The organism is Shimia sp. SK013, from assembly GCF_001292625.1.
GTDB lineage: Bacteria > Pseudomonadota > Alphaproteobacteria > Rhodobacterales > Rhodobacteraceae > Shimia.
In genome coordinates this window covers 1-55,315 of record NZ_LAJH01000021.1, presented here as the reverse complement: position 1 = coordinate 55,315, position 55,315 = coordinate 1, and the positions used below count along the sequence as shown (strand labels likewise).

Here is a 55,315-nt window from a genome sequence, read left to right as displayed (position 1 = left end):
AGACGGCCCAGAATGCGATCGCCTTGACCCAACGCCGGATCAGAGGCGCGGGTAATGACAAGGATGTTCGGCGCCTCGCCGTCACCATGCCATTCCAGTGGACGGGCAAAAAGATCGCCATCGTCGTTGGGTCCGGTGATTTGCAGAACCGACACCGGCGGCAGTTTGTCCGGATCACGGTAGGTTTTTTCGCGTTTTTGCAGGTGACCTTCGGCCTCTAGCTCGCGTAGCACGCGCTTGAGATCAATGCGCGCAGCGCCTTTGATGCCAAAGGCTTTGGCGATGTCACGTTTGGAGGTGAGGGTCGGGTTCTCGGAAATCCACTCAAGGACTTCCTCTTTTGAAGGCATACGCATGGGTTTGCCCTAACACGCAAGCGGGATCAGGGGAAAGGGGCCTTGCCAAGCCGTTAGCTGCACATTTACTTCGCCCCAAGTCAGGGCCACGTGCGCAAGCAGTTGCCTGGGTCAATATAATGGCGATCCTGACCCAGAGCTGGCAATGCCCATTTCCAAACGGCGAAAGACGCGAATAGCGCAGCCAACACCCTAACTTTCTGCTGCGCTGTTTGCCTCGTGCCGGTCGAGGATCGCCTCTGCCATATGCAAATCCTGCAGAGAGATGCCCGAGCTGTCGAAAATCGTGATCTCTCCGTCATCCTTTCGCCCTGGTGCGTCTCCGGTGAGAACCGCGCCAATTGCAGTCGGGGATGCCTCGTGGCCAGCGTGCTGGAATTCCCCGATGCGCATTGACTGCTCCGGCAAATCGCAAACAAGGTTGGCGTGTTGAAAGATTTCGGCAGGTAGTTCCTGTTTGCCTAAGCTGTCGGATCCCATAGAGGAAATATGCGTTCCCGGCTGGACCCAAGCGGCCTCAAAAAGAGGCGCGGTGGCCGTCGTCGCCGTCACGATAATATCAGCAGCACGGACAGCGGGTTCCGCCGCAGCGACCTCTGCCGGCAAGCCGGAGCTGCGCAGCTTTTTGACAAAAGTTTCGGTGCGGACAGGATCTCTGCCGACCACCAGAAGATGGGACAGTTTTCGGACGCGGGCGATGGCTTGTGCCTCATAGGCGGCCTGGTGGCCCGTTCCAAGCAGCGTCATGACCTCGGAATTCGGACGCGAAAGAGCATCTGTGGCCACAGCATTCGCTGCGGCGGTGCGATAGCAGTTAACCATTGAACCCTCTACCAGAGCGCCGATACGTCCCGTGGTTTGGTCAATCAGCACGATGGTCGAGGCATGCCGAGGCAGACCACGTGCATCGTTGGTTGGGAAATAGGCACCGACCTTCAACCCAGCCAATTCCGCCCCCGAGGCCGACTTGATTGTAAAGCGGTTCTGCGGATCGCTGCCATGGGCGATCACAACCGGGAAACTCGCGGCCCCTGGAGCGACGGCGGCGATAAAGGCCTCTCGCATCGCCGCGAAAGCGAGTTCAGGCGTGATGATGGCTGCGGATTGAGCCTCAGTAATCAGTATCATGTCAGTTTCCTTACCAGCCGCCGAAGCGGGTCCAAGTCTGCATTGGACGATTGTCCTGCTGTAAAACGTGGTAACGGGCATGCTGCGCTGCTGTCGCGCAGGCATGGTTAGGCAAGATTCGCAGACGAGTACCAATGGGCAGCTCCGGCGCCGGCCCATCCGCGCCCGGGCGCAGGGAAACGATCCCATGTTCCTGGTTGGCGCTGCTCACGATGAGATCCGTGAGAACGCGCCCGTCCGCGTCGCATACAAGGCCATACCCCTGGTCCACATCCTGCGCCGCCGTCCCTCGATCTCGCGACAGCGCCATCCAACCGGCGTCGATCATCATCCAGCCCTTGGCAGGTTGGTGTCCGATTACGGTTGTCAGCACGCTGAGCGCGATATCGTCGACGGTGCAGACGTCGATTCCGGCCATCACCAGATCGAAAAACATGTAAACTCCGGCGCGCAGCTCCGTCACGCCGGTCAGATCCCGCGCGGCATGGGCTGTCGGAGTCGATCCGACGCTCACGACAGAGCACAGCAGACCAGCATTGCGCAGCGCTTCTGCCGCCGAGACAGCGGCGTGTCGCTCCCGTTCTGCGAACTTGGCATGGGCAGCATCGCCGCGCACATTGTAGCTTTCCCCCGCATGGGTCATGACGCCTCGAAGGCACGTGCGTTCTTGCAAAATTCGGCCGATTTGGATCAATGCCGGGTCTTTCTGGCGAACCCCGCCGCGATGGCCGTCGCTGTCGATCTCTATCAGGGCAGGCACGTTTGCCAGCGCGACGGCCCGCGCCTGTGCCTCACTGTCGAGGATCACCACCAGGTCGCAGCCGCGATCACGCAACGCTTGCACACGTTCCAGCTTCTGCGGGGCGATCCCGACGGCATAAAGGATATCCTTGTGACCGGCATTGTAGAACACTTCGGCCTCGGCCAGGGTCGAGACGGTAATGGGGCCGGGCGTCCCCCCGGTTAGGAGGCGCGAGACCTCGGCGGACTTTGCCGTCTTCAAATGGGGTCGCAGCGACACGCCAAGGCGCTCCGCGTGCCCTGCCAGCCGCGCGATATTTCGCATCATCCGGGCCTTGTCCAGCAACAGCGCGGGGGTGGGCAGATCGTTTTGGGTCAACGGACCAGGTTCATTCATCAGGGTCGTCCTCCAGTGGCACCCGAGATCTATCACGGTTGATGTTCGGGGCACATTTACATGATCTGAAGCCCACATTAAGTTACGCCTTAATGCTTGATGCGTCCGATCTCCGCTTTGTAACGGCCCTCTCCGCTGCACCAAGCCTTGCAGCGGCGGCGCGCAATCTGGGCGTCACACCACCTGCGGTTTCTCAACGGCTGGCACTGTTAGAAGACCGGCTAGGGTTGCGGCTCATGGACCGCGGTCGCGGGCACCTAAGGTTGACAGCCGAGGGGGCGTATCTGGTCAACCGTGCAAAGGACATCCTGAACGACGTTGCAAGCCTTGCGGACGAAATGTCGGCCCGGGCAGGACGGATCGAGGGCCCCCTGCACGTCATCGCTCCTTTCGGCTTTGGCCGTTTGCGTGTGGCCCCGGTTCTCGCCCGGTTTGGTGACGAAAACCCGGAGTTGCATCCAACACTCAATCTCAGCGAAGATCCTGTAGGCGCGATGAGCGACGGGCTCTGGGATGTCCTGATCCATGTTGGACGGTTGCCGGACCTGCGCATTACACAGCGCAAACTGGCGCCAAACCGAAGGGTGCTGGTGGCATCGGCGAGTTACATCAATCGCGCCGGGCTGCTGCAGAGCCCGGAGGACCTATCCACTCACAGAATCGGAGTGGTTCGCGAGAACCGGGCCGACGCGTCGCTTTGGCCGCTGACTGGCCCAGACGGCATCGCGACAAACCTGCGGGTACGGCCGGTCTTTGACTGCAACGATGGCGAAGTCCTGCGTGCCTGGGCGCTGGAGGGTTTCGGCATCGTGGAGCGGTCTGAATGGAGCGTTTCCGCCGATCTGCGTGCTGGAAAGCTGGTGCGCGTGCTGCCAGAATGGTCGCTCCCGGACGCTGATATCGTGGCTTTGTTGAACCCGCGCGCAGTGCGTTCCCTTCGAATAGACAAATTCGTCGAAAGGCTGGGGTCGGAGATCAGCGCGCCGGCTGGATAGCGCCCGAACTCATGTGTGTGATTGGTGGGAGTCACAGTACTAGGAGAAAGAAGAAAAATGGCGATCTCCAGCTCAAAGCGGACCTGGGCGTCATTCTTAGCCGATGAAGAAGTGACCCAAGCTACGGTACACACCGCAGCAAAAGAAACGGCCAATTCACCAATCTAGGAGCGGCAAATCTGGTGTTTCAAATTTGGAAGGCTTTAGAAAACCCATCGGGAACTTCGATGCTCACAGCCGACAGGTTGCGTTGAAAGGTCGTGGGCTTGGCGGTGCCAATCAAAACCGAGGCTGCCAGATCATGTTGTTTTGCGAACAGCAGCGCAGCGGTGGCAAGCGGAAGGCCCAGTGTTTCGGCGGCGGCTTGTAGCTCAGACACTTGCGCCAAAATCTCTGGACTTGCCGGCATGTAATCATAGGTCGCGCCGTCCACCGGTCCCGTTGCCAATATGCCCGAATTAAAGACCCCTCCAAGCACAAGGCTGGTGCCTTGTTCACGGCAGCGCTGCGTCAATTCTTTTTCGGCGGACCGGTCCAGCAAAGTCAGGCGCCCCGCCAAAAGGATTACATCCAGCGAACCGTGTTGCATGACCTCCAGGCAAATTTCGTTTTCATTCACTCCAAGGCCAAAGGCGCGGATACGGCCTTTTTCCTTGAGTTTCACAAGGCGCTCGTGGCCACTTCCTAGAAACGCCTCCATGTGCATGTCGTTACCGGCGCCATGAGTGTAGCGGCCCAGGTCATGCACAAAGGCAATGTCTATCATTGTGGTTCCCAGACGTTCCAAACTGCCCTCCAGAGACGCTTCGATACCATCGCCGGAATAGTCATAGCGTACGTCGTTAGGTAGCGGGTCAACAAACCCGTCCGCCTCCGACATCGCTTGCCCAGGTGACAACACGCGCCCTACTTTGGTGGACAGAGTGTAGCTGTCGCGTGGCCTGCCTTTCAGGTAACTGCCCAATCGCTGCTCGGACAGACCACGGCCATAGTGAGGGGCCGTGTCAAAATAGCGAATACCCGCCTTCCAAGCAGTATCAATAACATCCTGTGCTTGGGCGTCAGGCACCGCGTGGTAGAGGTTGCCAATGCTGGCGCAGCCAAAGGAGACTTCGGTCACGATCACGTCGGTGTTGCCAATGCGGTTGGTCTTCATGGGGCACCTTTTGGGTCAGCTGAAATCGTTTGGTATTGAATTGGCGCCGCACCCGAATAACCCGAATGCGGCAATCGATTATTCCGCGGCCAGCGCAGGTTGAAAACGATAAGTGGCAATCGACTCTGGCTTCATTTCGATCGAGAACCCTGGCTTGCTTGGTGCCAGATAGGCCCCGTTTTTTACCACGCAGGGGTCAACAAAGTGCTCGTGCAGGTGGTCAACAAACTCGATGCGCTTGTCGTCCTTTACGCCGGTGATGGCGACATAATCGATCATCGACAGGTGTTGCACATATTCACACAGCCCGACGCCACCTGCATGTGGCCAAACCGGCAAGCCAAATTTGGCCGCCATCAGTTGCACCGCGAGCACCTCGTTCAGACCTCCCAGTCGACAACTGTCGATCTGCACAAAGTCAACTGCCTCATGCGCCATGAACTGTTTGAACAGAATGCGGTTTTGACACATTTCGCCGGTGGCCACTTTGATCGGGGCCACACCATCACGGATTTTGCGGTGGCCGAGTACATCGTCGGGGCTTGTCGGCTCTTCGATGAAAAGCGGCTTGGCGAAGGCCAGTTCTTTGACCCACTCAATTGCCTGATCCACCTCCCACACCTGATTGGCGTCGATCATGATATTCATCTCATCGCCAAGTTCGTCGCGGGCAATGGTCAGGCGACGGATGTCATCTTGCAGATCACGTCCAACCTTGAACTTGGTATGCGTAAACCCGGCCTCCCGCGCCTCGCGACACAGCCGGCGCAGCTTGTCATCTGAGTAGCCGAGCCAACCCGCAGACGTGGTGTAACACGGGTAGCCTTCGGCTTTCAGTGTGGCGATGCGGGCCTGCTTGCCGGGCTCTGCTTGGCGCAGAATATCCAATGCCTCCTCGCGGGTCAGGGCGTCACTCATGTAGCGAAAGTCCACAAGTGAGACGATCTCTTCCGGTGACATCTCGGCGACCAGTTGCCAGACGGGCTTGCCGGCTTCCTTTGCCAGCAGATCCCAGACCGCATTCACAACCGCTCCGGTGGCCAGATGGATGGCGCCTTTGTCAGGCCCAATCCAACGCAACTGACTGTCGCCGGTGACATGACGCCAAAAGCGTCCCATGTCATCGCGAATCCAGTCAAGATCGACACCAACGACGAGATGCTGCAGCGCCATGATGGCGGCAACACAGATCTCGTTGCCACGGCCAATGGTGAACGTCAGACCGTGACCTTCGTGAGACCCATCGGTTTCCAGCACCATATAGGCGGCTGAATAATCCGGATCGGGGTTCATGGCGTCAGAGCCATCGAGCGCGTCCGACGTGGGAAACCGCAGATCGTAGGTACGCAGCGCAGTGATCTGAACCATCAGCCCGCAACCACGGTTTGTACTTGCACGCCCAAACCCTCGATGCCCAACTCCATTTTGTCGCCCGGCTTGAGGTAGGTTTCAGGAGTCTGCCCCATACCCACACCTGGGGGTGTGCCAGTGGAGATCACATCACCCGGCTGCAGGCTCATGAACTGCGACAGGTGGGCAATTACAGTGGCCACATCAAAATGCATCGTCTTGGTGGAGCCATCCTGATAGCGATGGCCGTTGACCTCCAGATACATCGGCAGGTTTTGCGGATCCGACACTTCGTCGCGGGTCACCAACCACGGCCCAATGGGGCCAAATGTGTCACAAGACTTGCCTTTCACCCACTGGCCAGAACGGTGCAGTTGGAAGTCGCGCTCAGAGAGGTCGTTGACCACGCAGTATCCTGCGACATGGTCCAGTGCCTCTTCTTTGCTGACGTATTTAGTGGGTTTGCCAATCACCACGCCCAATTCGACTTCCCAGTCTGATTTTACCGAATTGCGCGGAATTTCAACGTCGTCATCAGGGCCACAAATGGCCGAAGTGGCTTTGAAGAAAATCACCGGCTCTTCAGGGAGAGCCATGCCGGATTCCGCCGCGTGATCTGCGTAATTCAGGCCAATACAGATAAATTTACCCGCGTGCCCAACACAGGCACCCAGACGCGGGCTGCCTTCAACCAGCGGTAGGCTGGCTACATCCAATCCTCGCAGCTTTGCGATACTCTCATCGCTCAGCGCCTCCCCGGCAACATCCCCAATCACACCAGAAAGGTCACGGATGTTGCCGTCTGCGTCCAGCAATCCCGGTTTCTCTGCGCCCAGCGCGCCATACCGCAAAAGTTTCATCTCTTGTTCTCCTTGAAGTCTTATACTGACCAGCCGCCGTCGATGGCGAGGGCCTGTCCTGTGGTAAAAGCACTGTCATCAGACGCCAGATAAAGCGCCAATGCCGCGATTTCGTCAGGGGTTCCGATCCGCCCCATCGGTTGGCGCGCGATAAAGTTTTCCAACGCCTGCTCATAGTCACCGGTGGCACGTAATCTGTCGTGCATCGAAGGGCTGTCCACGGTGCCAGGGCAAATCGCGTTACACCGCACACCTTTGGTGATGTAGTCGGCAGCCACCGCTTTGGTCAGTCCGATCACAGCCGCCTTGGATGCGCCATAAGCAAAGCGATTGGGCACGCCGAGCATGGAGGACGCCACCGAGGAAATATTGATGATCGAGCCGCCTCCGTTTTCCAACATCGCGGGCAAAGTCAGCTTGATAAGCCGATACATCGATTTCACATTGAGTTCGAAACTGAAATCCCAGTCTGTCTCGGGGCACTCCAGAATGCTGCCGTTGGCAACAAAGCCTGCGCAATTGAACAAGACGTCCAATGCCGGCAGGTCTTTGGCGGCCTCCGCTACAGCAGCACCATCGGTGACGTCGAGTTTCAGCGCTGTAACGCCCTCTATTACGTCCAATTCCGCCAAGGCGGCATCGTTGATGTCGCTGGCAATCACCTGCGCGCCTTCAGCGGCAAAAAGCTCTGCTGTGGCGCGGCCAATGCCTTGGCCTGCGGCGGTAATCAATGTGGTTTTTCCGGCCAAACGGCCTTGTGTCTTTGTCATCATCTCAATCCGTGTGAAAAACTTCTTCCATCATCGCCCACTGCTCCGCGGCGTTGCGGGTCGCGAGCGGAGACTGGCAAGGGTCCGTTTGGGTCCACCATTCTTGCGTACGGGGGTCTTTGGCCATTTCGGCCATATCGGTGGCAAAGTCCGCACCGTGGTATTCCCAGTAGCCAAACAGCAGGTTTTCCGGCTCCCGCAAAAAAATGGTATAATTTCGAATGTTGCTGCCTTTGATCTGCGACAGAACATCAGGCCAGACATCGGCGTGCAGCAGTTTGTAGGTGTCGATCATCTCGGGTTTGATCCCGATCACCATGCCCATGCGTTGCATCATGCGCCCCCCTTGATCGTTTTGGGCTGCGCCAAGGCATCCAGCCGTTCCCAGTCCCATGTGATACCAAGCCCCGGATCGTTGCTGACATGCGCCATGCCATTTTCGATCCGCATGGTTTCTTCGGTGATGCCATCCAATTGCGGGATGTATTCCAGCCATTTTGCATTTGGCACGGCACAAACCAGCGGTAGGTGCAGCTCCATCAGGAAATGTGGACAGACCATAACGTTGAAGGCTTCGGCCAGATGCGCCACTTTCAGCCAGGGCGTGATACCGCCAATGCGGGCCACATCGACCTGCACGATTGAGGCCGCCCCAGCCTGCAGATAATCTTTGAACTGACTGAGAGAATACATGCTCTCCCCGACCGCAATGGGCACCGACGTCCGGCCGGCCAACTCGCGATGCGCGGCCACATCGTCCGCCTTCAAAGGTTCCTCAAACCAGCCGACGCCATGTTCTTCTAACATCTTTGCGCGGCGGATGGCCTCGGACAGGGTGAAACCTTGATTGCCATCGGTCAGAATTTCATAACCGGGCCCAACGGCGTCGCGCACAGCAGCAAGACGTTCGGCGTCCTCGGAAATATGTGGGCGACCAATCTTGATCTTGGACCCTTTGAAACCCTGCCCCTGCATGGCAAGCGCGTCTTCGACCAGGGTCTCCGTACTGAGGTGAAGCCAGCCTCCTTCAGTGGAGTAAAGGGGGATATGATCGCGACTGCCACCCGCGGCTTTCCACAGAGGCAGGTTTTGTTTTCGACAGCGCAGATCCCACAGCGCCGTGTCAATTGCCGCCAGCGCCAAAGAGGTGATGGCGCCCACAGCCGTGGCATGCGTGGCATAAAGCAAGTCACGCCAGATACCGTCAATGCGGTCTGCGTCCTGACCGATCAGACGTGGCAGCAGCGTATGTTCCAGCAGCGCCATAACCGACGGGCCACCGGTCCCGATGGTGTAGCTGTAGCCTGTGCCGCACGCGCCGTCGCTGTCAAAGATCGTCAGAATCGGCGTTTCTTGCGAGACAAAGGATTGAATGGCGTCCACCCGCTCCACCTTGGGAGCGAGATCCACCATGCGCAGTTCGATATGGGTGATCACTGCCATGTTTCAGCCCCGTACCGCTTGGCCGGATTTGGCGTCAAACACATGGCATTTATCGAGCGTCAAGCGGAAATGCAGCTGTTCTCCCGGTGCCACAGGACGCGGGTTGAACATTTTGGCCTGCACCTCAACGCCTGCCATGTTGGTGTAGAGGAGGGTCTCGGTACCCAGAGGTTCCGTGAGTGTGACCGAAAGGTCCACCTCGTGCGCCGCCCCCTCCTCTTCGACCGCATGCCCAATTGGCATAAGATTGTCTGCGCGAAAGCCAAATTTGACCGCTTGTCCGTTGGTGAGTTTTCCGGCGCTGACCGGCAGCGGCACCGAGACACTGCCGTTTAGAACAATTGAATCGCCCTGAACCACCCCATCCACCAAATTCATCGGCGGCGAGCCGATGAAGGTGGCCACAAAGGTATCCACCGGTTTGTTGAACAGCTCCAACGGGGTGCCAACCTGCACGATGTGCCCGTCGCGCATCAGCACAATCCGGTCCGCCAGTGTCATCGCTTCGACCTGATCGTGGGTCACATAGATGATGGTGCTTTCGACCTTTTGGTGCAGCTTTTTGATTTCAACCCGCATCTGGGTACGTAGTTTAGCGTCGAGGTTGGACAATGGTTCGTCAAACAAGAACACATCCGGATGGCGCACAATGGCGCGCCCCATGGCCACCCGCTGACGTTGTCCACCGGAGAGCGCGGCGGGTTTGCGGTCCATCAATTCGTCGAGCCCCAGAATGCCAGCCGCCTCATCCACGGCTTTGACAATCTCCTGCTCCGGCCTTTTGGCAATCTTTAGGCTGAAGCCGAGGTTCTCGCGCACAGTCATATGCGGGTATAGCGCGTAGTTCTGGAACACCATCGAGATGTTGCGCTCGCGCGGGGGCAGGTCGTTCACAACCCGCCCACCGATGGCCACCTCGCCGCCGGAGATATCCTCCAGCCCTGCAATCATGCGTAAAGTGGTGGATTTACCGCAGCCCGAGGGGCCAACCAGCACAACAAACTCGCCGTCCTTAATGTCCAGATCGATGCCGTGTACGGCTTGCAGCGCGCCATATTTTTTGACGACTTTGGAAAGGGTTACTTCGGTCATTTCCGTTATCCTTTGACGCCGCCGAAGGTCAGGCCGGCGATCAAGTGTTTCTGCACAATAAAGGTGAGGATCAGGGCGGGGACGATCATCAGGACCGCCAAGGCGCACATACCGCCCCAGTTGATGGTGAATTCTGCGGTGAAGTCCAACAGGCCAACCGGCATGGTTTTAGACCCCACCGAACGCGTCAGCTGTGACGCCAGCGCAAATTCGTTCCAAGAGGTAAGGAAGGCAAAGATCGCCGCCGAAGCCACACCTGAACGGGCAACCGGGAACTCCACTTGCCAGAACGCCTGCCACCGCGTGCAACCGTCGATTTCCGCCGCTTCGTGCAGCTCTTTGGGAATTTGGCGAAAGAAGCCATCTGTGAGCCAGATAGTGAAGGGCACGTTCATCGCCACATAAGCCAGAATCAGGCCGAAATGCGTGTCGATGATGCCCACTTTGGCAAAGACTATGAACAGCGGCAGCGAAAGCGCCACACCGGGTACGGCCCGGAACAACATCAGCCCGACAAAGTAGCCGTTTTTGCCCTTGAACCGGTAGCGGGCAAAGGCATAACCACCTGACATGCCGATCAGAATGGCAATCAGGGTTGAGGTAACAGACACGATCAACGAGTTGCGGAAGTAGCTAAAGACCGGCACGCCGCCTTCGCCAGCGCCTGCAAACATGGCGCGGTAGTGATCCAGCGTGAAACTCGGCACCCAAACCGGCGGTTTGGCCATGATCTCCACTGTGGGGCGGAACGAATTCAACACGATCCACAGGCCGGGGATGCAGATAATCATCATGGTCAAGAAGAGAGCGGTGAAGTGCAGCGTCTTGAGCACGCGGCGGCGATTGCGGTGAGATTGATTGCGGTCCATGAGCCTTACCCCGCCATGCCCAGCTCAGCGCGTGCGGCACTCAGCTTGCGGAAGAAATAGATGGTGAAAAGGATCGACAGCAGGATCGACACATAGCCCATCGCATTGGCCAACCCCATGCGGGCGTCGACATAGCCTGTGCGGCTCATCAACGTCCAAAGAAGTTCGGTCCGTCGCGCGGGGCCACCACCCGTCATAATCTGCACGATGTCATAGGCACGGGCGACATCCAGACTGCGAATGGTCATCGCGATATAGATAAACGGCATCAGGAACGGCAACGTGATATGGCGAAAGCTTTGCCATGGGGTACAGCCATCCACTTTGGCTGCCTCTAGCGGATCACGCGGCATCGCGAACAGGCCAGCCAGGATCAGGATCGCAAACACCGACGTGCTCATCCATATCTCGGCGAACATGATTGAGAACATCGCCAACTTTGCATCCACCAACCACGGCAGCGCCACATTGAACCCCATGGATTGCAAGACGTTGTTCACGAGGCCAATGTTGTCGTTGAAGATGAATTTGAACTGAAAGCCCACAAGAATGGGCGAGAACATCATCGGGAACATCAGAATGGTGCGCAGCGTGCGCTGCCCCCAAGTGACCTTGTTCATCATCAAAGCGATGCCAAGACCAAAAAGCAGTTCCAGGTTCAAAACGATGGTCAGGAACAACACGGTGCGGCCAAAGGCGGCCCAGAACTTCGCGTCGCTCAGGATTTTTTCATAATTGTAGGTGCCCACCCATTTCCAAAGGGTCGACGGGCGGGTCAGCTTATAGGGCGTAAAGCTGGAATAGAGCGAGAAGAGGAGTGGGATCAGCACCACTGCGGCAATCACAATGATCGCAGGCAACAGCAAGACGAACCACTCGGGCAAGCGGCGACGGGTCATTTCGCACCTTTGTCTGAGTTAAGGGTCGGTTCAAAGGCAGAGTAACCCCGCCTTTGAACCTGGGAGAAGGCTTAATAGTAGCCTGACTCGCGCATCAGTTCGTCCACGGCCTCTGCCGCATCATCCAATGCTTCCTTCACAGTTTTGTCGCCAACAATCGCAGCCTGCAATTCTGGGAACACTATGTTTGTGCTTTCGCCCCATTCCGGGATCGGTGGAACGGCAAAGGCGTATTTGGCACCTTCGGCAAAGGCTGCAAGAGCTTCGGCACGGAACGCGTCATCGCCCGCCTTCGCAGCGGCCACATTGGCCTCCCATACTGCGGAACGCGTTGGCAACGAGCCGCCGGCGCTTTCAGCCAACTGGCTGTCTTCGCTGGTCAAGAAATTGACCAGAGACACGGCTGCCTCTTTGTTGGCGCAGTCGTTCGTAACCGAGAAACCGTGGTGCCCGGACCAACCGGTGCGTGTGACGGACCCCATTGGCTGCACGGCCACGCCTACGTTGCCTGCGGCCTTGGACGATTCCGGATCGTTGAAGAAGCCTGCCCAGCCTGGCCAATCCAGGTTCAGCGCCACTGTGCCAGAAGCAAAGCCCTGCCCAAGATCATCCCAGACATAGCTGGTCGTGCCTGCGGGAACAGCTTTGGCTTCGTAAAGATCAACAAACCACTGCAAGGCGCGCTGTCCCGCATCGGAGTTGAAGATCGGCTTCTTGGTTTCGTCCAGATAGTTGCCACCTTCAGCGACCACCATTTCATAGAAACGGCCCACAATTGCTTCGTCTTTGCCAGCGTATTGGGTGCCATAGAAATTTGGCGGGTCAGCAAAGAAGATCGACTGATCTTTCACTTGCTCCCAAGTTTCCGGAACAGCGAGATCATATCCGTATTCCGCCTTGAAGGCCGCAGTTTTGTCAGCGTCTTCATAGTTGGATTTCAGATAATAGAGCACAGAGACGTCAAACTGAGCACGGGGCAGCATCAACAGCTCGCCGCCGACGGTAGAAGCTCCGATGTTGCCCTGAACAAACTCTGCCACGACATCCGCAGGCACCAAATCGTTCAGGTCCGTATAAAGCCCTTCATACTGAGGCGCAAAAGATGAGTGATTGGAGCCCACGCACCAGTCAGTGGTGCCCGCCGCCATGTCCGACTTGATCTCTTTGTCGATCTCAAAGTGGCTCTTTTTGGAGATGATATCCACCTTGGCGCCAGTTGCGGCCTCCCAGTCCGCAATGCGGCCATAAAGCCCTTCGTACTGCTGACCACCGATCAATTTGGCCTCGATGGTCACGCCGTCGAAGCTACCCCATTCACTTGCCAATGCTGATTCGCTGACAGCCACCATGGCCGTGCAGGCCATCAAGCCTTTAAAAAAATTGGATTTTTGCATCGTATCCTCCCGTTGACGCAGGTCCATTTATCGCCATCTGTGCGGCTGATATTCGTATTTAAAACATCTATTCACATGCAAATCAATGTTGACTTCGACTCCCCCAGCGGCAAAATTCGCTTATAAGGGCGTAATGGCCTTCCGAGATCGGGCCAAAAAGAATTTTGAAGACGGGGTATGGTATGGCTGAAAAAGACGACAAGTACCGCGCGCCAGCGCTGGAAAAAGGCTTGGACATCATCGAGCTCCTTGCCAGTCACGGCGAAGGATTGACTCAGGGCGAACTCGCAAAGGCGCTGGAACGCTCGCCAAGCGAGATCTACCGTATGCTATCTACGCTTGTACGGCGCGGATACGTGATCCGCTCCCTGTCTGGCGACCGCTACTCACTAAGCCTCAAAATGTTTTCGATCAGCCAGCGCCACCCACCAATTGGGCGGGTGATCGAAACCGCCTTGCCGCTTATGCGCGCGATCACACGAAAAGCCTGGCAGTCCTGCCATATGGGCATGGAAAGCAATGGCGACGTGGTCATCGTGGCATCGGCGGAGTCGCCTGGAAACTGGGGGCTCGCACTCAAAACCGGCACCGTTGTGGGCCTCTGGAACACCGGAACGGGACGGGTTTTGGCCGCGTTTCGATCTGACGAAGACGTTGAAGATCTGATTTCCCAACACCGACGGGCCGTTGGGGAACCCGAGTTGGATCGGGCGGATTTTGATGGCCATATCCTGCGCATTCGTACAATTGGATACGAGAAAATGCCCTCCGCAACCACGATCGGAGTGACCAATATCGCCTTTCCGATATTTGGCCCCTCCGGCCATGCCGCCGCTGCCCTGTCATGTCCGTTTCTGGAACGGGTTGACGACCTTGAAGTACCGAGCCTCGACGAGACGGTCGAGATGTACGGTGCCTTGGCGCAGCAACTGACGCAAATTTACGGAGGCAAACTTCCGGAAACCGCAACGCGGGCCTAGCAGATCGTACATCTGGAAACTTACCGGGGACACGCACATGAAAATCGACGCACATCAGCATTTCTGGAAGCTCGCGCGCGGCGACTACAGCTGGCTGACGCCAGAGTTGGAACCACTCTATCGAGACTTTGAGCCGAAAGACTTAAAACCGCTTCTTAAGGCTGCGGGCATCGATGGAACCATCGCTGTGCAGGCGGCGGATACCGAGGCCGAGACCGAATACCTCCTGTCCCTCGCCGATACGCACGACTGGATCTTGGGCGTCGTTGGCTGGACCGATCTGGAGGCGCCAGATGCACCTGCAAAAATTGAACAGATGGCGCGGCACCCCAAGCTTGTCGGCTTCCGCCCTATGATCCAGAACATCGAGGATGATGCCTGGATGCTCAAAGACAATCTGCGCCCGGCGCTGGCGGCTATGGTGGCGCATAACCTGACCTTTGACGCACTGGTGATGCCACATCATTTGGGGCATCTGCTCACATTCCTGGGCAGGTATCCGACCTTGCGGGTGGTAATTGATCACGGCGCCAAACCCGAGATACGCGACGGCCATTTTGAAACTTGGGCCGAAAACATGACCCAGATTGCGAAAACAAGCCAGTCATTTTGCAAGCTGTCGGGCCTGACAACCGAGGCAAGTCCAGAGTGGCAAACAAAGGACCTCTTGCCATACATCGCGCAAATTCTGCGGGAATTCACACCGGCCCGTGTCGTTTATGGCTCCGACTGGCCAGTGCTGAATCTGGCATCCAGTTATGACGCTTGGTTGACCATCGTGCAGGACGCCGTGGAAAACCATGAACAAGACATTTTTGAAACCTCCGTGCACAGGGCCTATCCGCGTCTCAATCCGATCATCTAACGAACGGCTTCCGGTAAAAACGCCGTCATCCGCCCGGTTGGAATAGTCGCTAGGTTTTCCGGCAATTGCCCATAAAAAAAGGTGACAAACGTTGCGCATTTGGCTGCCGAGAATGCCGAGTGCCATCTCCCAAATCACTTTGGTGTTGGCATCCTGCGCTGATCAATTGGCCGATTGAGTGATGTGGTTTACGGCAAATAGAATACCTGCTCCATTCCGGCCCACCATTCGCCGTCTTCGCGAGTGTCCAGCGGACGCTGCATCGGGCCGCAGACGTCCCACCATTTCTGCATAACCTTGTGCTCAGCAATGGCAGCCATATCCGCTTCAAAGTCTGTGCCGGTATACTCCCAGTAACTAAACATCAGGTTTTCCGGTTCGCGGAGAAAAATCGAGTAATTGGTGATGTTGGACTGCTTTAACTGCGCCAGAACATCTGGCCAAACCTCAGCGTGAAGACGTTTGTATTCTGTGATGTTTTCAGGAGTGATACCGATCACCATCCCCATACGCTCTACCATTGGCTTGCCTTTTTGTCGTGGCCACAAAGGCCATAGAAGGCCGCCGCGTTTCGGCCCATAATCTTGGTGCGGTCTTCTGGCGAAAAGTCGGCCAAAATCGTGTCAACACTCTCGCGCCAACCTGTGTAGGAACTGGCAAGGTTTACCACCGGCCAATCGCTACCAAAAAGCACCCTGTCCGGACCAAAAGTCTGCAGCACATACCCGGCAAAAGGTGCCAGATCGGCCATTTTCCAGGTTGGACCAATCTCGGTGACCAGTCCGGAGAGCTTGCAGTGCACATTTGGCAGATCGGCCAGTCGGGCCATACCGTCCACCCAAACGTTGTCTGGTGCCTGCGCGCCGCCCATCTTCGGTTTGGCAATGTGATCTATCACGATCGCCAAGGTTGGATGCCGTTTTGCGATTTGTTCGATGGCTTCGAGGTGCCGTGGTTGGATAAGTGCATCAAAACAAAGGCCCAAATCGGCCATGTGAGACAAAGCTGGGGCAACAGTGTCCTGCAAAATCCAATCTGTGTCCGCGATGTTCTGCAGCATCGGACGCAGCCCCTTTAGCGCGGGATGCTGGTGGAGCCTATCAATGACGTCTATTGCGTCAATCGCTTCGAGATCGGTCCATCCGACGACACCAGCCACCCACTCCACATTATTCGCAATCTGCAAAAGAAACTCGGTCTCAGCCACCGTATCCGTAGCTTGCACCAACACCGTGTGATCAACGCCAGCTGCGCAAAGAAGCGGGGCCAAATCCGCTGGTTCAAAATCGTAGAAGATGTCGGCGACGGTTTCGTTTGGCCAGGGGTAATCGCCCCGTGCGAGCTTCCAAAAATGCTGATGTGCATCGATGATCACTGGTCTGTCACAATCATGCCACGGGTCTGGAGATCTTTCCACAAAGCGGCAGGTGCTGGCGCATTGAATTGAGTAATGTTGCGCTTGAGGGACGTCGCTTGGGTGGTGCCAATCAAAGTAGACGCCACAAGCGGATGCTGATCCGGATACTGGATTGCGGCCGCAGGCAGGGCGGTATCGTGCTGTGCGCACACGGCTTCGAGGTTGGCCACCTTTTCCAAAACCTCGGTGGGGGCAGGCGCATAGTTGTAATGCGCACCGGGGCGGGGACCAGTTGCCAAAATCCCTGAGTTAAAGACCCCGCCGATCACAAGGCGCACGTCATGCTGGCGCAAGAGTGGAAACAGGCGATGTTGTGCCGATTGATCTAGCAGGGTGTAGCGTCCTGCCAATAAGATCAGGTCCATCGCAAATTGCCCAACCAGTTCCTCACAGATTTCCACTGTATTGACGCCAAGTCCAACGGCCTTCACGATGCCGTCAGCTTTGAGCTCTTCCAGCGCTTTCACCCCGGATTCCAACAACTGGGACCGATGATGTTTGGTGTCGGTGCCAGCGTCAGGGTCGCCGATGTCATGCACAAACAGGATATCGATACGGTTCAATCCAAGCCGCTGAAAGCTGTCCTCAACCGACCGCATAATACCGTCGTAGGTGAAATCGAAATGTTGCTTGAATGGCCAGGCATTGTGAAAGCCATTGATGACCTTAGGCGGATGGCTGTCCGGTGTAAGCAAGCGCCCAACTTTGGTGGAAAGAATCCAGCCGTCTCGGTCCCGCAAGAAATCCCCAAGCAGACTTTCTGATGCCCCGTTTCCATAGTGCGGCGCGGTGTCAAAAAACCGTATGCCGTTATCCCAGGCGGTGGTGAGTACATCTTGAACGGCAGATTGGCTGACTGGTCGGTAAAGGCCAGAGAGCGCCGCTGTGCCTAGAGCCAGCCGGTGCGTATCATTGAGCATAAGGTTGCCTTAGTTGGGATGACATCCGGGCTCCGTAGGAGCCGAGGTTTTGTATGTTAGGACGAATTCGACGTGTCCTAGGTCTTCGGATGCGGTTTTCTGACCCTGACCAAGCGCCACCAATTTTTCCACAATCTCTGCCCCGACATCGTTCAATGTCGTGCCACCATCCAAAACCCGCCCGGCGTTTACGTCCATGTCCCCAGGCATGCGGTCATATGTTTCGGGATTGGCGCAAACTTTGAGGACCGGAGAAATAGCCGACCCCACCACCGACCCTCGCCCTGTGACAAAGATCACCGCGTGTGCGCCACAAGAAATCAGTTCAATGATTTCAGCATTATCGTTGATGTTTGGATAGCCATACTTGGGCGCCCCATCCGGTACGACGTCCAAAAGATATAGCCCGCCTGCCGGTGCTGTTTGGGCGGGCCGAAGAATACCCGAAATTTTGCTTTGACCCGACTTGGCATAGGCCCCGAGTGATTTCTCCTCGATCGTCGTCAATCCACCTGTGGCATTGCCGTTGGAGAAAGACCCGTATCCCATCGCTGCGTAATATTTGGCCGCTTTGTCCACAGAAGCGATGATCGCAGGGCGCAGCGCCTCATCGGCGGCACGCTCCGCCATCACGTGTTCACAGCCGATCAATTCACCCGTTTCTTCGAAAATGCAGGTCGCGCCCTCTTGCACCAACATGTCGAAGGCCACGCCCGCTGCCGGATTGCCTGTGATGCCAGATGTTGCATCTGAGCCGCCGCAAATGGTGCCAATCACCAACTCCGACACTTCCATTTCGACCTTTGGCGTCGCCATAATTTCGGCATGGGCTTGCTTCACCCAGTTTCGCCCAGCCTTAACAGCCGCGGCCGTCCCCCCCACGTCTTGAATGGTGATGATATCCACAGGGCGACCGGAGGCACGGATCGCCTCCGCCAATTGGATCTTTTTGAAATTTTCGCACCCAAGCGACACGAGCTGAACTGCGCCGACATTGGGGTGCGTGCACAGGGCCTCCATCATGTCTTGGCCGTAGTCTGAAGGAAAACAACCAGAAAAGCCGACGACTTGCACATCACTATCCGGAAAAGGTCGGGCAATCTGCTTGCAGACATGGTGCGCACATTCCACCAGATATGCGACCAGCACGACGTTGCGAATGCCTTTGCGGCCGTCTTGGCGCGGCCAAGCCATCATTGCGGTCATCATCTACTCCATCACCTCGACTTGGGTGTATTGGCTGGTCAGGTTATGGACATGGACATGCGCACCCAATGGGATGTCGGTCTCTGCAAAACCAATCGGGAAACCATATTTCACAATGTCCTGCCCCACAGGGATATGCTTCACAGCAAGTTTGTGGCCGAGACCCAGTGTTTGCGAGACAACTACGCGTTGCCCACTCAGGTTAATGCGCTCACCAGCCTCGATTGTTGCTTTCAAGACAGCGACATTGTCGCCGTCGGCCAACACCAAAATACGAGGATCGTTCTTTGGGTGTTCAGTCATGTTTCATGGTCCCATGTCACGCTGCCAAGAAGCGTTGAACGAGCGGCATTCAAGTGCGTTTGAAAGAGGTCGATGGCTCCGTCTTTGTCGCCAGCGGCCAATGCACGTATCACTGCTAGGTGCTGCTGGGCGGCCACTAGGTTTCGCTCGTGTTCATCCTTTTTGTTCCACCGATAATGGTAGTGAAAAATCACAGAGACCAATTCAAAAAAGTCGTCGATAAATCTGTTGCTGAGGCCGTCGAGCAAAATACGGTGAAATTGCTCATCAAGACGTGGAAAATTCAGATATTCGGCGTCGATATTGCGAATGATTTTCTCATGTGCCTTATCAAGGGCGATCAGCTGGGTGAACGTGGTGGCATCCGGCCCCGCATTCACAAGGGACTGGAAGGCACGCAGCTCAAACATCTCGCGCACATCAAACAATTCGATGGCAAAATCTTGTGTAAAGCCACGTAGTACCCAATGACGGTTGGGTTCTTTTTCGATCAGCCCAAAACGGGAAAACTTAATCAGGCATTCACGGAGCACCGAGGTGCTTGCACCAAACTCCCGCACCATTTCGCTCTCGTGTAAAATGGTCCCCGGCTTGAGATCACCACCAAGGATGAACTCCATAAACAAGGTTTCAACACGCGCGCTGGTCGACAGCGTTTCTTCCTGCGCAAAATAGTCTGACGGAACCGGTTTGCGCAGCACTGTTTTGGTGCGCCCAGACCATTGAATGATACCGCTTTCATTCAATTGAGTCAGCACGGCACGGACTGTGGTGCGGCTGATGCCGAGGCGCTGTGTCAATTCAACTTCGGACGGTAACGTGCCCTCGATCGGCAATGCCGCAACAAAATCCAGGCTGCGGTTGAGGCTGTCTTTATAAGTTGAATTGTCACGTGACATAAGATGGCTCAGTTTGTTTTTAAGGCTTAGATGACTGTCCTACATCACGCCAAAGGTTGCAAAGGCGTCTTGTGTCGACATGCCGCCCTTTATGGCGTTGGCGACGTCGTTTTCAGTTCTGACTTTGATCAGCGCATCTTCGATAGCTTGTCTCTCAATCTCTTGCGGAATGATCAGCACGCCCTCGTCGTCCGCAAAGATTAAATCGCCGGTTTGCACATCGACGCCCTCAACGGAAATTGGCACTCGATAATCAAGAACCTTGCCGCGTACTCCCTGATCTTGCGCAAAAGTGCCCCGCGAGAATGTCGGGAAACCAAGGCGCTTAATTTCATCGGAATCGCGAACAAACCCGTCCAAAATTGCACCCGCAGCCTTGAGATGTAGCGCACGGGTGGACATTAAGCCTCCCCAAAGTGCGAATTCAAAAGATGCACCCGAAGCGATATAGATTTCGTCTTCTTTTAGATCATCCAAGGCTTCAAACATGAGGCCAAACGGTTTCTCCGCGAGTGGGCCTTGCCCCTTACCCTCGAGGTAATCCGCCTCCAGAACCGTCATTGCGCGCCCTGCGATCTTGGTGCCACATACAAGCGGCTTAATGGATTGCGGCAAAAACTGCCTGCGATACCCCAACACGTCAAGGACATCGCCGATCACCGCAGTGAACAGCTTCTCTTTCATTATTGAAAACAGTTCTTTGTCGGTCATTTTTTTGCCCCTCAAAACCCAGTTGCCCCGCCACCGTCTACAAGCAGCACCTGCCCGGTGACGTATTTCGCGGCTCGTGCGCAAAGAAAGGCACAGGCCCATCCGATGTCTTCCGGATCGCCTAGGGTGCCCATGGGAATACGCCCCATAATCTTTGCCTTACGCTCGGGATCGCCTTTGGTGGCGGTGCGGAAGACATCCGTGTCGATCCAACCTGGCGCGACTCCGTTCACACGAATACCACTTTGCGCAAATTCTGCGGACAGGGCGCGGATCACTCCGTTGATCGCGGTTTTGGAGATTGTGTAGCCGGAAACATTGGGCTGCCCGATGTAGGCCGTCATCGAGGAAATGAAGAGCACAGACCCTTTGGTTCCCGCGTTCAACATGTCGCCCATCACGGCGCGACTCAATTCCAAAGCACCGCGTACGTGCACATCGAACACGCTGTCAAAATCGCCGAGATCTGACTGCATGAACAGTTTTTTTATGGTGTTGCCCGCGTTGTTCACAAGAATTTCAAATGGACCGTGATCAGCGCGCAATTGCGCTGCGGCGGCGGGAATAGCCGCAGTGTCCGTCAAATCCAGCACCTGATAGCGCGTACCCATGCCGATTTCAGCACAAGCCGCCTGCAGCACTTCTTCGCGTCGACCTGCAATTACCACCTTGGCACCGCTTTGAACGAGGCTTGTTGCGATGGCTTTGCCCAATCCTGTGCCACCGCCGGTCACCAAAGCGGTTTGCCCGTTCAAGCCGTATTGCTCTGTGAGACGAGTTGCGTCAGTCATGGCTGTTACCTTGCATGTCGATCATTACCTTAAAGATGTCTTGTCTGTTGGCTTCCCAGAACGGGAAGGCCTGCGCAGCCTCTCGCCAAGAAAAGACACGTGAAATCAGTTTTTGGGCCAATCCAGGCTGGGCTTGAAGATGGTCAATGACCGCCTCGAAATCGCTGCGTGTCGCATTTCGTGATCCCATGATGTCGAGCTCTTTGAGGTTGAAAAGTGACGTGTTGTAACTGACCTCGGATTTTGCGTAACCGACATAGACCACCCGCCCCCCAAAGCAGGCCAGATCCACAGCGCTGCGAAAGGTTTCAGGCAGCCCGACCGCCTCGATGACGACATCCGCGCCATGCCCATCGGTGAGCGCGGCCACCCGAGCAGGCAGGGATTCTGTTGATGGATTGATGACCTCGTGCACGCCCAGACTGCGCAGAGTTCCCTGTTTTGCATCGCTGATTTCAACGGCTATCACACGAGCGCCGCGTGCCAGTGCACCAACAACCGCACCAATTCCAATCATACCTGCGCCGAGGATGACCACAGTGTCGTGTTGGGTGATCGCGCCGCGCATCACTGCATGAAACCCAACCGACAGCGGTTCAACCAACGCTTGCTCACGCAAAGAGAGTTGGTCGTTCAGGATCAGGCGGTCATAAGGCACGATCAGTTGAGACGCCATCCCACCGTCGCGTTGCACGCCTAGAGTTTCGTTGAATTGACAAGCATTTGGTCGACCAGCGCGACAGGCAGAACAGCTCTTGCAAGCGGTATAGGGGATCACAATGGCCTTGGCACCGGATGCGTACTCTGTTGGCACATCGCAGCCCGTTTGCACAATTGTGCCACCGATTTCGTGGCCAGGAATGCGCGGCAGCGTGACCAGTGGGTTCAAGCCGCGAAATGTATTGAGGTCGCTGCCACACAAACCGACACACCCGACCTTCAAGAGGACGTCCTGCGGGCCCAATTCTGGCGTTTCCACCGTGGTGAAGGCAGTTTCGCCAATGGAGGTGATAGCCAATGCTTGCATGGGTTTAGGAGTCTTTCGGGTTGGTTTGAAAACAGCCGCCTGCCGTCGGCAGGCGGCCAAATTGAAACAGCTTATTTGAAGTCGCCGACGTTATCGGCGGTGATCAAGATGCCATCGATCGGAGTGAAACTCGGAACCTCTTCACCTTTGATCAGTCCGATGAGATTATTCACCGCCTCGGCCCCCATGCGCGTGTTGTCCTGCTTGATCGTCGCGGCTTGCTCACCCGCCTCGATGGACACAAGGTTTGCGGGATTTCCGTCAAAGCCAACGATGACCAAATCATCAATTTTGCCAAGCTCGGTGGCCGCGGAAACAGCGGCAAGAGCACCTGGATCCCAAGCCGAGAAAATAGCTTTGATATCCGGGTTGGACTGCAAGAAGTTGACGGTGGTTTCATAGGCGCAGGCATCTTGCCAATCGCAGATCTGGAAAATCACTTCGTGACCCGCGGCCTCTGCAGCGTTTTTGACACCGTCGCGACGCGCATTGCCGGTCTGGTGACCTGCTGATCCTCCAAGGATCAGGACCGATCCGCTGTCCAGTTTGTCGACAATATAGCTGCCGGCAATCGAAGCCGCCGCAAGGTTGTCAGTCTGAACCAGGCTGGCGACATGCTGGTGATCGATGCCCGTGTCCACGGCAACAACGGGAATACCTTTGCGCTTGGCGTTATCCAGCGAGGCATCAAAGGCGCGGTTGTCCACAGACCCAATAATGATGCCATCAACGCCCATGTTTATCGCGCGATCTACCGCATCTTTCTGCGCGGCAGCGTCCGCAGACGAGGCCGTCAGGTCAATAAGTTCAACACCCATTTCCTCAGCCTGAGCCGCGGCAGATTTCGCCACGCCAATCCAAAATGTATTATCGGTCGAATAGCCGGTGTAGGCGATGCGCAGATCGTCTGCGAACGCGGCCCCTGCCATCAATGCGGATACCGCAACGGATGCCACCATCCCTTTCAACGTGTTGATCTTCATTGGTCTTCCTCCCTTTTATTTCTATGAGTGCCCGAGATTTGGGCGGTCTTTTCCTGCGGGCGCTCCTCCGCACCTGTCAGAATTTGCTGATTTTCTTTGTGTTAGCGGCTTGGGCGGCGCCAGACGTCCCAATAGACCGCGAGAATAATGATGAGACCGATTGCAATACGCTGAACCGAAGTTCCGACACCAAGATAGGACAGCCCCACGATGATCGTTTGCATGATCAACATTCCGATTAGAGTTTTCCCAACCCCGCCACGGCCTCCAAACAAGCTTGTGCCGCCAATCACCACAGCGGCGATTGCAAACAACTCATAACTTTGCCCACGCGCCGGCATTGCAAAGTTCAGTTTGGAAACCTCCAGGATGGCCGCAGTTGCCGCGAGCACGCCGCCAAACATGTAGTAATAGATCCTGCTTGTGCGGACATTTACACCCGACAACCGCGCAACTTCTTCGTTGCCGCCAATGGCAAAAGCATGATTGCCCAACCGTGTTTTTGTCAGGAACACACCCGTCAAAAGCGCCACACCAAACATAATGAGCATCGGCACCAGATAACCCGATCCCAACATTTGAAAACTCTCGGGAAAGCGCGATAGATCCCGTCCGCTTGCAAGGATCTCGGCGATACCCTTATAGGCCGTCAGGCCACCCAAGGTGACAATGAAGGCCGGCACTTTGGTGAACACCTGAATGGTGCCGTTGAGCGCGCCCATTGCGGCCCCTGCCAGGAGGCCAATGAGAACCGCGATTGTCACCGGCAATTGGTATTCGGCCAAAGCAATACCCACGATTACACCAACAACCGCAAAAATTGAGCCCACAGAAAGATCAAGGCCACCGGAGATAAGCACAACTGTGGTACCGCACGCGAGGATGGCAAGAATGGACGCTTGGCCAAAAATGGATAGAAGAGTGTCGAGACTTCTGAAGGGTTCAGATAGGACGAAGAACACCAAGTAGATCAGAACAAGCGCCGCCAAAACTTGCCAAATCTGCAAGAACTGATGTTTCAAGACTGCAAAACTGGAACCGTCGGCGGAGGGTGTCGAAATCTGGGTCGAAGAGTTTTGGATCATATCTGTCATCTCAAGCGGCCTTGTCTTCGGATGCGCCAGTGATCAAACCGACAAGCGTATCTCCATCCACATCTTTTACGTCGCGCACAGCCGCCAGTCGTCCAAGGCGCAAAACCATGACACGGTCGCAATACTTCATGACATGCTGCATGTTATGCGTGATCATGATTACGGACAGGCCGTGGTCTTTCAGCGAGCACACTAGATCCATCGCCATTTTGCTTTCCCGCACGCCAAGTGCGGCGGTTGGTTCGTCCAGAATGGCGATTCGTTTCCCAAACATTACGGTTTTGGCCAGGGCCACTGCCTGCCGCTGACCACCTGAAAACGCTTCAGCCTCGCGATAAATATCCGCGATGCGAATATCGAGTTTTTGAAACAACGTGCGGATTTCGGCGTCCATTTTGCCGAAGTCGAGGGCGCCAAAAAGACGCCCCAAAATGTCATTTCGGACAATTTCTCGCCCGAGAAACATGTTCTTGGTAATGGACAGCTCGTTGACCAGCGCCAAATCCTGATAGACTGTTTCAATGCCAGCGGCTTTTGCATCAGTTGGCGAATTGATCTGCACCTCGTGGCCGTCCATTTCTATGGTGCCGGAGGTTTTGGGAATCGCGCCGGTTAGGGCTTTGATCAAGGTCGATTTTCCGGCGCCGTTGTCTCCAACGACCGCCAGCACCTCCCCCTCGCGCAGGTCAAGGTCTACGGCTTCGAGTGCAACGACTCCGCCGTAGTGCTTGCTAACGCCGCGGGCGCGCAGAATGGTTTTGTCGCCGACTTGGCTGGCCATCTATTGGTCCTATCTACAAAGCATTTTCAGAAGGCTTTGTTTTTCTATCTATTAAAAACACAACACGATTCGGTCAAATGTTTTTTTTCCATAAAAAACATAATGCACGAGGAAGCACCCGCGATCTGAGAAATTTATCTATTGAAAACAGGATATTGCCGGTCTGTCACTGCGCAAGAAATTGACCAACAGGGCTTGGCATAACTGATGCGCGCTTTGTTTGAGAAAATCATGGTCACATCGCGATGTCAGGTTGCATGCGCAAGCCGGACCCAAAATGAGCTCGCGGTTAATGTCGGCTTTCCGCAGCAAAAAGCCGCGACATTTTCGGACCGTCCAGGTGCTGTCGGCATTGCATTGTATCACCTGATCCTCTCGGCAGATGACAAATGCGACCTGATAAAACGTGACCCCGCTCCCGACCAGCACGCCACTGTTTACATGCTTCTTCGTCTGGTGCGCGCGTATCGCATCGATGAGTATCGCCGGACAGCAGTGCGTGCGTCTTCAACCTTAGCGTGGCTCCGCATGATCCTCATCCTTATCGCGTCAAGGGGCGCTGCCCCTTCTTGGGCTTTCAGCCCAATTCATCCCCGGGATATTTTTCGCAAAAGGAAGAGATTCGCGAGGCTCAGGCCGTCAGGGCTGAGCCGGGCCCAACCCGAAGGGGCGGGAGGTCTTTGGCGGTATCCACATCGGAAAGCGTTGCGACGGTGGCGATGAGGTGGTTTGGCAAGGAGGCACGGGTGTCGGCCAGTGCGTGCTCGGTGGACCAGCGCACGTTCTGAAAAAGCGTCGGTGGGGGTGGGGAAATGCGTTTGAGACCCACCAGCCAGTAACCCCCATCGGTGGCGGGGCCAAAAGAGGCGTCGTGAGCGCCAAGGCTGCGAAAAGCGGTGTGTACATGCGCGCGCGTGATGTCGGGAATATCGGCGCCGATAATGCAGACCGGCCCCGGCGGCATATGACGCATGATCCGACCCATTCGATCACCGAGATCGCCTGGGCCTTGTGGCACGCGCGGCACATCACGAGGCCATACGCGCGATATGAGACCTTCGACGTCAGGGGCAACCGCGAGTGTGATCTGCCAACGGGGGTCGCGCAGGCGGCGGATCAGGGACGCGGACTGATGTCGAAACCACCACGCAGCGGTGGTCAGGCCGATGTCACGTCCGAGGCGGGTTTTTACGCGCCCAGCGCGCGGTTCCTTGACCATGATCACCAAGTGTTGGTGTCTCACAGGGTGCGTTCCATGTCGCGATGGTCGATGCCGGCGTCGTCATAGACCGGCCCATAAGCGATAAAGCCCAGCGCCTCGTAAAATCCGATGGCGTGGCATTGCGCGCCCAACATGCAGCGGGCGACGTTTGATTGCGCCTCAAAATGCGCCACAGAAGCCTTGATCAGCGCGGCACCAAGACCGGAACCGCGCACGTCCTTGAGCACGCAAACGCGGGAAATTTTGCCGGTTCCGCCTTTGGTCAGCAGGCGGGCCGATCCAACCGGACGGCCCTCAATCGTGGCCAGAAGGTGCACCGCCTGATCATCCAACCCATCCCATTCGTCCTCATCGCTGACACCTTGTTCACCTTGGAAAACAATGCGGCGCAACTCTTCGCATGGCGTGTAGTCGGTGACGACTTCAATTGCCCATGTCATGCGAAATAATCTGCCAGGATACGAGTATAGATGTCTTTGAGTTGATGGATCTGATCAACCGGCACGTTTTCATCAACCTTGTGCATTGTCTTGCCGACCAACCCAAATTCCACCACCGGACAGTGGTTTTTGACAAAGCGCGCGTCGGACGTGCCACCGGAGGTCGAGAGTTCCGGCGTGCGGCCTGTTTCAGCTTGCACGGCGGCGGCGACCAGATCGGAGAGCGGCCCCGGGGGCGTGATAAAGCTTTCGCCAGAGATTTTCACGGTCATACCGATCTCGACGCCACTGTCGGCGGCAACCTCATCAACAAGCCCTTGCATCCAATCCGTGAGCGACGCGCCAGAGTGCACGTCGTTGAAACGGATGTTGACCGTAGCGCGGCATTCCGCGGGGATCACATTGGTGGCCGGATTGCCGGTGTCCATGGTCACAACGGCCAGCGTGGAGGCGTCAAAGTGGTCAGTGCCGGCATCCAGTGTGTGGCTGGACAGGCGATCCATCAGGCGCGCCATGGCCGGCAACGGATTTTTGGCCCGGTGCGGGTAAGCCGAGTGACCTTGGATGCCAGCGAAGGTGAAATAGGCCGTGAGCGAGCCTCGGCGACCGATTTTCATCATTTCGCCCATCTCATTGGGGCACGTTGGTTCGCCTACGAGGCAAACGGACATCTGTTCGTTTTCTGTGTCCAAGTATTCAAGGAGTGCAGTGGTTCCGTCCACGGCGTCGCCCTCCTCATCACCGGTGATGGTGAGGATAATTGCCCCCTTTGGCGGTGTGTTAGAGACAAAATCAATGGCGGCTGCCGCGAAAGCAGCAACGCCGGATTTCATGTCTGTGGCGCCGCGGCCAAACATAATGCCGTCGCGGATTTCGGCACCAAACGGGTCCGCTGTCCACGCGGCTTCGTCGCCAACAGGCACAACATCAGTATGACCGTTAAAACCAAACGTCTTGGCGTGGCCTTTGTCGCCCCAGCGGGCAAAAAGATTGGAAACTTCGCCACGGTCCACGCGGGCGCAGTCAAATCCGGCGGCGGAAAGCTGTTTTTCCAGCAAAACCAGCGCGCCGCCTTCGGTCGGCGTCACTGAGGGGCAGCGGATCAGGTCGGCGGTCAACTGTGCGGCGTCTGTGGCGGTCATGGTGTCCTCGTGGCGTGATTGCAGCGGTGTGTCTCTGGTTTCGCATAGGGCGGCAGGACCGGAAAGCCACAAATCCGTGGGCATCGCACCGGAAAACAGTGCAACCCCCTTAACACAAGAGAAAATTTGCTGTTAATTGGTTTCAATAACAATTGACCGAGGCAGGTCACCAGCAGTTTTGCCCCAAGGGGCCCTCATCAAAGACGTCAAAAATGACGCGTGATGGTTAGGAGTCGCACCGCAACAGTGGAGGTGCGCGCGCTGTTTGGTTCTGCTTTGGCACAGAGGCAGAGATCAAAGGCAGGCGGTATGCCAAGACTACCAGTGGATCGCGGTGCAGACGCGGAGGAGATGGCGGAAACCATCTTTGGGGACGGCGTTCAAGTCGTCGGCGCAACCTATACCGGCGACGGCAATGCGTCCGGTGTTTACACCAATGGCGGCTCGGTCTCTCCGGGTGTGACTCCCGGCGACAGCGGAGTGATCCTGTCCACAGGCAACGTGCGCAATTTCACCAACCGAAACGGCAACCCAAACCAAGACACCAACCAGTCCTCCAACATGAACGGAATTGACAACAATTCCACGCTGAACGGGTTGGCCGGTGCCAACACCTTTGACGGCGCCATTCTGGAGGTGCAGTTTATTCCCACGGGCGACACGATGACGATGCAGTTCGTATTCGCGTCAGAGGAATACCCGGAATACGTCAACTCGATCTATCAGGATTTTGTGGCCGTCCAGATCAACGGAGAGTTTGTACCTCTGGCGATCGGAAATGGCGAAGTGGATCCCGGCAACATCAACGGTGCCGAAAACGAAAGCCTGTTCATCGACAACACCGGTGGCGCCTACAACACCGAAATGGATGGGTTTACCCTGACGATGACGTTGACCATTCCGGTCAACGCGGGCGTTATCAACACCATTCAGTTCATCATCGCCGACGTGTCAGACAGCAGCTATGACAGCTCGTTGTTGATCGGCGCGGATTCGGTGCAGACCGCGCTGGTTGCCGAAACCGACACGGTGAATGTCGCGCTGAACGGCACCACCATGGTGGATTTGCTGGGCAACGACATCAACACCACCGGCGGCACTCTGACCATCACGCACATCGCGGGGCAACCGGTTGCGGTTGGCGTGCCGATAATGCTCGGGTCCGGACAGATCATCACGCTGAACGCGGACGGCACGGTTACCTTTGTTGGCGACGGCGACGAAGAAACTGTCAACCTGACCTATTTGGTCGAAAGTTCGACCGGTTCAACAGATACCGGATTTATCACGATCACGCAGGCGCCGTGTTTTGCCGCCGGAACCTTCATTCAGACGCCGTTCGGCGAGGTGCCCGTTGAGCATATCGCAGTTGATGACCTTGTAGAAACGTTGGACAACGGACCGCAGCCAGTGCGCTGGCATGGCAGCCGCACCGTCGAAGCGCGCGGCAAATTTGCCCCGATCCTGATTGACGAAGGCACCTTTGGCGACCACCGCGCCGTGACTTTGTCCCCCTTGCATCGCGTCATGGTCGGCGGCGCGTGGTCGGAATTGTTGTTTGGCGAAGAAGAGGTGCTGATCAAGGCGCGCGATCTGGTGAATGGCAAAACCATCCGTCAACTTGATGGCGGCACTGTGGAATATCATCACCTGTTGTTTGACGACCATCAGATTGTGTTCTCCGAAAAGTTGGCCACGGAAAGCTACCTGCCGGGACCGCAGACCTCGGCGAGTTTTGATCCGGAGATCGTCGCAGAACTCTGTGCGCTGTTTCCCGAACTTACCGACAATGACGGCACCGGATACGGACAGATGGCGCGTCCCGGATTGAAGACGTTTGAAGTGGCCGCAATGGCCAATTGGGCGATGGCGAGTTGAGGAGCAGGACATGAGCTGGCTGGCCTTGATCGACAAAACACGCACCCTGTTCCGGTTGGACGGGTTGGCGCGGTATGGGCAGAAACAGGGCAAGGATCTGGTGGATCTGCGCGCACCGATGCCCACGGGAAGCCTCGTGGTGGAAACTCGCGTCTCGCCCTATGACAAGCCACAAATGTTGATGGGATATGCGCCGCAAACCCGCAACGGCGTGCGTTTGTCGCTGCAGGCGGTGCCTGGCGGTGGTGTGGTGCTGGTGTTGAATTCTGGCACAGAGACCTTTCATACCGCGATCAATCTGGACACCGGCGGACGGGCAGACGTGATCCGCATCACCTATAGCTGGGATTTGGCACAGTTTCGCGGGCGCCTGTCCGTGGAACGCCCCGGCACCTTCCGCGTCGAAGTCAAAGAACTGGTCAATCCGATTGCGCTTTGCCCCGAGGATATGTGCGAATTTGTACATGACGGTCTGTCGCGCGTGTTGTCGCCAGACGTGATCTACGCTGCGCTGAGCGATCGGGTGGAACCAATCGGGCCTGCCCCGACGATGACTTTGGACACGCCGGTTATGACGTCCAATGGCTATGTGCCCGCCGGCAGTCTCCGACGCGGCGATCTGGTTCACACGGCACAAGGCGACTCCGCGCCTGTGCTCAACGCGATCAAACGCACGGTGCCTGCGGCAGGACAATTCACGCCGATCCGGCTGAGGGCACCATTCTTTGGGCTGCAAGAGCCGATAGTGGTGGGGCCGACGCAACGCTTGGTGATCGGCGGCTCACGGGTCGAATACACCTTTGGGTCGGAATTTGTACTGGTGCCTGCCGGGCACTTGCTGCATGGCTCGGCCGCCAAACCGATCAAGACAGAGCCGTTGGTGACCTATTGCCAGCTGATCCTGCCCGATCACGATGCGCTTTTGGTGTCCGGAACCTATTTGGAAAGTCTGGATCTTGGCCGTATCCGGCGCCGTCAGGACGTGCTGCGGGCCAGTTTGCTGGGTCAATTCACCCGCTCTACCCTGCCGGAGCATTCCCGCACGGCTTATCCGGTTCTGCGGGAATTTGAGGCGCTAACTCTGGCTGCCCAGCGTGCCGCATAATTTAGTGTTGCGGTTCGGCGTCGCCGTCACTTTCCTCGCCGTGGTAAAAAGGCGTTAGCTGCGCCACCACAACCGAGTTCTCATCCAAAGCCCGTTGCATCAGCGTGCGCTCGTCGGTGTCGATCTCATGACCCTGCGCCTCGCGCTCCTCTACTGTGCCGTAGCCTGTCACATCCAGAGGATTGAGGTCGGCCTGCTTAAGGATCGCAACGGTTTCGCGCACGGCTTCGGCCTCGTCCACGCCACTGGCATAGATCATCAGCGCGCCACCGGTGGCACGATCGGGCAAACCGTCGTCTTCCTTACGGCCAACCTGTACCAGAAGGGTGAAAACCTGCTGGCGCGATTTCTTTTTGGGGGCGGATTTGGATGTGCTCATGGGATCAGCCCTTAGCCTGACATGCAGGACAACGTCAACTGACAGCCCCGATGCAGGCGGAAATTAGGGACAAGTTTAGACACTCTGACCCGCGTTGCTCATCACTTGGTAACGCCTGACGGGCACTTTGGAGAACAGACCAAAGCCCGCCTGCCGCCCAAAAACAGCACGCGCTGTCACTTTGGCGGCTTTGCCAAACCAAATGGCCGGGGGGCCAAAGATCAACAGTGCTGCAGCACTATAAATTTACTGCGAGTTTTCTTTGCCAAAACGGGGGCACTATGACGGACTCACGCGGCGATATTTCGCGAACCTGCTCGGTCGTGAGCGGAATGAAGTTGACCAAAACACACGTGCCGTCTTTGGCCCGAAACGAGGTTGGCACAACCACGTCTGCCACATCCGTCCCTTGCTTTGTGGCAGGATCCCTAATTGTGACGCGGTCCGGGCTTGTTGCGATCGAGGATCTGTCACGCGGAGACGACGTGCTGACCCGCGACAACGGGTACCAGGCCCTGCGCTGGATCGGGCGGTCCAGCCGACTGGCAATGGGTGAAGACGCACCGGTTGAAATTTCGGCAGGCGCATTGGGCAACCACGACGCCATCGCGTTCTCGCGCAACCACCGGGTTCTGGTGCAATCGGACACGGCGGCAACGCTGTTTGGAGAAAGTGAAGTGTTGATCAAAGCAGGTGATCTGGTGAACAACACCTCGGTCCGCGTTCGCAACGATGGATTGCCCGTGACTTACGTGCATCTATTGTTTGACCGGCATGAGATCGTGCGCGCAAACGGATTGGACTGCGAAAGCTACCATCCCAGTCACGAAACGCTGGACTCCTTTGATCCGGCAACCCAGCAAGAGATCCTTTCGCATATGCCCAACACCGACAAGTTCATGGGGTACGGATACGGACCGGTTGCACGCGTTTCCTTGCGCGCCCAAGAAGCCAAAGCTTTGATGCAAGCCGCCTAAACGTGGTTTTCCTGATACTTTCTGGACATTTCTTGGTGTATTCGACTGGTTTCCCTAGGGTAATCCGACCATCTCAGTTGACCGATTTCTTGCCCGGGGGCTAATGGATGCTGAACTCGGGACCAACTTTGCCATGAAACTCTTTGCAGCGGTCGCTCTGGCGATCATGACAATCCTTTCGGTGGCAAACAGCGCCGCTGCACAAGTTGGTGACAGGTTGGTCTTTGCGACGGTGGACCGACCCCCATTTGCGATGCTTGAAACTGACAGCGGTGCCCCCGAAGGGTTCAGCATCGATTTGATGCGCGCCATCGCAGATGATCTTGGCATGCAGGTCACCTTTGTCCCGGCTGAAAGTTTCAGTGCGATGTTGGACGCTGTGAAAACCAACGCCGTGGATGGGGCGATAGCCAATATCTCGATCACCGCCGCGCGTGAGGTAGAAATGGATTTCAGCCAGCCGATTTTTGAAAGCGGCATTCAGATCCTGATGCCAAAAGAAGGCAGCACATTGGGTCGCGTTGGTGGCCTTCTGACACGTGAGATTGGCACTGCTATCTTGATCGCTTTGGGCCTTTTGTTTGGTGGAGGCATGCTGATGTGGCTGTTTGAACGCAATCACCAGCCATATTTTGACCGCCCTGCCAAAGACGCGCTGTTCCCGTCGTTCTGGTGGGCGCTCAACCTAGTGGTCAATGGTGGCTTTGAAGAACGCGTCCCTCAGACAAAACCGGGGCGGTTTTTTGCTGTGATACTCGTGGTCGCCAGCCTGTTCGTGGTGTCGGTTTTTGTCGCAACAATCACCGCTGCTGTGACCGTCGAAGCGCTGCAAGAAAGCGTGGACAGCATCAATGATCTGGACGGGCGCGACGTTGGAACGGTGGTCGGATCCACCAGTGCCACCTTCCTGAACCAACGCGACATCCGGTTCACCGGGTATATTTCACCGCAGCAAATGCTGGCGGACTTTGACGCCGGCACAATCGATTCGGTGGTGTTTGACGGGCCTATTCTGGCCTATCACGTCAGCACCAATTCCAAATCCAAGGCGCGGGTGATCGAACGTGTTTATAAACCAGAAAACTACGGCATCGCGCTGCCGGCTGACAGCGCGATGCGCGAAGAAATCAATCAGGCTTTGCTGAAACTGCGTGAAGATGGCACCTATGAAGCGCTGCTAAAGCGCTGGTTTGGTGCCAACTACCGAAACTGATCAGTCCCGCAGCAGCTCGTTGATGCCAGTTTTGGAGCGGGTTTTTGCATCCACACGCTTGACGATCACAGCGCAATACAGGCTGACACCGTTTTTGGAGGGCATGGAGCCCGACACAACCACCGAGTAAGGCGGCACTTCGCCGTACATCACTTCGCCGGTTTCGCGGTCCACGATTTTTGTCGACTGGCCGATGTAAACACCCATGCCAAGCACAGCCCCTTCACGCACGATGCAGCCTTCGACCACCTCAGAACGCGCGCCGATAAAGCAGTTGTCCTCGATGATGGTCGGGCCTGCCTGCATGGGTTCCAGGACGCCGCCGATGCCAACGCCACCGGACAGGTGCACGTTTTTGCCGATCTGCGCACAAGACCCAACAGTGGCCCATGTATCAACCATGGTGCCTTCGTCGACATAAGCGCCGAGGTTCACAAAAGACGGCATCAAAACAACGCCGGGGGCGATAAAGGCGGATTTGCGCACAATACAGTTCGGGACGGCGCGGAAGCCTGCGGCTTTCCACTGGTTTTCACCCCAGCCGAGGAACTTGCTGTCGACCTTGTCCCACCAGCCGCCGCCTTGTGGGCCGCCGGTTTGGATTTCCATGTCTTTGATACGGAAACCAAGCAACACCGCTTTTTTGGCCCACTGGTTCACGTGCCAATCGCCGCTTTCCTGCTTTTCAGCCACGCGCAAGCTGCCGCTGTCCAGCGCGTTCAGCGTGTCTTCGATGGCTTCACGGGTTTCGCCTGTGGTGGCGGGCGAGATGGTATCGCGCGCATCCCATGCGGCTTCGATGGCGGTTTCCAGTTGGGCGTTGGACATTGTCTTTGTGTCTCCGGTCAGGGGAAAGTCGCAGGCTTCTTACCCGCTTCGTCCGCCCGCGTCACCTTGCAAAGCGACATGTGCTGTTTTGCACGCGGCACTCTGGTCACAGCGCTGTCACTGGTCAGCGGTCAAAGAACGCGCTAGCTGTCGACAAACCGCGCTAACGAGGACTTCTTTTATGACTGAAAACCGTTCCCATCCGCTGCCTTATGCCCGCTCAGATCGGGAGGCCGCGGAGCAGGTGCCAGACACACCGCAAACCCGCGCGCCGTCTTATCGGCTGGCTTTTGCGGACGAAGATTTCATGTGTCGGCCAGAATTGCGTCCGGTGCGGTTGCAGCTTGAATTGCTTAAACCGGAATTGGCGCTGGACGAACACGGCATCGAAAGCACCGTTGTGCTGTTCGGCGGCGCACGTATTCCCGAGCCCGCCAAGAAAGACACCGCACGCACAAAAACACTGGCCGACCTGTCCAAGTACTATGAAGAAGCCCGCAAATTTGCACAGATTGTGACGGCGGCCTCGGACGGGCGCAAAAACGTGATTGTAACGGGCGGCGGGCCAGGCGTGATGGAGGCCGGAAATCGCGGCGCCGTCGAGGCTGGCGGGCGGTCCATCGGGCTTAATATCGTGCTGCCCCACGAACAGGCGCCAAACGAATACGTGACGCCCGAGCTGTGTTTCAACTTTCACTATTTTGCGATCCGCAAGATGCATTTCCTGATGCGCGCCAGCGCGATCTCCGTCTTCCCCGGTGGCTTTGGCACGCTGGACGAAATGTTTGAAACCCTGACGCTAATTCAGACGGGGCGCATGGACCGCGTGCCGTTCCTGCTGTTTGGTCGGGCGTTTTGGGAGAAAATTATCAACTGGGAGGCGCTCGCGGATGCGGGCACCATTTCGGCCGATGACCTCGACCTGTTCCAGTTTGTAGAAACCGCCGAAGAGGCGGTCAGTATTCTCAACGGTTGGCAGGATTACTCCCGTCGCGGGTCACTTCCCGGGCGTTGAGATGAGCTTTGGCGTCCCGGCATGTGTCCGGGGCGCAGCGCTTGCGTTGGTGCGGCGTGTTTGCGCGGCGCCGTCTCAGTGGAAGTTGGCTGGCAAAACACCAAGCTCAACACCTTGGGGCAGCTTGGTCACAATCTGTGCGCCCGCTACATCTTTGATCGCATAACCGTAGCCCTTAAGGCGGAAACGCCACTCGCGGTTGCTCAGCGAGTTGGATTTTTCGCGGGTCAGAATGTCCAGAACGGGCGCGTCGATCATTGCGCCGCCGATATCTGCATGTGCCATGTGTCAGTCCTCTCTGTTTGTTGACAATTAGGAAACTGACTGTTGATCGGGGCGCAATTGGTCCTCAATTGGGGAAAGTTTTAGGCAAACACCGTCATTGTTTACGATTTTGGCACTTTCAGAGATGGAAACAGGTATTTCGGCACCAAAACCCCCGCGATTAGTGCGCCCAGCCAAACAATCAATGTGGCCGCCAGCAGGTTGGAGATCCCGCCAATTGTAAAGTCGCTGACCAAAAGCTCGGTGACAAGCAGCCCCACAAAGGTGACAATCAAGGACAGCCCGCCCAACAATTCCGGCATCTTTTTCTCGGACAGTTTACGGATCAGCGGCAACAGGATCATCGACACCACCGTAAACACGACGGTCACGATCAACATCGCAACGGGACCAATGGAAAATCCGGGCAACAAAAGGTTGGCGATCAAAAGACCGATAAAATTGGCCAGCAAATGCGCGGCGGCGGACAAAACAAATTTGGGCATAATCGCACCTTTCTAAGGAAACTTGCGACCAGCTTAATCTGGTTCGGTCAAAAAATCACCCGTTTCAGCCGTTGCTGACGCCCGCTTCGGCTTCGATCTGTTTGCGCGACTTGCGTGCACGTTCGGTTGCGGATTTGAGCTGACCACACGCCGCCATAATGTCTTCGCCGCGCGGCTTGCGGATCGGGCTGGAATAGCCCGCCGCATGAATGATGTCGGCAAAGGCGTGAATGCGGTTATTAGAGCTGCGTTTGTACGGCGCGCCGGGCCATTCGTTGAACGGGATCAGGTTAATTTTGGCCGGAATGTTGAACCGTTTGATGTGATCAACCAATCGGTGCGCGTCTTCTTTGCTGTCGTTCACGCCTTGCAGCATCACATACTCAAAGGTGATGCGCTCCGAGTTGGACACTTTGGGGTAATCCGCCAGCGATTGCAGCAGCGCCTCGATGTTCCATCGCTTGTTGATCGGCACCAGTGTATCGCGCACATCGTCGGTGGTGGCGTGGAACGAAATCGCCAGCAAACAACCGATTTCCTGCGCCGTGCGAGCGATTTCCGGCACCACACCAGAAGTCGATAGGGTGATACGGCGACGTGACAGCTGGATGCCTTCAGGATCCAGCGCGATTTTCATCGCATCGCGCACGTTGTCAAAATTATAAAGCGGCTCGCCCATGCCCATCAGCACGATATTAGACAACAAACGCGGGCTGTCCTCGGTGGTGCGGGTGCCGGGGGTCGGCCATTCGTTCAAATCATCGCGCGCCATCATCACCTGACCGATGATTTCGGCAGATGTCAGGTTACGCACCAACTTCTGCGTGCCCGTGTGGCAGAACGAGCAGGTCAGCGTGCAGCCAACTTGCGACGAAATACACAGCGTGCCGCGGTCTTCTTCGGGGATATAGACCACTTCGACCTCGTGACCGCCGGCAATGCGCACCAGATATTTGCGTGTGCCATCCTCGGAAACCTGTTTGGTGATCACCTCGGGAATTGCGATTTCAAAGATCTCGTCCAGTTCGGCGCGATACGCTTTGGACAGGTTGGTCATTTCGTGAAAGTCACGCACGCCCCATTGATAAATCCACTGCCAGATCTGCCCGACCCGCATTTTGGCCTGCTTTTCCTTCGTGCCATTGGCGATCAAAACCTCGCGCAGCTGGTCACGGGTCAACCCGACAAGGTTGATCTTGCCGCCTTCAGGCAGCTTGCGGGGAATGGTCATCACGTCCTGCGTGATTGGCGCGCTGGTGCTCATGGGTCCGGACTCATCTGGGAAATCAAGCGATGCAGATACACCATATAGGGCATTTTGCAAATAATACACGTGCAGGGCCACGCAACTGACAGACCGTGTCAGTTGGCCTGTGTCAGACAGCCGGCATCAGCACCTCAAAAAGGAGAGAGTTCATGTCTGTATTGGAAATTGTTCGTTACCGCGTCAAAAAGGGTGTCACGCCCGAAGCCGCATTGGCCGCTTGGCAAAAATCCATGCCTTTTGCCGAGGCACAATCCGGCTATGTAGCGCGGCGCATTGCTGTCACTGCCGATGGCGAATGGATCGATGAAGTCGAGTGGGAGACTATGGCCAGTGCAATGGCGGTGGCAGACGCCTTTGATCCGCAGAAATATCCCGAACTGCTCGACCTTGTGGCCGTTCTGGACGAAAGTTCCATGAGCATGACCCATTACACTGTCCAAGGAAGCACCTCCTGACATGCGTCGGACCGACCGCCTTTTTGACCTGATCCAGATCCTGCGCGACGGGCGGTTGCACCGCGCGGCGGATCTGGCAGAGCACATGGAGGTGGCAGTCCGCACAATTTATCGTGACATGGACACGCTGGTGGCCAGCGGCATCCCCGTCGAGGGCGAGCGCGGGGTCGGCTACATCCTGCGCGCACCGGTGTTTATGCCGCCAATGGCGTTGTCGCAGGTGGAACTTGAAGCGCTGCATCTGGGCGCAGCGCTGGTGCGCCAAGCTGCGGATACAGAGCTGCAAGACGCCGCCAATCGCGTTCTGACCAAAATCGATCAGGCCATGCCCAACCCGATGTTTGGTGCGCTGGACGGCTTTGGCAAAGAAATCTTTGCGGCGCCGGACGTGGAGGCAAGTTTTGAGCTGATGCCAGTCATCCGGCGCGCAATTCGTGAACAACTGGTGCTGGCGATCGAGTATCTGGCCCTAAATGGCAGCCGCACGCGCCGCCGGATCAGACCTTTGCAAATGGAATACTGGGGCCGTGCGTGGACCATGACGGGATGGTGCGAGACGCGACAGGATTTTCGCGTGTTTCGGATCGACCGGATCAAGACATGTTTGGACACAGGCGAGCCCTTCGTCGAAGAAGAGGACAAAAGTCTGGCCACTTACCTTTTGCGCTTTTACGCCGAACACCCGTCAGGCGACTGATTTCGCCTCCAGCGCCAATGGCGCCTCATACGACTTCAAACAGCGCCGCGCGGTTTTACCGCCGGTCGCCACCTGCATCAGGTCGGGGAACATGCGCAACAGCTCGTCCCGCGCTTCGTGTTGGAACTGATCCAGCGTGACCTCTCCGGGATGAAAGCTTTCGGTCAGCAAACCGTCTGACAAAACAATCTGGTGTTGGTCAAACAGGAAGTGGAAATACTCCGGCTTCGGCACGTAAGACACCTGCGTGATGCCGTTCCAGCCGACCAGTTGCATGGCGGGGATCAACACTTCGCGCGAGTCAAACAACATTTCAAAGCTGGCGTCGCGCATCCAGATCCGATGATTTGGGGACACATAAAGGTCGCGGCTGGGCTGTCCTTTGCCCATCGCGCCGCGCGGTATCTTGATCGGAGCCGCTTTCTCAAAAGCCGGACCGCGCGCTTCTGTGGTGTAGCTACCAATCCAGCGGATCGGCGCAAAGCCGCCATCGCGCACCATGACGTGATCACCAGGGCGCAGATCCTCGACCGAAACTTCACCACGTCGCGTGGCGATCTTGGTGCCAGCTAAAAAGCACGGGATTGTGCCTTCGTTCAGTGGACCAGTGACCCAATTGCCGTTTTGATCAAGTTGCACGGATTGATTTTGGCTGTTGCCGGTGGAGCCGATCTGGGTGGACGTCATTCCCGCAGCGGGGCCGGAACTGGGTGTCACGCTATTGTCAAAAGAGACAAAGCTGACAACCACACCATCCACCACAAGCGCCACCGCGCCGTTCTTGTGTACGGCAGCATCAAGTGAATAAACATCCAGACCAAACATGGTGTCGTCATAAGTGCCGATACCATTGGTCGAGCGCACATTGCCGTTGGCGTGATAAATCACAACCTGAATGCCGGAGACGTCCATTCCGGCGTCAACGGCGATCTCGATAAAGTCCTGCGAGCCCGCGCCGCGATATTTGATCTCGGTAAAATTGGGATCTGCCATACCTGTACCTCATTCCTGTTGGGCGCCGTCGGTTTGTCCGACGGTCGTCCCCCCTGTGGCGAATGTGGCAGTCTTAAACCCTGGCAGGGGTCATACGGTCCGCATGTGCGGGCCGGTCACGTTATTGGCAGCGTTTTCCGGCATCCTCGACAGCAGCGGTAAAGCCCGAAAGCGAAAAGCTGTCTTTGGTTTTGGTTCCGCGTGAGGATTGCGCCGAGAACACAGCCGATTGGCCGCGTTTCATCGCCGCAACGATGGCCGCGTCGTCCCCTTCGGAGGCAGGCCACGCCCATTCACCTTCGGTGATCAGCGAAAAGGTTTTGCCGTCAATATCCACGTTCACGGGAGACCCGGACGCAAAAGGATACCCGCCGGTGAACCCGACCTGCCCGGTCACGCTCAGATGCGGCAGATACGACACCATCAACAGGATGTCGCTGCGCTTTACCGCAACCACCTGCCCGCCGCGGGTGTTGACGCTTTCTTTGGCGGTGCTCACCGCCCAGCATTCCCGCTTGTCGCTGTCTTTGTGTTCAAAGACGCTCCAGTCGGTCATTGCCGCAACCTGATTGTCGCTGCTTTCCTGTGCCTGACCGGCAACCCCAATCAGCGACAGACCTGTCGCCGCAACCAAGGCTTTCACCAAATGTGATCCCATACCCAACAGCCTCCAAGCTGTGACTTGCCTCAAATAACTGTCCGCCCCGGCTTGTTCGCCATTTGTTGTAGGCTGGACATTCTTGTCTCGATGCGGTGAGTCTAACCCATGTTGGCCTTTGGGCGAAAGACCCGTTGGCACGATTTTGCCCATGAAAAAGAGAGAAATCATGACTGATCCGGTGCTGATGACGGAAATGTGGCGAGGAGACATCCTTGAAAGTGTGCATCACGGGCATGCGGTGGTCTGTAACGCCGCAGGTGAAATTGTGGACGCTTGGGGCGATCCCGAGGCCGTTGTATTGCCGCGCAGTTCATCAAAAATGATTCAGGCGCTGCCGCTTGTTGAAAGCGGCGCAGCAGATGCGGCGGGGCTGAGCGAGACACATCTGGCAATGGCCTGCGCGAGCCACAATGCGTCGGCCATCCACAACGACATGGTACGGGACTGGCTGGCGGCACAGGGATTTGGCGAAGATGATCTGCGGTGCGGCCCGCAAGAGCCGCGAGATCTGGCGATCCGCGATGACTTGATCCGCTGTGGCGATCCGGTTTGTCGCGTGCACAACAATTGCTCTGGCAAACATTCAGGATTTCTAACGCTGACCAAACACCTTGGCGCAGGCCCGGAGTATTGCGAGATCGACCATCCGGTGCAAAAAGCGGTTCTGGCCGCACACGAAGAGTTAACGCAGGAAAACAGCGCCGGTTACGGTATCGACGGTTGCTCTGCTCCCAATCATGCCAGCACGCTGCACGGCATGGCCCGCGCGATGGCGTTTTATGCCAGTGCGCGCGAAGGCAACGGCACCCGCGAAACCGCCGCCGCACGGCTGCGTACCGCCATGGCGAAACATCCGGAATATGTTGCGGGAGAAGGCCGCGCCTGCACCAACCTGATGCGCGCGATGGGGCATACTGTTGCGATAAAAACCGGCGCCGAGGCCTATTTCGTAGCGATGTTACCGGAACAAGGTCTGGGCGTGGCGCTCAAAATCGTGGACGGGGCAACCCGTGCATCGGAGAACGCGATTGCCGCCATTCTGGTCAAACTCGGCGCGCTTGATCCCGCACATCCTGAGGCCAAAAAATACCTCGATGCGCCAATTCGGAACTGGGACGGTTTGCAAACAGGTCTGATGAAAGCAGGCCCTGCGCTGCGTTAATTCGGCAGCGCTCCCGCCCATCACGGGCGCCCCAAGGGGCGCCAGCGCTTGGTTGGGCGTCGCTCAGCTGCGCTGAGCCTTACATCTCCATCGCTTCTGCGACTTCCACTGTGCCTTTGCCGCCGTCAAGGATCGGGCAGCCCTTGGCCATTTCGCAAGCAGCATCCATGTCAGCGGCGTTCACCAGTGTGTAACCTGAGACAGGGTTTGCGCCGCCGTCATCCGATACACCACTGGCGCTGACGGTTTTGGACACGCCCGCCGGATTGCCACCGTCGATCATATTGGCGCCGAGGCCTTCCATCCAGGCGCCCCAGGCGGCCATGACTTTTTCGCCTTCTTCCGGGGTCTCGGGTCGGCCACCGCCGTGGTAGATGAACATAAATTTGGGCATTAAAAGTCTCCTTGTTGTGAAGGGTCTTAAGTGAAATTCATTCAAAAAGCGCCGCGAGGCAGTTGAGGGTACTGGTCCAGCCACGGCTGTGACCTTGCGCCTGATCCTCGTCCTGAAGATCGCGGTGATCGATGATCAACTTGGCGCCGTCCGCGGTTTCAACGATCGTAAATGTGACATGGCTCTCGTGGCCGCGCGCATCGTTTTCGTCATGCCAAGCCCACGTGAAGCCAACCGATTTAGGCGGATCCAAGCTGGTGACCTGTCCGGACATCTTCATGGTTCGCCCCTCATCACCGTGGATCACGGAATGCCAAGCACCCAGCTTGGTGAACTCAAGCGTGTGTGCACCCAATGTCATGCCTTCTGGACCCCACCAGCGGGACAGATCGGCCGGGTTTGTCACCGCCGCATAAAGCCGGTCTGGCGTCACTGGAAAGTCGCGTTCCAATCGGGCGTCTGTCATTCATTTTCCTCCGCAAACAAGGCATCCAGACGGTCCAGACCCGCGTGCCAAAATGCTTTGTGATCCATTGTCCAGCCCGCGATGGCCCGCATCGCCTCTGGCCGCACAGAATAGAAACGTTTGGTGCCGTCTGCGCGTTGTTGGATCAATCCGGCAGTGCGCAACACCTTCAGGTGGCGTGAGATGGCAGGACCACTGATTTTGGCGTCAGACACCAGATCACCAGCAGCGAGTTCGCCCTCGCCCATCAATCGCTCCACCATTGCAAGGCGGGTTTGATCGGACAAAGCGGCGAAGGCTGTGGTCAGGTGTGTCATGATCTGATCATTGCGCGATTCTTTATTTAACACAAATGTTAAATTATGACGGTATCGTGAGCGCGTTTAAAGCACATCCCACAAAAGCTTGGCCGCGAGCACTAGGGATGTTGCGACCAACAAAGGCCTGATCAGCTTTGCACCTTTGGCCATCGCAATCTTGGCCCCAAGCCGCGCACCTGCAATTTGCATCATTCCCATCATCAACCCCAGCGCCCACAGCGGTTCCGCCACGAGGATAAACCCGGCGAGCCCGCCGACGTTGGAGGCGAAATTCAACAGCTTGGTGTGGGCCGTGGCCTTAAGGATGCCGTAGCCGCCCAGCGCCACAAAGGCGATCATGAAAAAGCTGCCAGCACCGGGACCGAGCAAACCGTCATAGGCGCCAATCATCGGCACGGCAGTCCATGTAAAAGCCAGAGGCGACATTCGCGCTGATTGGTCAAGGTCACCGGGATCCTTGCGAAACGCAAAGAAGATCGCGATGCCAATCAACAGCATTGGCAGGACAAGTTGGATCCAATCAGTGGGCAACACCGACACCAGCAAGGCGCCTGCAAAAGACGCCACACCGGCCAGTATCGCAGGCAGCGCCTGCTCGCGAAGATCCACCAGCCCGCTTTTGGCATATGAATAGGCGGCCGTTCCCGAACCAAACATGCCTTGGATTTTGTTGGTCGCCAAAGCCTGAACCGGCGGCACCCCCGCAATCATCAACGTCGGCAATGTGATCAAGCCACCTCCGCCCGCTATGGCATCCACAAAGCCCGCGAAAAACCCGGCTGCCAACAACAGCAGCAAAGCCTCAAGCCCAAATTCAAGCATGTATCAGATCCCGACAAACTCGGTCTTGGCGTAGCCTTGAATATAAAGCAGCGCTGTCAGATCACCGTGATTGATGCGGATGTCGCACTCCGCCGCCACCGTGGGTTTTGCATGCAGCGCTACCCCCGCCCCGGCCAGTCCCAGCATGCCCAGATCGTTGGCCCCGTCGCCCACGGCCATCACGTCGTCATGCGCCAAACCAAGGCGCGCTGTGATTTCCTTAAGGGCTTGTACTTTGGCTTCCCGTCCGAGAATTGGCCGGCCCACATCACCGGTCAATGCGCCGTCCGCGACAAGCAACGTGTTGGCACGGTTTTCATCAAATCCCAGTTCCGCCGCGACCTTGGCCGTGAACGCAGTGAATCCACCCGACACCAACGCGGCATAAGTGCCATGCGCCTTCATCGTCGCCAACAATGTGCGTCCGCCAGGCATCAGTGTGATGCGCTCAGCCAGAACCTTGGAGATCACTCCCTCATCCAGGCCTTTGAGCAGACCGACACGTTCTGTCAGCGCTCCGTCAAAATCCAGTTCACCGTTCATCGCCCGTTCGGTGATGTTTTTGACACGGTCGCCGACGCCAGCCTCATCCGCCAGCTCGTCGATACATTCCTGCTGGATCATGGTGCTGTCCATGTCCGCCAGCAGCATCTTTTTGCACCGCCCTTCGGCGGGTTGGATCACCAGATCGACGCTCATACTCTGAAGATCGGCCCAGACATCCCACCGATTGTCCGGCATCGCGTCTAGCGCAAATTCTGCGGCCTCATCCGGCGCCAACCACTGCGCATCGCCGCCTCCCCACGCATTGCGCAGGTTTTCCACCAAAGATGGTTCAAGCGTTGCGGAATTCGGGGAAGTCAGCAGCGTGGCAATATACATGTCAGCCTCAGTTGGATAGGTCAGTTACGATCTCGCGCCGCATAGAGCATGGCGTGCCTGCCAATGCCAGCCAAGACTGTCTCACGACGCCGACTGCAATTCGCTCAACGCTGCTCGTGCCTCGTCCAGTGCGGCGATTCTTTTTGCGCGACGTCGATCCACCCAAGCAACGAAGCCAGCGTGTTCTGCGCGAAATCGCTCTGACATCTCTAAACTTTTGGTCCCGGACACTTTCTTATGGGTAGAAAACACCCGCGAATCATCTTTCGGCTCGGTTTTTAGATGGTCACGTATGAGTGTAAGGACACTCTGCGGCGGAAAGGCATTGACCAACTCGTAGCTCAATCGAAGCGGCTTGTGAGGCATTTGAGCCAGAACGGCCTCGGTGCGCCATTCCTGAACAAGCATACGTAGCATGGCGCTTCGAATGGCGGGCGCGTCATAGACAAAATCCTTATCCGCCTGCGCCAATTCCTTTGGGCTGGAAAAAACCGACTGGGACACTCCGGTTTGCACCATTCTGCTCGCAGACACAGATTGCGCCACAAGGTCCTCTCTGATCAACCATATCAGGTCGGTCGGATTGACGGCCCTCCGAAAACGACGCGCCGATTTGAACAAAATCATTATCTGTAAATAGGTGACTTCGCACCCGAAAATCTTGCCATCCTGCCGCGCTCGTAAAAGACGGTCAGTGTAGGTCTCCAAACTGTCTGCGCCCAATTTTTTGGCCAGCGCGGGTACAATATCGGGGTTAAAGCATTCGTCTGGACGCCCCAAGCCACCGGCCCTCCTGATCAAGTTGGTCAGCCGCGTGCTGCCGCTGCGAGGCGTGAAAAAAACGACGTATCGCTTGTCAGGGTACGTACTTGGTAAATCTGTCACCTCCGACGGCAAACCGACGTAAGGGTCACGCAGAAGGTATTGTATTTTTTCGATCACTCCGGGCATCTGCCGCGCTCACTTCAGGACGTTCAGCGCTAAACTGCGCCAATTTGGGCCTGTTTGAAAGCCCGTGAAATAGAGTTTCCGATAGGAGACAGAACAGGTCGTATTTGAGTCACAATCTGTCGTCTGCGGCGAATTTGACGGTTGTGCGACCGCAGCATCCCCCGTATGTCCGGCGGTGGGACACCCTTCCCCAACGAAGGGCAGATATCTGTAAGGATAGCATCAATGGCTACTCAGCAACCGGCAACGCGGCCGGCAAATCCGCGTTTTTCTTCTGGCCCATGTGCCAAACCCCCCACATTTGAATTGTCCAAACTGGCCGACGCCCCATTGGGTCGCAGCCACCGCGCAGCTGTTGGCAAAGCCAAGCTGAAGGGTGCCATCGAAGGCACCCGCGAAGTTCTGGGCATCCCCGCTGACTATAAAATCGGCATCGTTCCTGCGTCTGACACTGGCGCGGTTGAGATGGCTCTGTGGTCGCTGCTTGGCGAACGCAAGGTTGAGATGCTGGCATGGGAATCTTTCGGCGCAGGCTGGATCACCGACGTGGTCAAACAGCTGAAGATCGACGCCGTGGCCAACACCGCCGACTATGGCCAGATTGTTGATCTTGCCTCTGTGGATTTCAACAACGACGTTGTCTTTACATGGAACGGCACCACCTCGGGTGTGCGCGTGCCAAACGGCGACTGGATCGACGCAAACCGCACCGGCCTGACAATTTGTGACGCCACTTCGGCGGCTTTCGCGATGGATCTGGATTGGGACAAGCTGGATGTCACCACCTTCTCTTGGCAGAAGGTTCTGGGCGGCGAAGCGGCCCACGGTGTGATTGTTCTGTCGCCACATGCTGTCGCTCGTCTGGAAAGCTACACCCCTGCATGGCCCCTGCCGAAAATCTTTCGCATGACCAAAGGCGGCAAGCTGATCGAAGGCATCTTTACCGGCGCGACCATCAACACGCCGTCGATGCTGGCAGTTGAGGATTACCTCTTTGCACTGGACTGGGCCCGTTCGGTGGGTGGTCTGAAAGGCATGATCGCGCGGGCTGACGCCAACGCGCAGGCCGTGTTTGATTTCTGCGATGCCAATGACTGGATCGCAAATCTGGCCGAGGATGATGCGACACGCTCCAACACCTCGGTCTGTCTGAAGTTCACTGACGCACGCATTCAAGACGGCGCGGCCTTTGCCAAAGCCGTTGCGAAACGTTTGGAAGCTGAAGACATCGCGCTGGACATCGGTGCTTATCGCGACGCGCCAGCCGGCCTGCGCATCTGGTGTGGTGGCACGGTGGAAACCGCTGACATCAACGCGATGCTGCCGTGGCTTGCATGGGCTTTTGAAGCCGAAATCGCAGCGCAAGTTTCCTAATTGAATCGCCTGGTCGTTAGACCGGGCAGCGCCCAACCGCCCCCACGGGCGGGCGCTTCGCACCCTCCCTCGGCCGGTCGCTGCCCTAATCGCACATCCGGCCCCCGATATAAGGACCTACATCATGGCTCCCAAAGTACTCGTCTCCGACAAACTCAGCGAAACCGCTGTTCAGATCTTCCGCGACCGTGGCATCGACGTTGATTTCATGCCCGACCTTGGCAAAGACAAAGACGCGCTGGCCGCAGTGATCGGCCAATACGACGGTCTTGCGATCCGCTCGGCCACCAAAGCCACTGCGAAACTGCTGGAGAACGCCGACAACCTCAAAGTCATTGGCCGCGCCGGCATCGGCACCGACAACGTCGACAAAGAGGCCGCGTCGAAAAAAGGCGTGATCGTCATGAACACGCCGTTCGGCAACATGATCACCACCGCCGAGCACGCCATCGCAATGATGTTCGCCGTGGCACGCCAGATCCCCGAAGCGTCCGAGTCCACACACGCCGGCAAATGGGAAAAGTCCAAATTCATGGGCGTTGAGCTGACCAACAAAACCCTCGGCGTGATCGGTGCAGGCAACATCGGTGGCATCGTATGTGACCGTGCGCGTGGCCTGAAGATGAAAGTGGTCGCCTATGACCCCTTCTTGTCTGAGGAAAAAGCCGACAAAATGGGCGTTGAGAAGGTCGAGCTGGACGCGCTGCTGACACGCGCCGATTTCATCACCTTGCACGTGCCGTTCACCGACGCCACAGCCAACATCCTGTCGGCTGAAAACCTCGCCAAAACCAAAAAAGGCGTGCGCATCATCAACTGTGCCCGCGGTGGTCTGGTCGACGAAGAAGCGCTGGCTGAATTGTTGAAATCCGGCCACGTTGCTGGTGCCGCCTTTGACGTGTTCAAAGAAGAGCCCGCCAAAGAAAACGCGCTTTTCAACCTGCCCAACGTCGTCTGCACACCGCACCTTGGCGCGGCCACAACCGAAGCCCAAGAAAACGTGGCGCTTCAGGTGGCCGAGCAGATGTCGAACTATCTGCTGACCGGTGCTGTGGAAAACGCGTTGAACATGCCGTCCGTGACCGCAGAAGAAGCCAAAGTCATGGGCCCGTGGATCAAACTGGCCGAACACCTTGGTGCGTTCTCGGGTCAGATGACCGACGAGCCGATCAAGGCTATCAACATCCTTTACGATGGTGTGGTCTCGGATATGAACCTCGCCGCGCTGAACTGTGCGGTTGTGGCTGGCATCATGAAGAAAGCCAACCCAGACGTGAACATGGTGTCCGCACCTGTTGTCGCCAAAGAGCGCGGCATCAAGATCTCGACCACCAACCAAGACAAATCGGGCACCTTTGACGGCTATATCAAAGTGACCGTGGTGACCGACAAGCGTGAGCGTTCGGTTGCAGGAACAGTGTTCAGCGACGGCAAACCGCGCTTTATCCAGATCAAAGGCATCAACATCGATGCCGAGGTCGGTGCCAACATGCTGTACACCACCAACGAAGACGTGCCGGGCATCATCGGCACCTTGGGTCAAACCATGGGCGAAAACGGCGTGAACATCGCCAACTTTACCCTTGGCCGCGCCGATGTCGGTGGCGAAGCGATTGCGCTGCTCTATGTGGACGCACAAGTGCCCGCACCGATCGTCGATAAACTCTGCGCCACCGACATGTTCCGTCAGGTGAAACCGCTGGCGTTTGACGTCGCTTAAGGCGTCTATCACAAGATTTTCACACGCCGCCCCTGTTTGGGGCGGCGTTTTTTGTTTAATGAGCCAGTGACTGACGCAGGAATTCTTTGATGACCACTCCCATCTACGCCATTGGCGACATTCACGGCCATCTTGACCAGCTCGACGATATGCTTGCACGCATCGAAGCCGACGGCGGACCGGATGCCCAGATTGTTTTCCTTGGCGATTACGTTGATCGCGGCCCCGACAGCCAAGGCGTGATTGAACGCCTGCGCGCGGGGCTCGCAGCGGGACGCAACTGGATTTGTCTCAAAGGCAACCATGACCGGATGTTTGAATGGTTCATGGAGGACACTCCACGCCATGATCCACACTTGTTGGTAGATTTCTTTTGGCTGCACAAGCGGCTCGGCGGCGTTCAAACTCTGGAAAGCTACGGCATCGACGTGCCGTATGAAGACCGCCTATTTACCGTTCACAAACGCGCCAAAGACGCAGTGCCGCAAGCGCATGTCGATTTCCTGAAATCCCTGCACATCTATCACCAACACGACGACCTGTTGTTTGTGCACGCAGGAATCAGACCCGGCGTGGCTTTGGCGGATCAGCATGAAAATGATTTGGTCTGGATCAGGCAGGGGTTTATCGACGATTCCCGACGCCACCCTTGGCTGGTGGTGCACGGCCATACCGCGCTGGAAAAAGCCACCCATTTTGGAAACCGCATCGACCTTGACGGAGGCGCAGCCTACGGACGACCGCTCTGTGCAGCGGTGTTTGAAAACGGCAAGGTTTGGCAGCTTATGCCTGAAGGACGTGTGGCCTTAGAGCCCCAAAACTAGCAAAGCAAGGGAACGCTTATCGCGCCCCAGTAGTCTTGTACTGCCCAAAAACCGCGTCTATATAGCGCTCCAGCGCCTCAATAGCTCAGCTGGTAGAGCAGGTCCTTCGTAAGGACAAGGTCGGGGGTTCGAGTCCCTCTTGAGGCACCATAAGTATGATATAATCTACTGAATTTGAATGATAATTTAAGATTAAGTCGATTGATATCCCCCCAAATATCGCCCTTAACACCCATGGTGGGTCAGTGTTTTAGCGTATTCACTGGAAGGCTATATTTGGAATTGAGCATGGCTTTGGCCGAGTGCAGCCCGTCGCGACAGAAGTTGTAACACCAGGGATCGGTATCTAATCGCCTTCACTGCACCACCTAGCCCGGGCAAACGCGGTAGCTCCAACTATCACGACGACTTTGCAAAGATCACGTCAAGTGTCTGCTCCCAGCCTGAAGCGGTCATGGCCAACGCCAGAGGATTGCAAAATCTGAGAGCTCGGTGGCGGCTCGCTAAATCTAGGCGAGCCATGTCCTTCGAAGATCTATTGAGGAAATTGGGTATTATTATGTGACTTGTGAAGAAATCGATTAGATCTATGGTTGCTAGACCTTCTTGGATGCGAGCTATCATGGAGCGTAGGAGACCGTTGCATGGGAAACGTGCCAGATTTTTTTCCAGGAGTAATTGTGAAACACGACAAAACTTACAGGTTCACTGTAAAGAAATGTCCAGACAAACACGCTGGACGGGGACGTGCGCTCATCAACTATAAAAGGCGAGATGGAACAAAACGCTTTCAAATAGTCCGGCTGACAGCGCCCGAAGGATTAACGGCATACGCGGCCGTTGTTGGTCACTATGATGACGAGTCCATTATCAAATTGGACTACGATCTGCGGAAGCATTTGAACCTTAAGGCCGAACAGGAAGCTCTAATTGAAGTAGTAAAATGTGGACCAATAAGCATCCTGTATTGGTACCTTACGGTTTCCGATCCACTTATCAGAGTCTCCGCATGCCTAGCGCTCGTCTCTTTGGCTTTGGGAGTGGTCAGCATAGTCATTGCAATTACATAATAGCTAAGAACTTGTTTCTTGGTCAGGTTTAAGCCGAGTGGTGCCGGCGAGCTCCTTTGACGTCAGCTGCCCGCTCAAAGCGGACTTGATCAGTTTGCCCAATGGGGGCGGGAAGCCCACCTACGCTACAGTGCACTACTAAGGGCGGCGATGGTTATCAGCGACCATTGCAAAGCACGCAGACAACCAAGCCCAAAGCAGTTCGAATCGAACATAGACTTTTATGAAGGTCGGGCGGAAAGGAGATCTTCGCTGAAATCGCGTTCATTTCCTTTTGTTAGGCTAATCCCGTTGATCAATAAGTTGATTTGATCCCAAAAGACTTTGCAGCAACGAGTCCAAAAAGACTTGGCAACCAGTGCCCAGATTTACCCAGGCTGTCTCAGGGCTCATACGCTCAAGCTCGGTAAATAACTCTTGAGAAGGGTGTGGCGCAAAATCAAAGAAAGGGAGCCTGTTCTCATCAAATGGGTCGACAGTAAGGTCCATCACGTATTCCCCTGCTTCTACCCAGAAGTGAATTCCTCTTGAGCCACTTCCTTTCAAGACCGATATTTTGAGCTCAGGGTGCCGTTTTTCCAAAGCCCTAGCTAAATATGACGATGCAGCCTCACAGCTGTTTCTTGGAAATGAGTTGAGCCACGGCAACCGGGAAGCTCGGGCGTTGTTATTCAGAAACCACAACGTGCGGTGGAAATCTGAACACAATTGGCCTATGACGGCTGTTTTTGTCAAAAGTTCTTTGCCTAATTAACATTCGGTGATTTGCCTAAAACTGAGCAACACCATACATATACTCATAATGTATGGTCTACAGCGCGATAACAGTCTGCGTCGCAACCGAAGCTGCAATTGCCGATTGAACTTCAGCGTGGAGTTCAGCTTCAATGTGTTCCGCATCAATCTCAACGATAAGCGCAAAGCGCACTGATGGCGGGTCTCCGTTCAAAAGCGACTTTGTTTTCCACCATCCATTCACCGGATGCACGGCGATGAGGTTGCGACGAGCAAGATCGGATGCGCGGCAGGTAAGTTGATCAATGTGGAGAGATCCGACGTCGCGGCGGTCGCTCCCGTAGTCCCACCCATCGGATTCATTGCTTGCTGGGCCAGCGGGTTGTGCCGCCAATTTACTGATGCGCGCCATAAAGTGAGGGGCGGCTTCATCTGCACGGTTTAGTTTGAAACGCAGATTATGAGAGGCATAGCGATAGCGCGACCCTCTGGCCGCTTCTGATGGATTGGGCTCAATGAAAGAACTCAAGGTCACACGCAAAGTGACGTCCGTATTTCCAAGCCGACGTAGTTCTTCGACAGGCCATGGAAGGGTGAATAGTTTCATCTCATTGTCGACGCCTCGTTTGCCGTCGTCAGACAAGCCATAGGGGGTAATTGTATCTTCGACGATCAGTGTTAGTGCGTTGGACGCACTGCGCCGCGCACGTTTAAGGTTAGGGACGCCGTACCCATAGCGTTGAAATAGGGGGGCATAATTGCCCTTGTTATGCGCGACGGGCAAATGCGATCGCATTTGCGGGGTCCATCTTGCAGAAGAGACGTACAAGCCTCGGATCGTTTCGGGCCACAGATCGGGATAGTCAGACCATAGCTCCGTAATGCCCTTTGCGGCCAATGCAGTTGCCGCACTAGTATCGTATGTGAAGGTAAGAGAGCGGACAGGATAGTTGTGATGGGTCGACAATAGCGACAGATACCCATGTCTCATTGGTGGTGGAAACGCGCTGCTTGCCCAGTTGCCACCTTCAAGCACAACATCAGGTTTTAATGGCCAATATGATGTCCAAGATGCGGTACGAGAGGACGGCGACAAGTCTCCAAATGGAGCTAAAGCCGTTGCTGCTTCGTTGTCGGGGAGAACCGTTTTCTCCGTAAATGCACCAACTGCGACAGCGTTCCACGCCTGGGCAGGAGACTGAATTTCGTTATCTTCATGATCGCATCGGTCAAGATATTGCCCTGCGCCGAAACTGAAATTGTCGGTGTTCCCTGCTGAAATGAGCATAAGCCGTTTGAGATCACGATTACCAGATGCTCCTGACGCCAATTGATCTATTTCGCTGGACCATGACGTGGGAGCACCGTCATGGGGCGTGTCTGCTCCGGTGGTGATCGGCATGGTGAAAGTCCGACGACGTGGATGAGTCTGCTCAACTGTATTCACCCCGCCACGTGTGACGGCACCAAACAGGTGATGAGGGTTCTCGCCAGTATCTGGTTTCAGTTTAACAGATTCTAAGCGATTTGATACGGTGACGGGGTTTGTTTGATGGAGGCAGGAGGTAAGATCCCCTAATAGTGCCAGTCCAGCCATATGTGTGCCGTGACCGCGAATGTCTTCTAGTCCCCACGCGGGATTGGCGGCGTGGCGATCGGCGACCTCAAGGGCTGGTTGCACCAATGGATGTGCCCGACTAACGCCCGTGTCTAAAAGTGTCACATATCCCGGGTCTGCATGGGCCGGGTACGTTGTTCGATTCCGCAACTCGTCAACCCATTGCGCTTGCTCGATGACATCGCCCCCAGCGAAAAAGTCTGCTGTGATCGTTGGCGCTGCCATGGCTTTAACACCGCGCAGATGTCGGATAGCGTTCGCAAGGGCGTCACGGGTTCCATGTGCAATGACGACAATATCTTCGGGGAACTCAAGCTGTTCTTCGCCAATGGCAACATCGTAGGCTTGGGCTCCAAGGACAAATGCGTCAGCAGCTTCTCGGTCTAGCCATAGTTCCCAGTTTGTTGCTGTTTGCGTTTGTGGGAACTTATCGTCAGGGCTGCGCCATAGGGCGCGTAATCCCGCCTCTGTGAGTGTCGCAATGCTTTGAATAAGATCCGCGTTCTTTGGCCGGCCTGGAATGATTTGACCGTCTTTTTCACGATCCGGGGTGTCTTCCGTCTCAAACTGCGTGACTTTGGTGCGTAATTTTCCGATTGCTGAGGCGGTTGCGTAGACTGTCGCTGTCTCTTGGTTGGTCAGACTGCGTGCACCTTCGTCATAATGCAAAAGCGTTAGATCGCTCTTATTGAGGCTGTCTTTCTTTAGTGGTTCATTTGCGGGTGCAGTAACCTCCAAATAGACGCCTGGGAGGCCGTCTGCTTGGATATCAGGCAACGCATCGATTGCTTGTAGGAGAACTTGTGCATGTGCTGCTCGGTTGAGAACATTACTTACTTGCCTTCCTCCGCCCCCGCGCTTTTCTCGGAACCTGTGCGCTGTCCCGAGGTTTCGAAGATGAAAATGTAGCTTGTCCCGTGCCATAGGCGTCCGTCCCTAATTCTTGCAGCGAACGACGGCGTTCAAGGGCATCCATCAAATCCTGTGTCGCAATTGTTTCTTTGTCCGCTAATACCGCGCGGCGTGCTGCGTCCTCGGCTGCCGCAACAACGTCAGCTGTCGATAAGCTCAAGGCACTATCTGTAATTTTTCTCCAAGCCATATCGCCAGTTTTGAAACCGATCAAACGGCGTTCAATGGCCTCGCGAATTGACGCAGCGTCAGGCATTTCATAAGGCAGTACGAGGTCAAAGCGCCGCAAAACAGCGCGATCCAAGATACCTGGTAAATTTGTTGTCGCAATTATGATAGAAGGACCAGTGTCCTCATCGAGAAACTGGAGGAACGAATTTAGAACTCGGCGGGCTTCGCCAACGTCGTTTCCGCCTTCTCGGGCGGCGGCAAGCGCATCGATTTCATCAAAAAGATAGACACCCCGCGTTGTCTTAACTGCATCAAAAACCATTTTCAGCTTTTGAGCTGTCTCACCCATGAACTTCGTGATCAGCCCATGAAGCATGACAGAAAAAAGCGGAAATTGTAGCTCACCAGCCAATGCAGATGCGCTCATCGATTTACCGGTCCCAGGCGGGCCCGATAGGAGAACGCGGCGACGAGGCTTTAGACCTTTTTCTTCTAATTTTTCGCGCATCTTCGTCTCAACGACAATATGCGCAAGCTCACCTTCGATGCTCGCAGGTAGGATTAAATCATTCAGCCGTTCGGTCGGATAACTGGCGGCTAGAAATTCTGCTAGATCTCCACGAGGTGCTGCTAAAGGCGTAACTTCCGGTACGCGCGACGTGGGAGCCGTTTGACCCGCCTCGGCCCATTGACGCAATTGTTCCGCAAGACGGGTGTGTCCCTTCTGCTCTTCACTCGCAGAGAGTTGCATAGCCAGATCAAAAAATCGATCAGCGTCTCCCTCTGCATGGCTTTTTACAAGCCCAATGAGTTGTTGTGCGGATGCCATCGGCCCTACTGCTTGTCTCAACAATATGTCGTTTTACAATGAGTACACACTATACAGAGATCGCACCATAGGCCAAAAAAATATACCAAAAAAATGTGACTTCCGCAGAACTTTCGCATGGCAGCCCAGTTCAATATGGAGGGATTGCGCGCCACTTTCGTGGTGCTGCATCGCAGAAAATGTGACACGGTCAATGTAAGGTTGGGGCCGTTCGCCATGCTTTGCAAAGGTCACCTCCTGCGCATAGCTGTCGTCGAGGGATGAGGCAGCATTGGTCATATTTAGGCTGATAGCCGACTTGCGGCGGCGCGGCAGCAATATTGCTGCAAAGCGGTACCCAGACCCTGCCGCCAGATGACGGCAGGCAGCCCAAACAAGATAGTCGCGCAAAACCACCAACGTAAAAAAAGCGACTCGCTCCAGCTCCTCGATTTCTGAACCAGCAGTCGGTTCATTCCGGATCGCCGAATGCCAATGGTTCGTACTTATTAACCTCTCGCACCAGATCGTTGATCTCCGCTCTTGTCTCGATCCATTCCCTCGACCGCATTCCATGCCGCCATGACGGGTGATCCTTGCCAGACGAATGCCCGCCT

Annotated in this window: 59 protein-coding genes and 1 tRNA gene (1 of these 60 cut by a window edge); 15 read left to right on the top strand and 45 right to left on the bottom strand. The window is 56.2% G+C overall.

What is annotated here, in order from left to right; all coding sequences use genetic code 11:
* The 3 genes from rnr to SHIM_RS16170 form a co-directional block, all read right to left on the bottom strand.
* On the bottom strand, positions 1-356 hold the 5' portion of the coding sequence (rnr, locus tag SHIM_RS16180) for a ribonuclease R (protein WP_054003721.1). 1,909 nt of this gene lie to the left of the window's left edge; 356 of the gene's 2,265 nt are visible here — the first part of the coding sequence; the start codon lies at positions 354-356; its stop codon lies off the left edge, out of view.
* Positions 357-548: 192 nt separating this feature from the next.
* Complete coding sequence (locus SHIM_RS16175; protein WP_054003720.1) at positions 549-1,484, bottom strand: ornithine cyclodeaminase family protein; 936 nt, start codon at positions 1,482-1,484, stop codon at positions 549-551.
* A 10-nt stretch (positions 1,485-1,494) separates the two neighbouring features.
* Positions 1,495-2,622: a DSD1 family PLP-dependent enzyme gene (locus SHIM_RS16170; protein ID WP_054003719.1), complete on the bottom strand. Its 1,128-nt coding sequence runs from the start codon at positions 2,620-2,622 to the stop codon at positions 1,495-1,497.
* Positions 2,623-2,714: 92 nt separating this feature from the next.
* Here SHIM_RS16170 and SHIM_RS16165 point away from each other — a divergent pair, with 92 nt between their 5' ends.
* Positions 2,715-3,617, top strand: a complete 903-nt coding sequence (locus tag SHIM_RS16165) for a LysR family transcriptional regulator (RefSeq protein ID WP_054003718.1) — start codon at positions 2,715-2,717, stop codon at positions 3,615-3,617.
* Between the two features lie 187 nt (positions 3,618-3,804).
* Here the strand turns inward: SHIM_RS16165 and SHIM_RS16160 are convergent, their stop codons facing one another.
* From SHIM_RS16160 to SHIM_RS16115, 10 genes are all read right to left on the bottom strand, one after another.
* Positions 3,805-4,773, bottom strand: a complete 969-nt coding sequence (locus tag SHIM_RS16160) for an aldo/keto reductase (protein ID WP_054003717.1) — start codon at positions 4,771-4,773, stop codon at positions 3,805-3,807.
* A 78-nt stretch (positions 4,774-4,851) separates the two neighbouring features.
* Positions 4,852-6,141, bottom strand: a complete 1,290-nt coding sequence (locus SHIM_RS16155) for an L-fuconate dehydratase (RefSeq protein ID WP_054003716.1) — start codon at positions 6,139-6,141, stop codon at positions 4,852-4,854.
* Positions 6,141-6,983: a fumarylacetoacetate hydrolase family protein gene (locus SHIM_RS16150; RefSeq protein WP_054003715.1), complete on the bottom strand. Its 843-nt coding sequence runs from the start codon at positions 6,981-6,983 to the stop codon at positions 6,141-6,143. Before SHIM_RS16150 ends, SHIM_RS16155 begins: the two co-directional genes overlap by 1 nt.
* A gap of 20 nt (positions 6,984-7,003) precedes the next feature.
* Complete coding sequence (locus SHIM_RS16145) at positions 7,004-7,756, bottom strand: SDR family oxidoreductase (protein ID WP_082358430.1); 753 nt, start codon at positions 7,754-7,756, stop codon at positions 7,004-7,006.
* Between the two features lies 1 nt (position 7,757).
* Positions 7,758-8,090 carry an L-rhamnose mutarotase gene (locus tag SHIM_RS16140; RefSeq protein WP_241488901.1) on the bottom strand — a complete coding sequence of 111 codons (333 nt, stop codon included), beginning with the start codon at positions 8,088-8,090 and terminating at the stop codon, positions 7,758-7,760.
* Complete coding sequence (locus tag SHIM_RS16135; protein ID WP_054003714.1) at positions 8,087-9,196, bottom strand: mandelate racemase/muconate lactonizing enzyme family protein; 1,110 nt, start codon at positions 9,194-9,196, stop codon at positions 8,087-8,089. The genes SHIM_RS16140 and SHIM_RS16135 overlap by 4 nt, the downstream gene beginning before the upstream one ends.
* Positions 9,197-9,199: 3 nt before the next feature.
* Positions 9,200-10,288: an ABC transporter ATP-binding protein gene (locus SHIM_RS16130; RefSeq protein WP_054003713.1), complete on the bottom strand. Its 1,089-nt coding sequence runs from the start codon at positions 10,286-10,288 to the stop codon at positions 9,200-9,202.
* A 5-nt stretch (positions 10,289-10,293) separates the two neighbouring features.
* Positions 10,294-11,157 carry a carbohydrate ABC transporter permease gene (locus SHIM_RS16125; protein WP_054003712.1) on the bottom strand — a complete coding sequence of 288 codons (864 nt, stop codon included), beginning with the start codon at positions 11,155-11,157 and terminating at the stop codon, positions 10,294-10,296.
* 5 nt (positions 11,158-11,162) lie between these two features.
* A complete protein-coding gene (locus tag SHIM_RS16120) occupies positions 11,163-12,056 on the bottom strand; it encodes a carbohydrate ABC transporter permease (RefSeq protein WP_054003711.1) in 894 nt (297 codons plus the stop codon).
* 71 nt (positions 12,057-12,127) lie between these two features.
* Positions 12,128-13,450, bottom strand: coding sequence for an extracellular solute-binding protein (locus tag SHIM_RS16115; RefSeq protein ID WP_054003954.1), 1,323 nt, complete (start codon positions 13,448-13,450; stop codon positions 12,128-12,130).
* Between the two features lie 182 nt (positions 13,451-13,632).
* On the opposite strand from SHIM_RS16115, the gene SHIM_RS16110 reads away from it, so the two are divergent.
* A complete protein-coding gene (locus SHIM_RS16110) occupies positions 13,633-14,430 on the top strand; it encodes an IclR family transcriptional regulator (RefSeq protein ID WP_054003710.1) in 798 nt (265 codons plus the stop codon).
* A gap of 37 nt (positions 14,431-14,467) precedes the next feature.
* Complete coding sequence (locus tag SHIM_RS16105) at positions 14,468-15,295, top strand: amidohydrolase family protein (RefSeq protein WP_054003709.1); 828 nt, start codon at positions 14,468-14,470, stop codon at positions 15,293-15,295.
* A 188-nt stretch (positions 15,296-15,483) separates the two neighbouring features.
* Here SHIM_RS16105 and SHIM_RS16100 read toward each other — a convergent pair whose 3' ends face one another.
* From SHIM_RS16100 to dapE, 15 genes are all read right to left on the bottom strand, one after another.
* Positions 15,484-15,816 (bottom strand): L-rhamnose mutarotase, encoded by a 333-nt coding sequence (locus tag SHIM_RS16100; RefSeq protein WP_054003708.1) that lies wholly within the window; start codon positions 15,814-15,816, stop codon positions 15,484-15,486.
* A complete protein-coding gene (locus tag SHIM_RS16095) occupies positions 15,810-16,670 on the bottom strand; it encodes an amidohydrolase family protein (RefSeq protein WP_054003707.1) in 861 nt (286 codons plus the stop codon). The genes SHIM_RS16100 and SHIM_RS16095 overlap by 7 nt, the downstream gene beginning before the upstream one ends.
* Complete coding sequence (locus tag SHIM_RS16090; protein WP_054003706.1) at positions 16,667-17,632, bottom strand: aldo/keto reductase; 966 nt, start codon at positions 17,630-17,632, stop codon at positions 16,667-16,669. Before SHIM_RS16090 ends, SHIM_RS16095 begins: the two co-directional genes overlap by 4 nt.
* Before the next feature lie 9 nt (positions 17,633-17,641).
* Positions 17,642-18,838, bottom strand: coding sequence for a UxaA family hydrolase (locus tag SHIM_RS16085; protein WP_206541371.1), 1,197 nt, complete (start codon positions 18,836-18,838; stop codon positions 17,642-17,644).
* A gap of 3 nt (positions 18,839-18,841) precedes the next feature.
* Positions 18,842-19,141 carry a UxaA family hydrolase gene (locus SHIM_RS16080; protein ID WP_054003704.1) on the bottom strand — a complete coding sequence of 100 codons (300 nt, stop codon included), beginning with the start codon at positions 19,139-19,141 and terminating at the stop codon, positions 18,842-18,844.
* Positions 19,138-20,040 carry a GntR family transcriptional regulator gene (locus SHIM_RS16075; protein ID WP_054003703.1) on the bottom strand — a complete coding sequence of 301 codons (903 nt, stop codon included), beginning with the start codon at positions 20,038-20,040 and terminating at the stop codon, positions 19,138-19,140. The genes SHIM_RS16080 and SHIM_RS16075 overlap by 4 nt, the downstream gene beginning before the upstream one ends.
* Positions 20,041-20,079: 39 nt before the next feature.
* On the bottom strand, positions 20,080-20,751 hold the full coding sequence (locus SHIM_RS16070) for an RraA family protein (protein ID WP_054003702.1): 672 nt from the start codon (positions 20,749-20,751) through the stop codon (positions 20,080-20,082).
* Positions 20,752-20,762: 11 nt separating this feature from the next.
* Positions 20,763-21,542 carry an SDR family NAD(P)-dependent oxidoreductase gene (locus tag SHIM_RS16065; protein WP_054003701.1) on the bottom strand — a complete coding sequence of 260 codons (780 nt, stop codon included), beginning with the start codon at positions 21,540-21,542 and terminating at the stop codon, positions 20,763-20,765.
* Positions 21,535-22,569, bottom strand: a complete 1,035-nt coding sequence (locus tag SHIM_RS16060; RefSeq protein WP_054003700.1) for a zinc-binding alcohol dehydrogenase family protein — start codon at positions 22,567-22,569, stop codon at positions 21,535-21,537. The genes SHIM_RS16065 and SHIM_RS16060 overlap by 8 nt, the downstream gene beginning before the upstream one ends.
* Positions 22,570-22,640: 71 nt before the next feature.
* Positions 22,641-23,552: a sugar ABC transporter substrate-binding protein gene (locus SHIM_RS16055; RefSeq protein WP_054003699.1), complete on the bottom strand. Its 912-nt coding sequence runs from the start codon at positions 23,550-23,552 to the stop codon at positions 22,641-22,643.
* A 101-nt stretch (positions 23,553-23,653) separates the two neighbouring features.
* Complete coding sequence (locus SHIM_RS16050; protein ID WP_054003698.1) at positions 23,654-24,646, bottom strand: ABC transporter permease; 993 nt, start codon at positions 24,644-24,646, stop codon at positions 23,654-23,656.
* Position 24,647: 1 nt separating this feature from the next.
* A complete protein-coding gene (locus SHIM_RS16045; RefSeq protein ID WP_054003697.1) occupies positions 24,648-25,427 on the bottom strand; it encodes an ATP-binding cassette domain-containing protein in 780 nt (259 codons plus the stop codon).
* A 631-nt stretch (positions 25,428-26,058) separates the two neighbouring features.
* The gene (locus SHIM_RS16040) at positions 26,059-26,646 is read right to left on the bottom strand and encodes a TIGR04282 family arsenosugar biosynthesis glycosyltransferase (RefSeq protein ID WP_054003696.1); all 588 of its coding nucleotides are present in this window, start codon (positions 26,644-26,646) and stop codon (positions 26,059-26,061) included.
* A 20-nt stretch (positions 26,647-26,666) separates the two neighbouring features.
* Positions 26,667-27,089: a GNAT family N-acetyltransferase gene (locus SHIM_RS16035; protein ID WP_054003695.1), complete on the bottom strand. Its 423-nt coding sequence runs from the start codon at positions 27,087-27,089 to the stop codon at positions 26,667-26,669.
* The gene (gene dapE / locus SHIM_RS16030) at positions 27,086-28,231 is read right to left on the bottom strand and encodes a succinyl-diaminopimelate desuccinylase (RefSeq protein ID WP_054003953.1); all 1,146 of its coding nucleotides are present in this window, start codon (positions 28,229-28,231) and stop codon (positions 27,086-27,088) included. Before dapE ends, SHIM_RS16035 begins: the two co-directional genes overlap by 4 nt.
* A 309-nt stretch (positions 28,232-28,540) precedes the next feature.
* Here dapE and SHIM_RS16025 point away from each other — a divergent pair, with 309 nt between their 5' ends.
* A complete protein-coding gene (locus SHIM_RS16025; protein ID WP_054003694.1) occupies positions 28,541-30,109 on the top strand; it encodes a choice-of-anchor L domain-containing protein in 1,569 nt (522 codons plus the stop codon).
* Between the two features lie 10 nt (positions 30,110-30,119).
* Complete coding sequence (locus SHIM_RS16020) at positions 30,120-31,214, top strand: Hint domain-containing protein (RefSeq protein ID WP_054003693.1); 1,095 nt, start codon at positions 30,120-30,122, stop codon at positions 31,212-31,214.
* 1 nt (position 31,215) lies between these two features.
* On the opposite strand, the gene SHIM_RS16015 is transcribed toward SHIM_RS16020, so the two are convergent.
* Complete coding sequence (locus SHIM_RS16015) at positions 31,216-31,593, bottom strand: hypothetical protein (protein ID WP_054003692.1); 378 nt, start codon at positions 31,591-31,593, stop codon at positions 31,216-31,218.
* Positions 31,594-31,874: 281 nt separating this feature from the next.
* Between SHIM_RS16015 and SHIM_RS16010 the strand changes: the two genes are divergently transcribed.
* Both SHIM_RS16010 and SHIM_RS16005 read left to right on the top strand, forming a co-directional pair.
* Positions 31,875-32,570 carry a Hint domain-containing protein gene (locus tag SHIM_RS16010; protein ID WP_082358429.1) on the top strand — a complete coding sequence of 232 codons (696 nt, stop codon included), beginning with the start codon at positions 31,875-31,877 and terminating at the stop codon, positions 32,568-32,570.
* Positions 32,571-32,673: 103 nt separating this feature from the next.
* A complete protein-coding gene (locus tag SHIM_RS16005) occupies positions 32,674-33,783 on the top strand; it encodes a transporter substrate-binding domain-containing protein (RefSeq protein ID WP_241488900.1) in 1,110 nt (369 codons plus the stop codon).
* Here SHIM_RS16005 and dapD read toward each other — a convergent pair whose 3' ends face one another.
* Positions 33,784-34,611 (bottom strand): 2,3,4,5-tetrahydropyridine-2,6-dicarboxylate N-succinyltransferase, encoded by an 828-nt coding sequence (gene dapD / locus SHIM_RS16000; protein WP_054003690.1) that lies wholly within the window; start codon positions 34,609-34,611, stop codon positions 33,784-33,786. It abuts the gene before it with no gap.
* Positions 34,612-34,792: 181 nt separating this feature from the next.
* Between dapD and SHIM_RS15995 the strand changes: the two genes are divergently transcribed.
* Positions 34,793-35,626: an LOG family protein gene (locus tag SHIM_RS15995; protein ID WP_054003689.1), complete on the top strand. Its 834-nt coding sequence runs from the start codon at positions 34,793-34,795 to the stop codon at positions 35,624-35,626.
* A 75-nt stretch (positions 35,627-35,701) separates the two neighbouring features.
* On the opposite strand, the gene SHIM_RS15990 is transcribed toward SHIM_RS15995, so the two are convergent.
* The 3 genes from SHIM_RS15990 to rlmN form a co-directional block, all read right to left on the bottom strand.
* The gene (locus tag SHIM_RS15990; protein ID WP_054003688.1) at positions 35,702-35,911 is read right to left on the bottom strand and encodes a hypothetical protein; all 210 of its coding nucleotides are present in this window, start codon (positions 35,909-35,911) and stop codon (positions 35,702-35,704) included.
* Positions 35,912-36,012: 101 nt separating this feature from the next.
* Positions 36,013-36,396 carry a phage holin family protein gene (locus SHIM_RS15985; protein WP_054003687.1) on the bottom strand — a complete coding sequence of 128 codons (384 nt, stop codon included), beginning with the start codon at positions 36,394-36,396 and terminating at the stop codon, positions 36,013-36,015.
* A gap of 64 nt (positions 36,397-36,460) precedes the next feature.
* Positions 36,461-37,660 carry a 23S rRNA (adenine(2503)-C(2))-methyltransferase RlmN gene (rlmN, locus tag SHIM_RS15980; RefSeq protein ID WP_054003686.1) on the bottom strand — a complete coding sequence of 400 codons (1,200 nt, stop codon included), beginning with the start codon at positions 37,658-37,660 and terminating at the stop codon, positions 36,461-36,463.
* A gap of 152 nt (positions 37,661-37,812) precedes the next feature.
* Here rlmN and SHIM_RS15975 point away from each other — a divergent pair, with 152 nt between their 5' ends.
* Together SHIM_RS15975 and SHIM_RS15970 are read left to right on the top strand one after the other, a co-directional pair.
* The gene (locus tag SHIM_RS15975) at positions 37,813-38,118 is read left to right on the top strand and encodes a hypothetical protein (protein WP_054003685.1); all 306 of its coding nucleotides are present in this window, start codon (positions 37,813-37,815) and stop codon (positions 38,116-38,118) included.
* Position 38,119: 1 nt separating this feature from the next.
* Positions 38,120-38,815, top strand: a complete 696-nt coding sequence (locus tag SHIM_RS15970) for a helix-turn-helix transcriptional regulator (RefSeq protein ID WP_054003684.1) — start codon at positions 38,120-38,122, stop codon at positions 38,813-38,815.
* Here the strand turns inward: SHIM_RS15970 and SHIM_RS15965 are convergent.
* Both SHIM_RS15965 and SHIM_RS15960 read right to left on the bottom strand, forming a co-directional pair.
* Positions 38,804-39,808 (bottom strand): Hint domain-containing protein, encoded by a 1,005-nt coding sequence (locus SHIM_RS15965; RefSeq protein ID WP_054003683.1) that lies wholly within the window; start codon positions 39,806-39,808, stop codon positions 38,804-38,806. The genes SHIM_RS15970 and SHIM_RS15965 overlap by 12 nt on opposite strands.
* A 121-nt stretch (positions 39,809-39,929) precedes the next feature.
* The gene (locus SHIM_RS15960) at positions 39,930-40,466 is read right to left on the bottom strand and encodes an invasion associated locus B family protein (RefSeq protein WP_054003682.1); all 537 of its coding nucleotides are present in this window, start codon (positions 40,464-40,466) and stop codon (positions 39,930-39,932) included.
* Positions 40,467-40,635: 169 nt separating this feature from the next.
* Between SHIM_RS15960 and SHIM_RS15955 the strand changes: the two genes are divergently transcribed.
* Positions 40,636-41,631, top strand: coding sequence for an asparaginase (locus SHIM_RS15955; RefSeq protein ID WP_054003951.1), 996 nt, complete (start codon positions 40,636-40,638; stop codon positions 41,629-41,631).
* 79 nt (positions 41,632-41,710) lie between these two features.
* Here SHIM_RS15955 and SHIM_RS15950 read toward each other — a convergent pair whose 3' ends face one another.
* From SHIM_RS15950 to SHIM_RS15925, 6 genes are all read right to left on the bottom strand, one after another.
* On the bottom strand, positions 41,711-42,025 hold the full coding sequence (locus tag SHIM_RS15950; protein ID WP_054003681.1) for a YciI family protein: 315 nt from the start codon (positions 42,023-42,025) through the stop codon (positions 41,711-41,713).
* Between the two features lie 37 nt (positions 42,026-42,062).
* Positions 42,063-42,491 (bottom strand): SRPBCC family protein, encoded by a 429-nt coding sequence (locus SHIM_RS15945; protein ID WP_054003680.1) that lies wholly within the window; start codon positions 42,489-42,491, stop codon positions 42,063-42,065.
* A complete protein-coding gene (locus SHIM_RS15940) occupies positions 42,488-42,808 on the bottom strand; it encodes an ArsR/SmtB family transcription factor (RefSeq protein ID WP_054003679.1) in 321 nt (106 codons plus the stop codon). Before SHIM_RS15940 ends, SHIM_RS15945 begins: the two co-directional genes overlap by 4 nt.
* Positions 42,809-42,874: 66 nt before the next feature.
* The gene (locus tag SHIM_RS15935) at positions 42,875-43,633 is read right to left on the bottom strand and encodes a TSUP family transporter (RefSeq protein ID WP_054003678.1); all 759 of its coding nucleotides are present in this window, start codon (positions 43,631-43,633) and stop codon (positions 42,875-42,877) included.
* 3 nt (positions 43,634-43,636) lie between these two features.
* Positions 43,637-44,515 carry a phosphoserine phosphatase SerB gene (gene serB, locus SHIM_RS15930; RefSeq protein WP_054003677.1) on the bottom strand — a complete coding sequence of 293 codons (879 nt, stop codon included), beginning with the start codon at positions 44,513-44,515 and terminating at the stop codon, positions 43,637-43,639.
* Between the two features lie 81 nt (positions 44,516-44,596).
* Positions 44,597-45,466 (bottom strand): Stf0 family sulfotransferase, encoded by an 870-nt coding sequence (locus tag SHIM_RS15925; RefSeq protein WP_054003676.1) that lies wholly within the window; start codon positions 45,464-45,466, stop codon positions 44,597-44,599.
* Positions 45,467-45,691: 225 nt separating this feature from the next.
* Between SHIM_RS15925 and SHIM_RS15920 the strand changes: the two genes are divergently transcribed.
* The 4 genes from SHIM_RS15920 to SHIM_RS15905 all read left to right on the top strand — a co-directional run bounded on the left by SHIM_RS15920 (position 45,692) and on the right by SHIM_RS15905 (position 49,534).
* The gene (locus tag SHIM_RS15920) at positions 45,692-46,840 is read left to right on the top strand and encodes a phosphoserine transaminase (RefSeq protein ID WP_054003675.1); all 1,149 of its coding nucleotides are present in this window, start codon (positions 45,692-45,694) and stop codon (positions 46,838-46,840) included.
* A 124-nt stretch (positions 46,841-46,964) separates the two neighbouring features.
* On the top strand, positions 46,965-48,560 hold the full coding sequence (gene serA, locus SHIM_RS15915; protein ID WP_054003674.1) for a phosphoglycerate dehydrogenase: 1,596 nt from the start codon (positions 46,965-46,967) through the stop codon (positions 48,558-48,560).
* Positions 48,561-48,649: 89 nt separating this feature from the next.
* The gene (locus SHIM_RS15910; RefSeq protein WP_054003673.1) at positions 48,650-49,384 is read left to right on the top strand and encodes a metallophosphoesterase family protein; all 735 of its coding nucleotides are present in this window, start codon (positions 48,650-48,652) and stop codon (positions 49,382-49,384) included.
* Between the two features lie 74 nt (positions 49,385-49,458).
* Positions 49,459-49,534 (top strand) — tRNA-Thr (locus tag SHIM_RS15905).
* Positions 49,535-50,736: 1,202 nt separating this feature from the next.
* Here SHIM_RS15905 and SHIM_RS15890 read toward each other — a convergent pair.
* From SHIM_RS15890 to SHIM_RS20435, 4 genes are all read right to left on the bottom strand, one after another.
* Complete coding sequence (locus tag SHIM_RS15890; protein WP_152926575.1) at positions 50,737-51,000, bottom strand: hypothetical protein; 264 nt, start codon at positions 50,998-51,000, stop codon at positions 50,737-50,739.
* Positions 51,001-51,265: 265 nt separating this feature from the next.
* Entirely contained in the window at positions 51,266-53,584 is a 2,319-nt protein-coding gene (locus SHIM_RS15885; protein ID WP_241488898.1) for a S8 family peptidase, read from the bottom strand.
* Positions 53,585-53,636: 52 nt separating this feature from the next.
* Positions 53,637-54,719, bottom strand: coding sequence for an AAA family ATPase (locus tag SHIM_RS15880; RefSeq protein ID WP_054003669.1), 1,083 nt, complete (start codon positions 54,717-54,719; stop codon positions 53,637-53,639).
* A gap of 33 nt (positions 54,720-54,752) precedes the next feature.
* Positions 54,753-55,315, bottom strand: a 563-nt coding sequence (locus SHIM_RS20435; RefSeq protein WP_193749941.1) for a hypothetical protein, incomplete at its 5' end; no start/stop codon positions are given.

What these genes read in the sequence shown, in the direction of transcription:
- SHIM_RS16175 (WP_054003720.1), bottom strand. Translation starts at nt 1,484, where the DNA reads ATGATACTGATTACTGAGGCTCAATCCGCAGCCATCATCACGCCTGAA.
- SHIM_RS16170 (WP_054003719.1), bottom strand. Translation starts at nt 2,622, where the DNA reads ATGAATGAACCTGGTCCGTTGACCCAAAACGATCTGCCCACCCCCGCG.
- SHIM_RS16165 (WP_054003718.1), top strand. Translation starts at nt 2,715, where the DNA reads ATGCTTGATGCGTCCGATCTCCGCTTTGTAACGGCCCTCTCCGCTGCA.
- SHIM_RS16160 (WP_054003717.1), bottom strand. Translation starts at nt 4,773, where the DNA reads ATGAAGACCAACCGCATTGGCAACACCGACGTGATCGTGACCGAAGTC.
- SHIM_RS16155 (WP_054003716.1), bottom strand. Translation starts at nt 6,141, where the DNA reads ATGGTTCAGATCACTGCGCTGCGTACCTACGATCTGCGGTTTCCCACG.
- SHIM_RS16150 (WP_054003715.1), bottom strand. Translation starts at nt 6,983, where the DNA reads ATGAAACTTTTGCGGTATGGCGCGCTGGGCGCAGAGAAACCGGGATTG.
- SHIM_RS16145 (WP_082358430.1), bottom strand. Translation starts at nt 7,756, where the DNA reads ATGATGACAAAGACACAAGGCCGTTTGGCCGGAAAAACCACATTGATT.
- SHIM_RS16140 (WP_241488901.1), bottom strand. Translation starts at nt 8,090, where the DNA reads ATGATGCAACGCATGGGCATGGTGATCGGGATCAAACCCGAGATGATC.
- SHIM_RS16135 (WP_054003714.1), bottom strand. Translation starts at nt 9,196, where the DNA reads ATGGCAGTGATCACCCATATCGAACTGCGCATGGTGGATCTCGCTCCC.
- SHIM_RS16130 (WP_054003713.1), bottom strand. Translation starts at nt 10,288, where the DNA reads ATGACCGAAGTAACCCTTTCCAAAGTCGTCAAAAAATATGGCGCGCTG.
- SHIM_RS16125 (WP_054003712.1), bottom strand. Translation starts at nt 11,157, where the DNA reads ATGGACCGCAATCAATCTCACCGCAATCGCCGCCGCGTGCTCAAGACG.
- SHIM_RS16120 (WP_054003711.1), bottom strand. Translation starts at nt 12,056, where the DNA reads ATGACCCGTCGCCGCTTGCCCGAGTGGTTCGTCTTGCTGTTGCCTGCG.
- SHIM_RS16115 (WP_054003954.1), bottom strand. Translation starts at nt 13,450, where the DNA reads ATGCAAAAATCCAATTTTTTTAAAGGCTTGATGGCCTGCACGGCCATG.
- SHIM_RS16110 (WP_054003710.1), top strand. Translation starts at nt 13,633, where the DNA reads ATGGCTGAAAAAGACGACAAGTACCGCGCGCCAGCGCTGGAAAAAGGC.
- SHIM_RS16105 (WP_054003709.1), top strand. Translation starts at nt 14,468, where the DNA reads ATGAAAATCGACGCACATCAGCATTTCTGGAAGCTCGCGCGCGGCGAC.
- SHIM_RS16100 (WP_054003708.1), bottom strand. Translation starts at nt 15,816, where the DNA reads ATGGTAGAGCGTATGGGGATGGTGATCGGTATCACTCCTGAAAACATC.
- SHIM_RS16090 (WP_054003706.1), bottom strand. Translation starts at nt 17,632, where the DNA reads ATGCTCAATGATACGCACCGGCTGGCTCTAGGCACAGCGGCGCTCTCT.
- SHIM_RS16085 (WP_206541371.1), bottom strand. Translation starts at nt 18,838, where the DNA reads ATGACCGCAATGATGGCTTGGCCGCGCCAAGACGGCCGCAAAGGCATT.
- SHIM_RS16080 (WP_054003704.1), bottom strand. Translation starts at nt 19,141, where the DNA reads ATGACTGAACACCCAAAGAACGATCCTCGTATTTTGGTGTTGGCCGAC.
- SHIM_RS16075 (WP_054003703.1), bottom strand. Translation starts at nt 20,040, where the DNA reads ATGTCACGTGACAATTCAACTTATAAAGACAGCCTCAACCGCAGCCTG.
- SHIM_RS16070 (WP_054003702.1), bottom strand. Translation starts at nt 20,751, where the DNA reads ATGACCGACAAAGAACTGTTTTCAATAATGAAAGAGAAGCTGTTCACT.
- SHIM_RS16065 (WP_054003701.1), bottom strand. Translation starts at nt 21,542, where the DNA reads ATGACTGACGCAACTCGTCTCACAGAGCAATACGGCTTGAACGGGCAA.
- SHIM_RS16060 (WP_054003700.1), bottom strand. Translation starts at nt 22,569, where the DNA reads ATGCAAGCATTGGCTATCACCTCCATTGGCGAAACTGCCTTCACCACG.
- SHIM_RS16055 (WP_054003699.1), bottom strand. Translation starts at nt 23,552, where the DNA reads ATGAAGATCAACACGTTGAAAGGGATGGTGGCATCCGTTGCGGTATCC.
- SHIM_RS16050 (WP_054003698.1), bottom strand. Translation starts at nt 24,646, where the DNA reads ATGACAGATATGATCCAAAACTCTTCGACCCAGATTTCGACACCCTCC.
- SHIM_RS16045 (WP_054003697.1), bottom strand. Translation starts at nt 25,427, where the DNA reads ATGGCCAGCCAAGTCGGCGACAAAACCATTCTGCGCGCCCGCGGCGTT.
- SHIM_RS16040 (WP_054003696.1), bottom strand. Translation starts at nt 26,646, where the DNA reads ATGGTCAAGGAACCGCGCGCTGGGCGCGTAAAAACCCGCCTCGGACGT.
- SHIM_RS16035 (WP_054003695.1), bottom strand. Translation starts at nt 27,089, where the DNA reads ATGACATGGGCAATTGAAGTCGTCACCGACTACACGCCATGCGAAGAG.
- dapE (WP_054003953.1), bottom strand. Translation starts at nt 28,231, where the DNA reads ATGACCGCCACAGACGCCGCACAGTTGACCGCCGACCTGATCCGCTGC.
- SHIM_RS16025 (WP_054003694.1), top strand. Translation starts at nt 28,541, where the DNA reads ATGCCAAGACTACCAGTGGATCGCGGTGCAGACGCGGAGGAGATGGCG.
- SHIM_RS16020 (WP_054003693.1), top strand. Translation starts at nt 30,120, where the DNA reads ATGAGCTGGCTGGCCTTGATCGACAAAACACGCACCCTGTTCCGGTTG.
- SHIM_RS16015 (WP_054003692.1), bottom strand. Translation starts at nt 31,593, where the DNA reads ATGAGCACATCCAAATCCGCCCCCAAAAAGAAATCGCGCCAGCAGGTT.
- SHIM_RS16010 (WP_082358429.1), top strand. Translation starts at nt 31,875, where the DNA reads ATGACGGACTCACGCGGCGATATTTCGCGAACCTGCTCGGTCGTGAGC.
- SHIM_RS16005 (WP_241488900.1), top strand. Translation starts at nt 32,674, where the DNA reads ATGGATGCTGAACTCGGGACCAACTTTGCCATGAAACTCTTTGCAGCG.
- dapD (WP_054003690.1), bottom strand. Translation starts at nt 34,611, where the DNA reads ATGTCCAACGCCCAACTGGAAACCGCCATCGAAGCCGCATGGGATGCG.
- SHIM_RS15995 (WP_054003689.1), top strand. Translation starts at nt 34,793, where the DNA reads ATGACTGAAAACCGTTCCCATCCGCTGCCTTATGCCCGCTCAGATCGG.
- SHIM_RS15990 (WP_054003688.1), bottom strand. Translation starts at nt 35,911, where the DNA reads ATGGCACATGCAGATATCGGCGGCGCAATGATCGACGCGCCCGTTCTG.
- SHIM_RS15985 (WP_054003687.1), bottom strand. Translation starts at nt 36,396, where the DNA reads ATGCCCAAATTTGTTTTGTCCGCCGCCGCGCATTTGCTGGCCAATTTT.
- rlmN (WP_054003686.1), bottom strand. Translation starts at nt 37,660, where the DNA reads ATGAGCACCAGCGCGCCAATCACGCAGGACGTGATGACCATTCCCCGC.
- SHIM_RS15975 (WP_054003685.1), top strand. Translation starts at nt 37,813, where the DNA reads ATGTCTGTATTGGAAATTGTTCGTTACCGCGTCAAAAAGGGTGTCACG.
- SHIM_RS15970 (WP_054003684.1), top strand. Translation starts at nt 38,120, where the DNA reads ATGCGTCGGACCGACCGCCTTTTTGACCTGATCCAGATCCTGCGCGAC.
- SHIM_RS15965 (WP_054003683.1), bottom strand. Translation starts at nt 39,808, where the DNA reads ATGGCAGATCCCAATTTTACCGAGATCAAATATCGCGGCGCGGGCTCG.
- SHIM_RS15960 (WP_054003682.1), bottom strand. Translation starts at nt 40,466, where the DNA reads ATGGGATCACATTTGGTGAAAGCCTTGGTTGCGGCGACAGGTCTGTCG.
- SHIM_RS15955 (WP_054003951.1), top strand. Translation starts at nt 40,636, where the DNA reads ATGACTGATCCGGTGCTGATGACGGAAATGTGGCGAGGAGACATCCTT.
- SHIM_RS15950 (WP_054003681.1), bottom strand. Translation starts at nt 42,025, where the DNA reads ATGCCCAAATTTATGTTCATCTACCACGGCGGTGGCCGACCCGAGACC.
- SHIM_RS15945 (WP_054003680.1), bottom strand. Translation starts at nt 42,491, where the DNA reads ATGACAGACGCCCGATTGGAACGCGACTTTCCAGTGACGCCAGACCGG.
- SHIM_RS15940 (WP_054003679.1), bottom strand. Translation starts at nt 42,808, where the DNA reads ATGACACACCTGACCACAGCCTTCGCCGCTTTGTCCGATCAAACCCGC.
- SHIM_RS15935 (WP_054003678.1), bottom strand. Translation starts at nt 43,633, where the DNA reads ATGCTTGAATTTGGGCTTGAGGCTTTGCTGCTGTTGTTGGCAGCCGGG.
- serB (WP_054003677.1), bottom strand. Translation starts at nt 44,515, where the DNA reads ATGTATATTGCCACGCTGCTGACTTCCCCGAATTCCGCAACGCTTGAA.
- SHIM_RS15925 (WP_054003676.1), bottom strand. Translation starts at nt 45,466, where the DNA reads ATGCCCGGAGTGATCGAAAAAATACAATACCTTCTGCGTGACCCTTAC.
- SHIM_RS15920 (WP_054003675.1), top strand. Translation starts at nt 45,692, where the DNA reads ATGGCTACTCAGCAACCGGCAACGCGGCCGGCAAATCCGCGTTTTTCT.
- serA (WP_054003674.1), top strand. Translation starts at nt 46,965, where the DNA reads ATGGCTCCCAAAGTACTCGTCTCCGACAAACTCAGCGAAACCGCTGTT.
- SHIM_RS15910 (WP_054003673.1), top strand. Translation starts at nt 48,650, where the DNA reads ATGACCACTCCCATCTACGCCATTGGCGACATTCACGGCCATCTTGAC.
- SHIM_RS15880 (WP_054003669.1), bottom strand. Translation starts at nt 54,719, where the DNA reads ATGGCATCCGCACAACAACTCATTGGGCTTGTAAAAAGCCATGCAGAG.